Annotated in this window: 50 protein-coding genes; 20 read left to right on the top strand and 30 right to left on the bottom strand. The window is 59.2% G+C overall.

Translation table 11 applies throughout. The features are described 5' to 3' along the window. The first annotated feature begins 64 nt into the window (after positions 1-64). The 4 genes from KUA11_RS10505 (at position 65) to KUA11_RS10490 (ending at position 5,752) form a co-directional block, all read left to right on the top strand. Positions 65-1,285 (top strand): NADP-dependent isocitrate dehydrogenase, encoded by a 1,221-nt coding sequence (locus tag KUA11_RS10505; RefSeq protein WP_217410252.1) that lies wholly within the window; start codon positions 65-67, stop codon positions 1,283-1,285. Positions 1,286-1,383: 98 nt separating this feature from the next. Beyond that, the gene (locus tag KUA11_RS10500) at positions 1,384-2,373 is read left to right on the top strand and encodes a transglycosylase SLT domain-containing protein (protein ID WP_217410251.1); all 990 of its coding nucleotides are present in this window, start codon (positions 1,384-1,386) and stop codon (positions 2,371-2,373) included. 155 nt (positions 2,374-2,528) lie between these two features. Continuing rightward, the gene (locus tag KUA11_RS10495) at positions 2,529-4,745 is read left to right on the top strand and encodes an amylo-alpha-1,6-glucosidase (protein ID WP_217410250.1); all 2,217 of its coding nucleotides are present in this window, start codon (positions 2,529-2,531) and stop codon (positions 4,743-4,745) included. A 116-nt stretch (positions 4,746-4,861) separates the two neighbouring features. Continuing rightward, entirely contained in the window at positions 4,862-5,752 is an 891-nt protein-coding gene (locus KUA11_RS10490) for an EamA family transporter (RefSeq protein ID WP_217410249.1), read from the top strand. 11 nt (positions 5,753-5,763) lie between these two features. Here KUA11_RS10490 and KUA11_RS10485 read toward each other — a convergent pair whose 3' ends face one another. From KUA11_RS10485 to KUA11_RS10465, 5 genes are all read right to left on the bottom strand, one after another. Then, entirely contained in the window at positions 5,764-7,122 is a 1,359-nt protein-coding gene (locus KUA11_RS10485; RefSeq protein ID WP_217410248.1) for a pilus assembly protein TadG-related protein, read from the bottom strand. A gap of 337 nt (positions 7,123-7,459) precedes the next feature. Continuing rightward, entirely contained in the window at positions 7,460-9,544 is a 2,085-nt protein-coding gene (fusA, locus tag KUA11_RS10480; RefSeq protein WP_217410247.1) for an elongation factor G, read from the bottom strand. 196 nt (positions 9,545-9,740) lie between these two features. Further along, positions 9,741-10,043: a 50S ribosomal protein L28 gene (rpmB, locus tag KUA11_RS10475; protein ID WP_166317253.1), complete on the bottom strand. Its 303-nt coding sequence runs from the start codon at positions 10,041-10,043 to the stop codon at positions 9,741-9,743. A 185-nt stretch (positions 10,044-10,228) separates the two neighbouring features. Next, positions 10,229-10,513: a hypothetical protein gene (locus KUA11_RS10470; RefSeq protein WP_217410246.1), complete on the bottom strand. Its 285-nt coding sequence runs from the start codon at positions 10,511-10,513 to the stop codon at positions 10,229-10,231. Positions 10,514-10,573: 60 nt separating this feature from the next. Continuing rightward, positions 10,574-12,406, bottom strand: coding sequence for an ABCB family ABC transporter ATP-binding protein/permease (locus KUA11_RS10465; RefSeq protein ID WP_217410245.1), 1,833 nt, complete (start codon positions 12,404-12,406; stop codon positions 10,574-10,576). Positions 12,407-12,609: 203 nt separating this feature from the next. On the opposite strand from KUA11_RS10465, the gene KUA11_RS10460 reads away from it, so the two are divergent. The 5 genes from KUA11_RS10460 to KUA11_RS10440 all read left to right on the top strand — a co-directional run bounded on the left by KUA11_RS10460 (position 12,610) and on the right by KUA11_RS10440 (position 17,875). After that, positions 12,610-13,452 (top strand): NUDIX hydrolase, encoded by an 843-nt coding sequence (locus KUA11_RS10460; protein WP_217410244.1) that lies wholly within the window; start codon positions 12,610-12,612, stop codon positions 13,450-13,452. Positions 13,453-13,493: 41 nt separating this feature from the next. Next, positions 13,494-13,925, top strand: a complete 432-nt coding sequence (locus tag KUA11_RS10455; RefSeq protein WP_217410243.1) for a DUF3574 domain-containing protein — start codon at positions 13,494-13,496, stop codon at positions 13,923-13,925. A gap of 223 nt (positions 13,926-14,148) precedes the next feature. Beyond that, positions 14,149-15,531, top strand: coding sequence for an amidohydrolase family protein (locus KUA11_RS10450; RefSeq protein WP_217410242.1), 1,383 nt, complete (start codon positions 14,149-14,151; stop codon positions 15,529-15,531). A 7-nt stretch (positions 15,532-15,538) separates the two neighbouring features. Further along, positions 15,539-16,603, top strand: a complete 1,065-nt coding sequence (locus tag KUA11_RS10445; protein WP_217410241.1) for an aldo/keto reductase — start codon at positions 15,539-15,541, stop codon at positions 16,601-16,603. Between the two features lie 108 nt (positions 16,604-16,711). After that, positions 16,712-17,875 carry a glycosyltransferase family 2 protein gene (locus tag KUA11_RS10440; RefSeq protein WP_217410240.1) on the top strand — a complete coding sequence of 388 codons (1,164 nt, stop codon included), beginning with the start codon at positions 16,712-16,714 and terminating at the stop codon, positions 17,873-17,875. On the opposite strand, the gene KUA11_RS10435 is transcribed toward KUA11_RS10440, so the two are convergent. The 5 genes from KUA11_RS10435 to KUA11_RS10415 form a co-directional block, all read right to left on the bottom strand. Continuing rightward, on the bottom strand, positions 17,833-18,435 hold the full coding sequence (locus KUA11_RS10435; RefSeq protein ID WP_217410239.1) for an SAM-dependent methyltransferase: 603 nt from the start codon (positions 18,433-18,435) through the stop codon (positions 17,833-17,835). The genes KUA11_RS10440 and KUA11_RS10435 overlap by 43 nt on opposite strands. Further along, complete coding sequence (locus KUA11_RS10430) at positions 18,432-19,160, bottom strand: PIG-L deacetylase family protein (RefSeq protein ID WP_217410238.1); 729 nt, start codon at positions 19,158-19,160, stop codon at positions 18,432-18,434. The genes KUA11_RS10435 and KUA11_RS10430 overlap by 4 nt, the downstream gene beginning before the upstream one ends. After that, a complete protein-coding gene (locus KUA11_RS10425) occupies positions 19,157-20,251 on the bottom strand; it encodes an acyl-CoA dehydrogenase family protein (RefSeq protein ID WP_217410237.1) in 1,095 nt (364 codons plus the stop codon). The genes KUA11_RS10430 and KUA11_RS10425 overlap by 4 nt, the downstream gene beginning before the upstream one ends. A gap of 138 nt (positions 20,252-20,389) precedes the next feature. Then, on the bottom strand, positions 20,390-20,599 hold the full coding sequence (locus tag KUA11_RS10420; RefSeq protein WP_217410236.1) for a hypothetical protein: 210 nt from the start codon (positions 20,597-20,599) through the stop codon (positions 20,390-20,392). A gap of 376 nt (positions 20,600-20,975) precedes the next feature. Further along, positions 20,976-22,139: a bifunctional 2-C-methyl-D-erythritol 4-phosphate cytidylyltransferase/2-C-methyl-D-erythritol 2,4-cyclodiphosphate synthase gene (locus tag KUA11_RS10415; RefSeq protein ID WP_217410329.1), complete on the bottom strand. Its 1,164-nt coding sequence runs from the start codon at positions 22,137-22,139 to the stop codon at positions 20,976-20,978. Between the two features lie 260 nt (positions 22,140-22,399). Here KUA11_RS10415 and KUA11_RS10410 point away from each other — a divergent pair, with 260 nt between their 5' ends. Next, entirely contained in the window at positions 22,400-24,526 is a 2,127-nt protein-coding gene (locus KUA11_RS10410) for an AsmA family protein (RefSeq protein ID WP_217410328.1), read from the top strand. 196 nt (positions 24,527-24,722) lie between these two features. Then, positions 24,723-25,118 (top strand): outer membrane protein assembly factor BamE domain-containing protein, encoded by a 396-nt coding sequence (gene bamE, locus KUA11_RS10405; RefSeq protein ID WP_217410235.1) that lies wholly within the window; start codon positions 24,723-24,725, stop codon positions 25,116-25,118. A 20-nt stretch (positions 25,119-25,138) separates the two neighbouring features. Here the strand turns inward: bamE and KUA11_RS10400 are convergent, their stop codons facing one another. The 3 genes from KUA11_RS10400 to KUA11_RS10390 all read right to left on the bottom strand — a co-directional run bounded on the left by KUA11_RS10400 (position 25,139) and on the right by KUA11_RS10390 (position 29,323). After that, positions 25,139-27,058 carry a bifunctional 2',3'-cyclic-nucleotide 2'-phosphodiesterase/3'-nucleotidase gene (locus KUA11_RS10400; RefSeq protein ID WP_217410234.1) on the bottom strand — a complete coding sequence of 640 codons (1,920 nt, stop codon included), beginning with the start codon at positions 27,056-27,058 and terminating at the stop codon, positions 25,139-25,141. 45 nt (positions 27,059-27,103) lie between these two features. Beyond that, entirely contained in the window at positions 27,104-28,507 is a 1,404-nt protein-coding gene (locus KUA11_RS10395; protein WP_217410233.1) for a glutamate--cysteine ligase, read from the bottom strand. Positions 28,508-28,582: 75 nt separating this feature from the next. Then, positions 28,583-29,323: a 16S rRNA (uracil(1498)-N(3))-methyltransferase gene (locus tag KUA11_RS10390; RefSeq protein WP_217410232.1), complete on the bottom strand. Its 741-nt coding sequence runs from the start codon at positions 29,321-29,323 to the stop codon at positions 28,583-28,585. 128 nt (positions 29,324-29,451) lie between these two features. Here KUA11_RS10390 and ubiA point away from each other — a divergent pair, with 128 nt between their 5' ends. Together ubiA and KUA11_RS10375 are read left to right on the top strand one after the other, a co-directional pair. Continuing rightward, positions 29,452-30,378, top strand: a complete 927-nt coding sequence (ubiA, locus tag KUA11_RS10385; protein ID WP_217410231.1) for a 4-hydroxybenzoate octaprenyltransferase — start codon at positions 29,452-29,454, stop codon at positions 30,376-30,378. A 988-nt stretch (positions 30,379-31,366) separates the two neighbouring features. Next, positions 31,367-32,515, top strand: a complete 1,149-nt coding sequence (locus tag KUA11_RS10375) for a DEAD/DEAH box helicase (RefSeq protein WP_217410229.1) — start codon at positions 31,367-31,369, stop codon at positions 32,513-32,515. 9 nt (positions 32,516-32,524) lie between these two features. On the opposite strand, the gene KUA11_RS10370 is transcribed toward KUA11_RS10375, so the two are convergent. The 4 genes from KUA11_RS10370 to bioF all read right to left on the bottom strand — a co-directional run bounded on the left by KUA11_RS10370 (position 32,525) and on the right by bioF (position 36,930). Continuing rightward, positions 32,525-33,649, bottom strand: a complete 1,125-nt coding sequence (locus KUA11_RS10370; RefSeq protein WP_217410228.1) for a sulfotransferase family protein — start codon at positions 33,647-33,649, stop codon at positions 32,525-32,527. Beyond that, positions 33,646-35,094 (bottom strand): dethiobiotin synthase, encoded by a 1,449-nt coding sequence (gene bioD / locus KUA11_RS10365; protein ID WP_217410227.1) that lies wholly within the window; start codon positions 35,092-35,094, stop codon positions 33,646-33,648. The genes KUA11_RS10370 and bioD overlap by 4 nt, the downstream gene beginning before the upstream one ends. Continuing rightward, entirely contained in the window at positions 35,081-35,623 is a 543-nt protein-coding gene (locus tag KUA11_RS10360; protein ID WP_254454844.1) for an alpha/beta hydrolase, read from the bottom strand. The genes bioD and KUA11_RS10360 overlap by 14 nt, the downstream gene beginning before the upstream one ends. Positions 35,624-35,739: 116 nt before the next feature. Beyond that, positions 35,740-36,930, bottom strand: a complete 1,191-nt coding sequence (gene bioF / locus KUA11_RS10355; protein WP_217410327.1) for an 8-amino-7-oxononanoate synthase — start codon at positions 36,928-36,930, stop codon at positions 35,740-35,742. Between the two features lie 103 nt (positions 36,931-37,033). Between bioF and KUA11_RS10350 the strand changes: the two genes are divergently transcribed. Continuing rightward, entirely contained in the window at positions 37,034-38,317 is a 1,284-nt protein-coding gene (locus KUA11_RS10350) for an adenosylmethionine--8-amino-7-oxononanoate transaminase (RefSeq protein WP_217410225.1), read from the top strand. A 154-nt stretch (positions 38,318-38,471) separates the two neighbouring features. On the opposite strand, the gene KUA11_RS10345 is transcribed toward KUA11_RS10350, so the two are convergent. From KUA11_RS10345 to KUA11_RS10315, 7 genes are all read right to left on the bottom strand, one after another. After that, entirely contained in the window at positions 38,472-40,361 is a 1,890-nt protein-coding gene (locus KUA11_RS10345) for an N-acyl-D-amino-acid deacylase family protein (protein ID WP_217410224.1), read from the bottom strand. Positions 40,362-40,512: 151 nt separating this feature from the next. Further along, entirely contained in the window at positions 40,513-40,962 is a 450-nt protein-coding gene (locus KUA11_RS10340; protein WP_217410223.1) for a molybdenum cofactor biosynthesis protein MoaE, read from the bottom strand. A gap of 7 nt (positions 40,963-40,969) precedes the next feature. Continuing rightward, the gene (moaD, locus tag KUA11_RS10335) at positions 40,970-41,233 is read right to left on the bottom strand and encodes a molybdopterin converting factor subunit 1 (RefSeq protein WP_217410222.1); all 264 of its coding nucleotides are present in this window, start codon (positions 41,231-41,233) and stop codon (positions 40,970-40,972) included. Positions 41,234-41,259: 26 nt separating this feature from the next. Continuing rightward, positions 41,260-41,910 (bottom strand): hypothetical protein, encoded by a 651-nt coding sequence (locus KUA11_RS10330; protein ID WP_368040996.1) that lies wholly within the window; start codon positions 41,908-41,910, stop codon positions 41,260-41,262. A 171-nt stretch (positions 41,911-42,081) separates the two neighbouring features. Further along, entirely contained in the window at positions 42,082-42,687 is a 606-nt protein-coding gene (gene pgsA, locus KUA11_RS10325) for a CDP-diacylglycerol--glycerol-3-phosphate 3-phosphatidyltransferase (RefSeq protein ID WP_217410326.1), read from the bottom strand. 97 nt (positions 42,688-42,784) lie between these two features. Further along, positions 42,785-44,704, bottom strand: a complete 1,920-nt coding sequence (uvrC, locus tag KUA11_RS10320) for an excinuclease ABC subunit UvrC (protein ID WP_217410221.1) — start codon at positions 44,702-44,704, stop codon at positions 42,785-42,787. Between the two features lie 293 nt (positions 44,705-44,997). Then, on the bottom strand, positions 44,998-46,059 hold the full coding sequence (locus tag KUA11_RS10315) for a dipeptidase (RefSeq protein WP_217410220.1): 1,062 nt from the start codon (positions 46,057-46,059) through the stop codon (positions 44,998-45,000). Positions 46,060-46,211: 152 nt separating this feature from the next. Between KUA11_RS10315 and KUA11_RS10310 the strand changes: the two genes are divergently transcribed. Continuing rightward, positions 46,212-47,006, top strand: coding sequence for an exodeoxyribonuclease III (locus tag KUA11_RS10310; protein ID WP_217410219.1), 795 nt, complete (start codon positions 46,212-46,214; stop codon positions 47,004-47,006). A gap of 21 nt (positions 47,007-47,027) precedes the next feature. Beyond that, positions 47,028-47,492, top strand: coding sequence for a hypothetical protein (locus tag KUA11_RS10305; protein WP_217410218.1), 465 nt, complete (start codon positions 47,028-47,030; stop codon positions 47,490-47,492). 40 nt (positions 47,493-47,532) lie between these two features. Here KUA11_RS10305 and KUA11_RS10300 read toward each other — a convergent pair whose 3' ends face one another. Next, positions 47,533-48,696 carry an aminotransferase class I/II-fold pyridoxal phosphate-dependent enzyme gene (locus tag KUA11_RS10300; RefSeq protein ID WP_217410217.1) on the bottom strand — a complete coding sequence of 388 codons (1,164 nt, stop codon included), beginning with the start codon at positions 48,694-48,696 and terminating at the stop codon, positions 47,533-47,535. A gap of 432 nt (positions 48,697-49,128) precedes the next feature. On the opposite strand from KUA11_RS10300, the gene KUA11_RS10295 reads away from it, so the two are divergent. Next, on the top strand, positions 49,129-51,624 hold the full coding sequence (locus KUA11_RS10295; RefSeq protein WP_217410216.1) for a TonB-dependent receptor plug domain-containing protein: 2,496 nt from the start codon (positions 49,129-49,131) through the stop codon (positions 51,622-51,624). Between the two features lie 97 nt (positions 51,625-51,721). On the opposite strand, the gene KUA11_RS10290 is transcribed toward KUA11_RS10295, so the two are convergent. Further along, on the bottom strand, positions 51,722-52,441 hold the full coding sequence (locus tag KUA11_RS10290) for a response regulator transcription factor (protein ID WP_217410215.1): 720 nt from the start codon (positions 52,439-52,441) through the stop codon (positions 51,722-51,724). A 288-nt stretch (positions 52,442-52,729) separates the two neighbouring features. On the opposite strand from KUA11_RS10290, the gene KUA11_RS10285 reads away from it, so the two are divergent. Beyond that, positions 52,730-53,269 carry a L,D-transpeptidase family protein gene (locus tag KUA11_RS10285; RefSeq protein WP_217410214.1) on the top strand — a complete coding sequence of 180 codons (540 nt, stop codon included), beginning with the start codon at positions 52,730-52,732 and terminating at the stop codon, positions 53,267-53,269. Here KUA11_RS10285 and KUA11_RS10280 read toward each other — a convergent pair. Next, positions 53,244-55,052: a cation:proton antiporter gene (locus KUA11_RS10280; protein WP_217410213.1), complete on the bottom strand. Its 1,809-nt coding sequence runs from the start codon at positions 55,050-55,052 to the stop codon at positions 53,244-53,246. The two genes, KUA11_RS10285 and KUA11_RS10280, sit on opposite strands and share 26 nt — an antisense overlap. Positions 55,053-55,284: 232 nt before the next feature. On the opposite strand from KUA11_RS10280, the gene KUA11_RS10275 reads away from it, so the two are divergent. After that, positions 55,285-55,575, top strand: a complete 291-nt coding sequence (locus KUA11_RS10275; RefSeq protein ID WP_217410212.1) for a putative quinol monooxygenase — start codon at positions 55,285-55,287, stop codon at positions 55,573-55,575. Here the strand turns inward: KUA11_RS10275 and KUA11_RS10270 are convergent. The 3 genes from KUA11_RS10270 to KUA11_RS10260 all read right to left on the bottom strand — a co-directional run bounded on the left by KUA11_RS10270 (position 55,562) and on the right by KUA11_RS10260 (position 57,509). Then, positions 55,562-55,834, bottom strand: coding sequence for a hypothetical protein (locus KUA11_RS10270; RefSeq protein ID WP_217410211.1), 273 nt, complete (start codon positions 55,832-55,834; stop codon positions 55,562-55,564). The genes KUA11_RS10275 and KUA11_RS10270 overlap by 14 nt on opposite strands. 7 nt (positions 55,835-55,841) lie before the next feature. Then, positions 55,842-56,471, bottom strand: a complete 630-nt coding sequence (locus tag KUA11_RS10265; RefSeq protein ID WP_254454843.1) for a D-sedoheptulose 7-phosphate isomerase — start codon at positions 56,469-56,471, stop codon at positions 55,842-55,844. A gap of 99 nt (positions 56,472-56,570) precedes the next feature. After that, entirely contained in the window at positions 56,571-57,509 is a 939-nt protein-coding gene (locus KUA11_RS10260; RefSeq protein ID WP_217410210.1) for a glycosyltransferase family 2 protein, read from the bottom strand. On the opposite strand from KUA11_RS10260, the gene KUA11_RS17855 reads away from it, so the two are divergent. After that, on the top strand, positions 57,413-57,671 hold a 259-nt coding region (locus KUA11_RS17855), incomplete at its 3' end, for a glycosyltransferase family 2 protein (RefSeq protein ID WP_217410343.1). The genes KUA11_RS10260 and KUA11_RS17855 overlap by 97 nt on opposite strands.

Below are 57,671 nucleotides of genomic sequence, written 5' to 3'. Positions count from 1 at the left end.
CGCTGTTCCTCATGTCGCATCCGCTGCGACATGACCATTACACCTCATGGGGAGCAAGGGTCTCATGGCGAAAATCAAGGTCAAGAATCCCGTCGTCGAGCTTGATGGCGACGAGATGACACGGATCATCTGGCACTTCATCAAGGACCGCCTGATCCTCCCCTATCTCGATATCGATCTGAAATACTTCGATCTTGGCATCGAGAATCGCGATGCGACCGATGACAAAGTTACGGTCGAGGCAGCCGAGGCCATCCGGCAGTACCGTGTGGGCGTCAAATGCGCGACCATCACGCCGGACGAGGCGCGCGTGGAGGAGTTCGGCCTCAAGAAAATGTGGCGCTCTCCGAACGGAACGATCCGCAATATCCTCGATGGCACCATTTTCCGCGAACCGATCATCTGTTCCAATGTGCCGCGTCTCGTACCACACTGGAGCAAGCCGATTGTCATCGGCCGTCACGCTTATGGCGATATCTATCGTGCCGCGGAAACCAAAATCCCCGGCCCCGGCAAGGTCACGCTGAACTACGTGCCCGATGACGGCGGCGAGCCGCTGGTTCTGGATGTGCATGATTTCAAAGGACCGGGCGTCGCGCTCGGCATGCACAACACCCGCGCTTCGATCGAGGGTTTTGCCCGCGCTTCCCTCAGCTACGGTCGTGACCGTAAATTCCCTGTCTATCTCTCGACCAAGAACACGATCCTCAAAGCCTATGACGGCATGTTCAAGGATGTGTTCCAGGAAATCTATGACAGGGAATTCAAAGCCGACTTTGAAAAGCTCGGCATCACCTACGAGCATCGCCTGATCGACGACATGGTGGCCAGTGCCCTGAAATGGGAAGGCGGCTATGTGTGGGCGTGCAAGAACTACGATGGCGACGTGGAAAGCGACATCGTGGCACAGGGCTTTGGCAGTCTCGGCCTGATGACCTCCGTGTTGCTCGACCCGACCGGCACGATTGTGGAATCGGAAGCCGCGCACGGAACGGTCACGCGCCATTACCGGGAGCATCAGAAGGGCCGTCCGACCAGCACGAACCCCATAGCGTCGATCTACGCTTGGACACGCGGTTTGGCCTATCGTGGACGCTTCGATGATACACCCGATGTGGTCAATTTCGCGCATACGCTGGAGCGCGTGTGTGTGGAAGCCGTTGAAGCCGGACAGATGACCAAGGATCTTGCCCTTCTTGTCGGCAACGGCACGAAATGGCTCGACACTCAGCCGTTCCTCGATGTGCTGGATCAGCGGCTCCAGGCCGCCCTCAAGACAGCCTGATATGCACACACCCGGGAACGTGAAAGAAACCTCACGTTCCCGGTTCGATCCATTAGCTGTAACGCATAATTAAAAAAATCGGCGCATCCTCCGGGATAATGCGCCGCACCCTTTTCCTACTGGCCTTCTCCGCATACGGTATCCCAGCATGTGCGTGGGGGGCCGCGTTCCCGCTTCTGCCCCTCAAGGCGGCTTCTGCTCCGCAGAACCCTCAACCGTTGCCCTCTGGCACGCCTGATCCCGCGCAACAGCTTGCCGCATTCCTTCACGCCCCCGCCACACCGCAAAACGCCTTTCCTATCGATCCGGGCGCTGGGATGGCCTGCATTCGCGCAGCCCTGACGGCGGAACGTAGCTATCGCATCCCCGATCAGTTCCTTGTCGCCATGGCACGCGTGGAAAGCGGACGACGGGTGGGTGGGCAAATGGTGCCGTGGCCGTGGACCATCAACGCTGAGGGCAAAGGGTACACCTTCGAAACGCGCCAGCAGGCCATCGACGCTGTGCACGCTCTGCAAAGCCGGGGGGTAAAGTCCATCGACGTCGGCTGCATGCAGGTCAATTTGCTCCAGCATGCCGATGCTTTTCCCTCACTGGAAGCAGCTTTCGACCCCATGACGAATGCGACCTATGCCGCCCGCTTCCTGACCGATCTTTTCGCGCGCACCGGCAGTTGGCCGCGTGCAGCGGCGGCCTATCATTCCTTCACTCCCGATATCGGCACGGCCTATCAATGGAAAGTGCTGGAATCATGGGCCACTCCCAATACGCCTACGCAACCGGGAACTCATCCGGTCATGGGCCGAAGCTTCCATCCCATCGCCCCTACCGCCCCGACGAGCGCGCCTGTCACCGCCTATCAGACAGCTGCCGGATCAGCGGCTTCCCTTGCCGCACAAGGGGGCCAGTCACCACAAGGAGGTGGTGGTCCCAGCACTTCTTCGCTCCATCCCGGCATTCATGGCTACTCTCCGCCACCTTCCCGCCCATCGTTGCCGAGTGGAGGAAGTGGACGCTCGCTGGCTTTTTACCGAGCAAATCCCGTCCACATGATCCGTCAGACCATGATCAACCCCGCTCCTTACTGAAGATCTGCCTCCGTTCGCACGACAAGAAGTTTTCCAGATGCGCACGCCACGATTGTGCGCTTCGTGCGTTGGACTCCATGCCATCCTGCTGCCGGGACATCTTTCCCCCCTGATCGGGTGATGTTCCGCGCCGCCGTGTCAGCAAGGAGCGCCGTATGAACACCCCACTCGACACGGACCAGCCCAACCCCACGACCACGCCTGCCCCGGCCGTTCACGACGACATCTTCACACGCATCGGCTCCTCCGTACTGTCGAGCCGTCGTATCCACGCACTGAAATCAGGCGATCTGTTCGGAGTGTTCGATCAGACAGGAGATATCTTCTGGGGACAGGACATTGCCGATGGACTGTATTACCGCGACACTCGCTATCTCTCGGGCCTGATCTTCCGGCTCGGTGGCCAGAGACCGGTCCTGCTGTCTTCGGTCGTGCGTGAAAACAACATCATGCTGTCTGTGAACCTGACCAACGAGACGATTGTTCTCAATGACGGCACTTCGCTGGACCATGATCTGCTGCACGTCCTCCGCTCGCGTTTTCTGTGGAATGGCCGGTGCTTCGAACGCATTGAAATCCGTAATTTCGATGTAAAAAGACACGAAATCTCTTGCGACCTGCGCTTCTTTGCCGATTTTGCAGACTTGTTCGAAGCCCGCGGCATGAAACGAGCGCGTCACGGCGTATGCGCCGAACCCAAAGTGGAGGGCGACACCGTCACGCTCTCATGCCGTGGTCTCGATGATCGGGTCCGCACCACCCGCATCGTGTTCTGCCCACAGCCAACGACGTTACGCGGCGATCACGCAGCCTTCGAGTTTCCCATCGATCCCGGCCAGAAAGTGCTCCTTCATATCGAAGTCCAGTGCGACCCCGAACCACAAACGCAGAGCGAACCGCCCAACAGGGCCTTCCTCTCCAGCGCCGTAGCTGCCCGACGCTCCCTGCGCACGATGTCGGCGCGCGCAACGGCGATTGCCACCTCGAACGAAGTCTTCAACGAGGCCATCCGACGCTGCATCTGTGACATCTACATGCTGGTGACGCAGAAGAAGACGGGGCTTTATCCTTACGCCGGCATCCCTTGGTACAGCACGGTTTTTGGTCGTGACGGCCTGATCACCGCACTCCAGACCCTGTGGCTGGACCCGCTCATCGCACGCGGCGTTCTGCTTTATCTGGCCGCCAATCAGGCCGATCGAGAAGACCCGCAAGCAGATGCGGAACCGGGTAAGATTCTGCACGAAGTGCGGCTGGGCGAGATGGCGGAACTCGGTGAAGTGCCGTTTCGCCGTTACTACGGCTCCGTCGATTCCACGCCGCTCTTCGTCATGCTGGCTGGCGCGTATCTGGAGCGAACAGGAGATGTTGGCACACTCAGCCATCTCTGGCCCCATGTGGCGCGCGCCATCGACTGGATCGAGCGGTTTGGAGACCGCGATGGAGACGGTTTCGTGGAATATGGCCGTCGCAACAAAGACGGCCTGACCAACCAAGGCTGGAAAGACAGCCACGACAGCATTTTTCACGCCGATGGCACACTGGCGGAAGGCCCCATCGCCCTGTGTGAGGTGCAGGCCTATGTTTACGCCGCCCGCCGCGCTGCCGCTCAGATCGGCCGGCGCCTTGGTCAGACCGCTTACGCCGCGCATCAGGATGAACGCGCCGATGCCCTGAGAGTCTCGTTCAATCTGAAATTCTGGAACGATGACATCGATACCTATGTCATCGCTCTCGATGGCAGAAAACAGCAATGTGCCGTCCGCTCCTCCAACGCAGGACATGTCCTGCTGACCGACATGGTGCCAGCCGAGCGTGCGCGTCGCCTTGTACGCACCCTGATGAACAGGCGCTCCTTTTCCGGTTGGGGCATCCGCACCATTCCCGAGGGGGAAGCACGTTACAATCCGATGGCCTATCACAACGGCTCTGTATGGCCTCACGATAACGCCCTGATCGCCATGGGACTGGCACGCCATGGCTTCCGGGAAGAAGCCTCGCGGGTGTTCGAAGGTTTGATCGATGCAGCACTTTACAGCGATCTGCGCCGCCTTCCGGAGTTGTTCTGCGGCTTTACCCGCAGCCGCTCGGAAGGACCGGTGCGCTACCCTGTGGCCTGCTCACCCCAAGCATGGGCCGCCGCCGCTCTTCCCGCCGCTCTTCAGGCGGTGCTGGGACTTCGCTACGATCCCGGACAGGTCGCGGTGGAATTCACCCGCCCCACCCTGCCGGAAAGCCTGCGGGAACTGACTCTCTTCAACCTCGCTGTGGGGGGAGAAGCGCTAACAGCCCGCATCGTACGCGCTGGAGACGAAGTGGCGATCAATGTGGTCGAACGCTCCCGCTCCATTCTCCTGCGCATCACGAATTAGAGTGACATTCCTGACTCAAAGCCCAAGAAACATTCACAAAAGACAAGGAAAACAGTCCTCATCGTGGCTCTCCTCCCTTAGGGTGCGGTCCCTCATTGCCACACAGGCCACGAGTCATGGACCGCACCTCTTCCCACACTGCTCCTTCCGAAATCCTCCCCATGGGTGCTGTCCTGCTGTCGATGGTTTCCATCACGACCGGCGTTATTTTTGCCCGTTCTCTGTTCCCACTGATCGGCGCAACCAGCACGACCTCGCTTCGTCTGTCGTTCGCGGCCCTCATGCTGGCTGTCTCGATGCGTATCTGGCGCATCCGTCTGTCCATGCGGAAACTGGGCGCGGCGCTTCCCTATGGCCTGTCTTTGGGTTTCATGAATCTCTGCTTCTATCTTGCCATCGAACGCATCCCACTGGGTGTCGGTATTGCCTTGGAGTTCCTCGGACCGTTGACCCTCGCGCTGCTCAGTTCCCGACACTGGAACGATCTTTTGTGGGTGGCCTGTGCCGCTATGGGTCTTGGCCTTCTGGTCCCGCTGCATTCAGGCGATATCATCACGCAAACGCATATGGACCTGCGCGGCATCCTCTTTGCACTGAGCGCAGGCGTCTTTTGGGCCGCGTATATCGTCACAGGCCGAAAAGCCGGACATATCTGCGGATCGGAGGCTCCGGCGCTTGGCATGATTGTCGGCGCCGCTGCCGTTTTCCCCATGGCGGCGACGCGCACAGCAACAGCTCTCTTTACCCCCGCCCTTCTTCTTCCCGCGCTTATTCTCGCAGCCCTCTCAAGTGCCATTCCCTATTCTCTCGAAATGTGTGCACTCCGGCGTCTCTCCACCCGACAATTCAGCATCCTCACCAGTGCCGAACCCGCCATTGGCGCAATCATGGGCATGACGTTTCTCAACGAGCATCTGCCTCTGGCAAGTTGGCTGGGCATTGCGGCTATCGTGATCGCTTCACTGGGTTCTACACTTGGTGGTGGCCGAACACCTCCTCCGCCCTGACGATCCTGTCTCTATTGAGTCAGATGCAATGCGCTATCGCTGATGATCGAATCGAAAGTCGTGGAAAAAGCCTGCTGGATCGCAGGGCCGTCGTTCGCCTCGAAGTAATCCGCAGAACTCGTGGCGCAAGCCTCCATTGTTCCCTGCATGCTGCCACTTCCAGTTCCAGCAAAAGGCTCAACAAGAGCCTGGTATTGGCTGTCGCCCGGAATGGCGTAATACGGCGCCCATATGGAAAAAACTCTGACATTCCCGCTTTTTAACTGCGAACATAATGTGCTGTAATTCACATCCACGATGCGATGCCAGGCTGTAGATCCGAATATATCCTCCGCTCCATCGGAGAGGAAAATGATATAGGTCTTCATGCTGCTGGCCGATGAGCCGTCCCCGACGTTAGAAAGTCCCGAAAGAACCTGCTGAAGAGCCACACTGGTTTTGGTGTAACCATAATTGTAGACGCTATAATTCGTGCTTCCCTGGTTGGGATTGTCATTGGCGTTTGCCAATGGTGTTGCGTCCTCCAGATCGATGGCCGCCGCAACCGTTGCCGCATTATTTAGATCGGTGGACGGCGCCAATACCTGTGTGAAATTCGTTCCGAATGTGTCGATACCTACTGTGATATGGGTACGGTCATCCTGTGCATAAGATTGAAGCTCGGAAATAAAGGTCTGTACAGCCTGATTTACGTAATCGATTTTCAGATTTATGCCTTCTGCCTTCGCCGTCGTGCGGGTGTCGCAGGACGGTAAAGTGGAAGCATGAGAATGTCTTTGGGACGTCGATGACGCAGAACTCGGATTGCAGGAATTCGTCGCTGCGGAATAGCCGGAAGGATCATGACAGGCAAACGCACACTGACCGCTACCGTTTTCTAATGCCGTAATATCCGCTGTCGTTCCTCCCACGCCCATCGAATTGGAAATATCGACAACGAAAAGCACCTGAATATAGGAATTACCTTCCGCCATCGTTGCCGTGGATGTCACGGAAATAGTGGTATTTCCAGACGAAATGAGACCGCTGAAATATGAGGGAGATGTCTCCGAAAGTGAGACTGTGACACTACCCGAATAGGATGTCAGAGACTTGTACGTGACACTCGGAACGGGTGCTGGAGAAATACCGCTCTCAGCGGCGTTCGCTGTGACAGAAGCCTGAGCCGCAGTCTGCGCCGCCGCGAGTGCCCCTGTCACACTGGAAGTTCCGGGGTTGGAAACGAGATAATCGTTGGCCGCTTTCGTCGCCTGAAGAGACGCCGCATCAGCAAGGGACTGGAGGTGAGAGCGTGCCGTCACCAGAGAACCGAGATCCACTGCGACAGCTATACCGATCATGACAGGAACGATGGAAAGAGCTGCCATCACGACAATACTTCCATCGTTGTCTTTGCAGAAACGCCGAAAGATTTTCCTGACTTTACTCACTCGGCATTTGTCTCGGAAAAAGGGAACAAAACGTATTTCTTGAGCGAGTTCTACACATGAGAGGTGCCGTCCAATAAAGACCCTCGCCAATACGTATGTAATTCTACCTATACAATTATTAATTTTATATTTATTATTACAATTCGATACAACAACTCACATCGTAAAATATCTGCCTGCGACCTTCGCAATATGGAAATTCAATTCCTCTTCCACCACAAGAAAAGGCCGCCCCTTACAGGACGGCCTTTTCAAGAACTTCAGCAGGTAAAATAGATCAGGCAGACTTCGCCATGATCTCTTCCGCCACATTACGCGGAACCGGATCGTAATGATGGAACTGCATCGTGAACGATGCACGCCCCTTCGTCATCGAACGCAGATGCGAGATGTAGCCGAACATCTCCTTCAACGGTACCTGAGCACGCACCATGACCGTGGAGCCAGACGTCTCCTGGCTCTGGATCATGCCGCGACGACGGTTTAGATCGCCCACCACGTCACCAACGTGATCGTTCGGTGTGGTCACTTCAACATCCATGATCGGCTCAAGAATCACCGGACCGGCGTTCTTCATGCCTTCACGGAAGCAGGCCTTGGCCGCGATTTCGAACGCCAGGGCGGACGAGTCAACGTCATGGTACTTGCCGTCAAGCAGCGTGAACTTGAAGTCCACAGTCGGGAAGCCTGCCAGCACACCGCTGGAAGCCTGCACACGAATGCCCTTTTCCACCGCCGGAATGTATTCCTTCGGCACCGTTCCACCGACGACCTTGTTCGCGAACTCGATCTCACCATCATGCGGCGCGAATTCGATCTTCACCTCGGCGAATTGACCCGAACCACCCGACTGCTTCTTGTGGGTATAGGTCTCGACGTGCGTCTTGGTGATCGTCTCGCGATAAGCCACCTGCGGAGCACCGACATTGGCGTCCACACCATATTCGCGGCGCAGACGGTCAACGATGATGTCGAGATGCAGTTCGCCCATACCCGACAGAATGGTCTGGCCCGTTTCCTGATCGGTCTTCAGACGAAGCGAAGGATCTTCACCCGCCAGCTTCTGCAGAGCCAGCGTCATCTTCTCGACGGCGTCCTTGGTCTTCGGCTCGACCGACAGATCGATAACCGGAACCGGGAAGCTCATACGCTCCAGAACCACCGGATCAGCCGGATCAGCCAGCGTGTCACCCGTCTGCGTGTCCTTCAGACCCACGAACGCGGCAATATCACCAGCATGCACCTCGGTCAGTTCCTCACGCTTGTCGGCGTGCATCTGATAGATGCGGCCGATGCGCTCCTTGTGACCCTTGGTGGTGTTGAGGATGGTGTCACCGGTCTTCAGCACGCCACGATAAACGCGCACGAAGGTCAGTGTGCCATATTTGTCGTTGATGATCTTGAAGGCCAGACCAGCGAACTTGCCATTCGGGTCAACCGGGATGATCGGCAGATCCTTTGCATCGGATTCTTCCTCACCTTCCGGCGGAGCGCAACGAATGCCTTCGACATCGTTCGGAGCCGGCAGATAGTCGACAACGGCGTCGAGCAGCGGCTGCACGCCCTTGTTCTTGAACGCGGTGCCACACAGAACCGGACGGAACTCACCGGACAGCGTGCCCTTCTTGATGCACTTCTTCAGGGTTTCGACGGAAACATCACCCTTCTCGAAATACTCTTCCATGGCGGCATCATCGACGGCCAGAGCGGTATCGAGCAGGTTCTGACGGGCCTCGGCAGCCTTTTCCTTCAGATCAGCCGGAATTTCTTCATCGTGGAACTTGGCGCCCAGTTCACCGCCTTCCCAGACGATGGCCTTCATTTCGACCAGATCGACTACACCGACAAAGTTCTCTTCAGCACCGATCGGCAGCTGAAGCGGAATCGCCACGATGTCGAGCTTCTCCTTCAGCGTGCTGAAGGCATAGTAGAAATCAGCGCCCGTGCGATCGAGCTTGTTGATGAAGATGATGCGGGGAACATTGTAACGATCCGCCAGACGCCAGTTCGTCTCGGACTGCGGCTGCACACCAGCCACACCTTCGATGATGAAGATGGCGCCATCGAGCACGCGGAGCGAACGGTTTACTTCGATGTTGAAGTCGATGTGGCCCGGGGTGTCGATGATGTTGATGCGGTGATCGTCCCACACGCATGTCACGGCGGCGGAGGTGATGGTGATGCCGCGCTCACGCTCCTGGGCCATGTAATCGGTGGTGGTGTTGCCCTCGTGGACCTCGCCGATCTTATGGGACACGCCCGTGTAGTACAGAATGCGCTCGGTCGTCGTGGTCTTGCCCGCGTCGATATGCGCGGTAATCCCGATATTACGGATCTTTGAAAGGTCGGACTGGGCGGACACGGGGCTTCTCCGGAAAACGGCCAAGGCCAGGAAACGGTCTGAGGCGAAAGACACACGGGGCGCGACAGGAGAAACCTCTCCCCGCGCCCCTTTCCCGTTATCTCCGGCAGAGCGGAAAGCGGGATATTGTGCCGTCGTCTTTCCCTGCTTGCGCAGGAGCGATCAGGATGCCGGCGCTATTTGAGCCGGCGGAATATCAGGCAGTTGCGGCCTGCTTCTTGGCCTGAGCGCGCTGAATGCGACGCTTGAGGACCAGAGATTCAGTCGTAAGGCTGCGATTCGGCGTGCCGAGCAGATAGGCGTCGAGACCACCGTTGTGCTCGATCGTGCGCAGGCCACGCGTGCTGACACGCAGAGGCACGGACGTGCCCAGAATGTCAGAAAGTACTGAGGCTTCCTGCAGGTTCGGCAGGAAACGGCGGCGGGACTTGTTGTTGGCGTGGCTGACATTGTTGCCCGTCAGCACACCCTTGCCAGTGATCTCGCAACGGCGGGACATCGGTTTATCCTCGGTCAATAAATCAGGAAAGGGCCGAGGCACACCCCGGCGTTCATCCCATGCAATCAGGCGCGGCTTATGGCGGAGCCCCCCGCATCCGTCAAGCAAACAGTGGAAGGAAACACGCTCGGCATGGCTGACAAGCCGCCGTTTTCCACTATGCAAGGACTGCGATGAGGTGCTTTTCAGGCACTTCCGGCGCGACGGGCTTTCTCTGCGTCTTCCAGATCTCCCGAGCCGACACTCTGCACGGCACTGTCAAGAATCCGCAGGATTGTCTCACGATCCATCGTCCGTGACAGCAACCCCAACGAACCACCCAGCAGAGCCGACGCCACGGAGAGCGGCGGATGGTTCTCTTCCAGAAGATGATCGATCGCATGCTCAATCACCATCGCGCACTTGGTCAGATCTTCCGAAATCTGGTCCATTCCAGCATCCCCTGTCGGGGCTTGAGGCTTCTCAGTCATGTCCGTTCTCCCTGTTCATAAGCACGTGCGGACTCCACAAACGTGCTAGTTTCAATCACTTCAGACCGTGTGGACCACAGACTCCGCCGTAACATCCGGCATTTGCCCCGCGTCCTGCGCTGCCCACATCGCAGCGTAGAGACCGCCACGCGCCACCAGATCGGCATGTCGTCCGCGCTCGCGCACCAGACCACCCGCCAGCACCAGTATTTCGTCCGCATCGACCACCGTGGAAAGACGGTGCGCGATCACGACCGTGGTACGTTCGGCCGAAACTGCCCCCAAAGCCGCCTGAATCTCGCGTTCGGTGTGGGTGTCGAGCGCGCTGGTCGCTTCATCGAGAATCAGCAGACGCGGATCTTTCAGAATGGTCCGGGCAATCGCCACACGCTGCTTCTCTCCCCCAGAAAGCTTCAGACCACGCTCACCCACTCGCGTCGCATAGCCCTCGGGCAGCGACATGATGAAATCATGCACCTGCGCCAGCCGGGCCGCATGTTCGATTTCGGCCTCTGTCGCACCCAGACGACCATAGGCAATATTGTAGCCGATCGTGTCGTTGAACAGCACCGTATCCTGCGGCACTACACCAATGGCCGCACGCAGATCGGCTTGGCGATAATCACGCACATCGTGACCATCGATCAGAATCTGCCCTGACCATGTGTCATAGAAGCGAAACAGCAAACGACTGATCGTGGACTTACCCGCGCCCGTGGGGCCGACAATGGCCACCATCTTTCCCGGCGGCACTGTAAAGCTAACGCCGTGCAGGATCTCACGATCCCGGCGATAGCCGAAATGCACATCCCGAAACTCTACGCTGACCGGCGGCGCATCGTGCAGACGGGCCGCGATAGGCAACGGATGAGCAGGATCGGCCACTTCCACTGCCTCATCCAGCAACCCGAGCATATGCTCCAGATCGACCAGCGAATTGCGGATGGAGGAATAGATCGAACCCAAGAAGTTCAGCGGCGCATAAAGCTGAAGCAGATAAGTGTTGATGAGCACGAAACGCCCGACCGTCAGTCGTCCCGCCGCCACGTCGTGCCCGGCCAGCAACATGACCAGCGTAAGGGCGATACCGATGATGGCCGCCTGCCCGAAATTAAGCGCACTCAGAGAATACTGAGTATGGACCGCTGCCCGAGCGTAGCGGGTCTGGGCCTCACCATAGCGTTTGGCCTCATGCATCTCGTTGCTGAAATACTTCACCGTCTCGTAATTCAGCAGGCTGTCCAGCGCCTTGCCCGTCGCCTCGCTGTTGATGTCGTTCATCCGACGGCGGATGCCGATTCGCCATGACGTGAAGGCAAAAGTGAACCCCACATAGGCCGCCACCGCGCCAAAGATCAGCAGCGCATAGCGCCAGTCGAACATGCGCCAGATCAGGCCGATGACCAGCACCGCTTCCAGTATCGTCGGCAGGATGACCAGCGCCATACGCAGCAACGTCTCCACCGCCTCCGTCCCGCGCTCAATGGCGCGGGTGACACCACCCGTTCGACGGTCGAGATGGAACCGCAGCGAGAGATCGTGCATGTGCCGGAAACTGCGCATGGCCGCATCGCGCGCCACCCGGAACCGCACCGGCGCGAACACCGCATCCCGCAACTCGTTGAACGCCGCCGCCATCAGGCGCACGAGACCATAGCCCACGATCAGCAAAATGGGTGTCGCGGCCACGCCAGACGGTTGCGACAGTGCATCCACCACCCGGCTGTAAAGCCAGGGAATGGCCACCGTGGCGAGCTTGGCCGCCACCAACAGCATGGCAACGCCGACCACCCGCCACCGCAGCCGTGGATCGTCACGGGGCCAGAGATAGGGAAGAAGGCGGGAAAAAGTGACGCCAGCCGGAGGGGCTGCGGAAGCGGGAGGCGAGCTCATCGTGTCCGATGTGGCATCTTGCCCCCGATTTGCAACCCCGCCCCTCACACCATCGAGATGGCCGACAGACGTAATGGTGCGTCCTGTCCTTCGCCATTGCCAGCTTTTGCCGCGGCCCGTAGGAGTGAAACGCGCGCAGCCCGGACAAGCCTCCGGCAACTGACGACCACAGAGGCATATCTCCCGAATTTTGAGAGACGGTCATGACCGAAGCGGACAAGAACGGTTTCCTGCGCCATATCAAGGCCTGCAACAACGCGAGCCTTCCCGGCCGTCGCATCCCTTTCTATATCGCAGGTCAGCTTGCAGGCTTTGCGGACCCGAAAATCGTCCCGGCGCTGGATGCAATGGGACTGCGCAAGGGCGACGTCTTCGACCTGCCCAATCCCTCCGTCCTCGAATCCCTTGGCGAGATACTGGCTTCTCAGGGACTTTATCGCCCCCATGATGAACTGTTCGACGTCTGGGGGCCACAGGACGGGCAACCCCCGCTGGGCGTGATCGACCGTGGCGCTTTGCCGCTGCTGGGCTTCGTGGGTGTGGGGGTCCATCTCAACGGGCTCGTGCGCAAGGAAGACGGCCTCCATCTGTGGGTGGGGCGCCGCGCCCGCGACAAGCGGCTGGACCCCGGCAAGCTGGATCATCTGGTGGCCGGTGGCGTTCCCGCCGGTCTGACACCCGCTGTCGCCATCGAGAAGGAAGCAGCCGAGGAAGCCAGTCTTCCCGCTGACATGGTGCGCGAAAACGCCCGGGAAGTGGCGCTCATCCGCTACAGCATGGAACGCCCTGAAGGCCTCCGACGCGACAAACTCATCTGCTACGACCTTGTTCTTCCAGACAGCTTCCAGCCTGTTCCCGCCGATGGCGAGGTGGAGGAATTCCTGCTTCTCCCTATCCGGGAAGTGGTCCGGCTGGTGCGTGACACGGATGAGTTCAAGTTCAACGTCAATCTCGTGCTGATCGATCTGTTCCTACGCGAAGGCCTGATCGATGCCACCAGTCCCGAGGGACGCGCACTGCGCCGAGGTCTATCAGGAGACGCGTGATCTCTCTTTGCGCATGATCGCACGAGCCTCCTTCTTTGCGCATGATCGCACGAGCCTCCTTGTGTCGTGTAGCACTCTGTCTGGCTCTCATGCTCGTGACCGGCTGCGCTTCCCGTCCAACTCTCCGCACATGCTCCGTGCTCAATGCTGCACCGTCTCTACAGGTCACGCTCATGTTCGGCATGATGCGCTCCGATGGAAGCCCCGTGCCAGAATCTGCGTGGCAGGCATTTCTACGCACAGACATCACACCGCGTTTTCCGGACGGCCTGACTGTTCTCCCGGCACAGGGGCAATGGCGCGAGCGCACAACAGGCGCGATACAGTCCGAACCGTCGCGGCTGGTGTGGATTGTCACATCCGACACCACCAACCTCCCGCAACGTCTTGAAGCTATCCGGGCCGCATGGCGCAGTCGCTTCGACCAGCAATCGGTGGGCGTGAGTGTGGCTGCGGCCTGCTCAGCCTTCTGAACACGCGCAACAGGTCCGTCCGATCGCTCTACCCAGACCGGACACCATGCAACCTCAGCGATCATTGACCGCTTATACGAGAGCATAAATGGCCATCGCCTCCTCTCTGTCAGGTTGCAGAGCGCCGCAAGAAAGCAGCTACGCTGATTCATGGTCTCGACAATGCCGTCCGGCATGCCATCAATTCCCTTTCGCCTTCCGGCAGGTCCAAGCAGGAGCCCCCATGCGTCCCAACACCAAGACGGCCCTTCTCATCGGCGGCATCCTGACCGCGACAACGTCTCTGGCCACCTCGCACGCGAAAGCCGAACCCATTGCGCTCACACATATCCGCGTGATCGACGGGACTGGCGCGCCGCCTGTGGAAGATGCAACGCTGGTCATGGAAAAGGGCCGTATTCTGGCCATCGGTCCCAATGTGCAGCCTCCCGCCAACGCCAAGATTCTCGACCGTCACGGGGATACCGTGCTGCCCGGCCTGATTTCAGATCATAGCCATGTCGGTCAGGTCGATGGCGCGACCACTGGGCCGCAGAACTACAATGACGTCATCATCAAGGGTGAACTGGGGCAGTTCCGACGTTACGGCGTGCTGACCGTCACGGCGCTGGGCAACAATCGGCCTGAAATCTTTGATCCACTCCGCAGGCTCGCTCATGCAGGCCAGCTTCCCGCCGATCTGTTCGGTGTCGATCAGGGCATCGGCGTGCCCAAAGGCGCTCCGCCGGTAAATGTCGCCAAAGATCAGCTCTTCCGTCCCGCCTCCGTCGAGGAAGCCCGCAAGGATGTGGACAAGATGGCGCGGGAAGGCACCGATCTGGTCAAGATATGGGTGGATGATTTCGACGGCACCCTGCCAGTCAAGATGTCACCTGCCATCATCGCGACCGTGGTAGACCAGAGTCACAAGCACAATCTTCGCGTGGCGGCTCATATTCATGATTTGGCGGATGCCGAACTTGTGGTGGCGTCTGGCGCGGACATCCTTGCTCATGGCGTGCGCGATCAACCCGTGCCAGCCGATTTTGTACAGACGCTCAAAAACAAGGGCATCTGGTACATCGCCACGCTGCAACTCGATGAAGCGACGACGGCTTGGGCCAACCGCGCACCGTGGACGCTCACGCCATTTGCGCGTCTGGGCGTCTCGAAAGGACTGGCCGCCGAGATCGACAATCCCGCATGGCAGGCCGCCAATCGTGTGGGCCGCAAGGCCGATGAGGCCCGCGCCTCTCTGGCCATGAACCTTCGCAACCTGAAAACGCTCCATGATGCAGGTGTGAAGATCGGCTTCGGCACCGATAGCGGCGCCATGCCGCTCCGTGTGCCCGGTGTGGCCGAGCATCGCGAACTGGACCTGACGGTGCAGGCGGGCCTCACACCGCTGGAGGCCATTCACCTTGCCACAGGCAACGCGGCCGCCTTGCTAAACCGTTCCGATCGCGGCGTGCTTGCCCCCGGCAAACGTGCCGATCTGCTGGTGGTCGAAGGAAATCCTGCCGAGAACATCGCGGAAATCGACAACGTAGTGGAAACGTGGTCGCACGACATGGAAGCCGAAGGGCTGGCCGAGTTCCTCCACCCCAAGGAAGAAGAAAAGGAGTGATCCTCTGATGAAATACCATCTTGTTGGCCATTCGGGTCTGAAAGTCTCCACTCTTACGCTGGGCACCATGACATTCGGCGGCAAGGGTAATTTCGCCAAGACCGGCAATACGGACGTGGCCGGCGCACGTCGTCAGATCGACATGGCGATGGACGCGGGCGTGAACATGCTCGACACCGCCGACATCTATTCTTCCGGTGAGTCCGAAGAGATCATCGGTGAGGCGTTGGATGCCGCGCGTCGGAACAAGCTTCTGCTCGCCACCAAGGTCCGTTTCCCCACTGGCGACAAAAGCCCGAACGAACGTGGACTTTCACGCCACCATATCGTGAAAGCTTGTGAGGCCAGCCTCAAGCGCCTGAAAACCGATCACATCGATTTCTACTGGTGCCATGAGTGGGACGGGCAGACGCCTGTGGAAGAGACCCTTGCCGCCATGGACGATCTGCGTCGCGCGGGAAAGATCGGCTATCTCGGCGTGTCCAACTATTCCGGTTGGCACATCATGAAGATGCTCTCCGCCGCCGATGCTTCCGGCCTGATCCGCCCTATCGCCCAGCAGATTCATTACACGCTTCAGGCACGTGAAGCGGAATACGAACTGCTGCCGCTGGGCGTCGATCAGGGTGTGGACGCCTTCATCTGGTCCCCGCTCGCGGGCGGTCTGCTCTCAGGCAAATATCGTCGTGGCAAGCCGGAACCCGAAGGCACGCGCAAGGCCGCACATTGGGACGAGCCACCCGTGCGGGACGTGGAGGCGCTCTACGACATTATTGAAGTGCTGTTCAAAGTGGCCGAGCGACATGAAGGCGCGACACCCGCACAGGTCGCGCTGGCATGGCTGCTGACGCGCCCGGGCGTCACCAGCGTTGTGGTTGGCGCCCGCACGGACGCGCAACTTACGGACAATCTCAAGGCCGCAACACTCGTTTTGAGCGAAGACGATGTGGAGGAACTGGAAAAGGTCAGCCGTCCGCCTCTGCTCTATCCTTACTGGCATCAGGCCTCCACGGCGGCTGATCGTCTGTCAGACTCCGATCTGGTGTTGCTGGAGCCGTTCCTGAAAAAGTAAGACGATGCCAGAGTTCTTCCGGATGGATATACTCCAGTCCAATCTCTGACGAAACTTTCCGTTCTGTAAGGAGTTCAGATAGCATCTTGCAAAAGGTGCTATCCCCTTATGGCACGCCGCTCTCTCATTCCTCCCCTCGCCGTCGCTATTCCTGTCCGGAATGAAGAAGAACGCATCGGATCCTGTCTAGAAGCATTGGCGCAGCAGGAAGGCGCAGCTTTCGATCATGTTGTCCTGCTGCTGAACAACTGCTCCGACGCCACCCTCATTCACGCTCAGTCATTGGCTCCTGCGCTACCTTTCACACTCACCCTTGTGGAACGGCAATATGCGTTGGAACGGGCGCATGCCGGCACTGCCCGTCGGGAAGCCATGGAAGTGGCAGCGGATCTTGTGGGACCAGAAGGGCTTCTTTTTACCACTGATGCGGATGGCGCGGTAACTCCAGATTGGTTGATACGCACTCTCGCAGCATTCAAAGCGGGTGCGGCAGTCGTCTGTGGCCGCGCCCTTATCGACGCCGTGGACGCTCTAAAGATTCCTGCCAGCCTTCATGACGACGATGCCGCTGAAGTCGCCTATGGCACCCTGCTGGATCACATCCACCATCTGACCGATCCCGATCCGGCCGATCCATGGCCACGTCACACGGAACATTCAGGAGCCAGCATCGCAGTGAGAGTCTCCGCCTGGAAATGCGTGGGGGGAATTCCGGCCGTCCCTTCCAGTGAAGACCGCGCTTTCGTGGCTGCGCTACGTCGTATCGATATGCCCATCCGCCATGCACCGGATGTCTTGGTCACTGTCTCGGGTCGCACGACAGGACGTGCGCAAGGCGGCATGGCCGAGACGATCGCCCGCCGCATACATCAGCAGGACGAAATGCTTGACGATGCGCTGGAGCCTGCGGTTCTGTGTCTGAAACGTGCACAAGCACGCTCAGCGTTCAGAGTATTATGGAACGAATATTCCCCAAATCATGGCCTACAGATGCTACAATCTTTTGCTTCTCACCTAGAGCTGACAGCGACTGAAATCGCCGCATGGCTTGACGCACCCTATTTTGGGCAAGTTTGGGAGGCCATCGAAAGAGCCAGTCCCGCCTTACGCCGACAAAGAGTTAAAAGATCAGAACTGACGCAGCATCACGCTGCAGCCACAGCAATCCTCAAAAACCTTCTCGCGAAAAATACCCTATCTACCAGAAGCTTTCTCCAGCTTCCCCCTCCTCAATCGGTCACGCACTCTCGAGAGAGACAATCGATCCGGTAAGTCGGAAAACGCTGTGTGGAGCACAATACAAGACCATGATCCCGACATGTCGCCATAAAAAGTTCGGCAGCTTCGTCGCCGGTGCAAGGCGTATCGGTTTCACCTGTCCAGTTAACGAGCACGATCCGTCCCTTCGGTTGCAAAACAAACAGACATTCATGTGCAAGATGCACGATGTCCGGACGTGACAGAAAGTAAAGCATCTCGGAAATCAGAATCAGATTCTGACTTCCCTGTGGAAGCACGGGAAATTCCTGGGGAAGCTGAGCGTTCAGGAAAGAAACATTATTACAGCTACCACACCGTTTTTCGGCACGCTTGAGAGCCGTTTCCGCAATATCCACGGCAAGAAGCGTGTGGCAGCGCGAAGCAAGGCACTCTGTCAGGACTCCGATTGAACAGCCCAGTTCAAGTGCTGTCTGAAAAGGCCCCACACCAATGCATTCAAGCGTAAGCGCATATTTTTCACGTTCATACGGGCTCGTCTCGAACTTCCATGGGTCCGCATCCTCTCGATAGAGTTTCTCAAAGACATGGCGGTCCCAGCTCTGCTTGCTCATGAGCACAGAAAAACCTCATAAGGCGCATCAAAAATCTCCAGAAGTTGCTCTGGAAGACGAAAAGCCTCAGGATCGTCGTCGATCAGATCTCCATATTGACTTGCGTGCAACCGGATGGCCCGCTTCTTGTGCGCAGCAAACGCCGAAATATCCAGACGCACTCCTTGGATTTTCTCGTCCCCAAGTTCCAGATGCGGCGGAATCATCCACCCCCACACTGGATACGAGAATAGGGAAACGGTACTCTCTCGGCTGAGCGCCACACCCATTTTCCATACAGCCTCATGATCACAGTGAGGATCATGCCGCCAAGGTACGAAGACCGTACCGCATCGATAAATGTGAACGAGCTGCACCAACTGCCACACAACTCGGTTAAAGTCTTTACCCTCATGAGGCGCTGCCGTATCGGGAAGTCCCAGAAACACGAGACGATCGGGAGACAGCCCTAAAGCGGCCGTAGCCTCACGCGCTTCCCGCTCACGTTGCGCGCGCAGACGAGTCGGAGGCCATGCCTGCGAATTAGGATGCGAGCCTACGCCGTCAGTAGCGATCACAACCAGAGGCGGTCGCCCCGCAGCGCAGAGATGTGCGATCAACCCTCCACATCCAAGGCTTTCATCATCGGCATGAGGCGCGAGAATCAGAGCATTTCCGGGTGCGATTTCGTCAAGAGAACGAAATGGCAGGGAACGAAAAAGCGCCTGAGCCTCTCCTGCCTTCATGCTTGGGAAAACTCGTTATGTGTAAAATACGTAGCAGCTTCCGCCAGTGTCTCATCCGGCGCAGGTTGCCTGAGATAGGTAGCAAGATCACGCATGATGCGTTCCACAACATTGGTCTTTACAAAAGCCGAAAGTCCCAGCCCTCGCTGCACAAGTTCAATGACAGTCAACCCGGCCCGTTCAACGGCGATACGAGCAAGGTTGACGATGGCCACAGCCTCATCAGGATCAAGAACCGCATCCTCCGTCACATACGCAGCCCTTCTGGTCCACAATGCCGCCGTCTCCTTGGCGATCAGAGCCAGACCGATCCGATCCTTCTGCGCGGCACTGGTTTCACGCCTGCGCGCTACCAGTTGTTTACGAAACAATGTGACCAGCCGGTCGATACCACCAAGGGCAACCGCCATGCCGCGCCACGCCCCCACCGAGAACTCGGGTTGCCGCAGGTAATCGCCTGCCTGCCCAACAAGCGCGTCCGGCGTTACATGCATGCCACTGAAATTGCATGTGCCAGTTCCCGCGCCATGCATGCCACACAGACTACCGATGGACTCCGTGGCCTTTCGCGCGGCGTCCAGCGGGACAACGAGCATCCGCGTCTCACCCGTCGTGGTTTCGGCTGTTATGAGAGGGCGGGTGACATGCAACGCGCCTGAAGCAAACATCTTCTCGCCGTGAAGGGCATATGTTGAACCGACCCGCGTCATGCGCACACCGTTCGTCGTTTCTGTCACCCATATGCCCGCGAGTGCACCATCGTGGATGGCAGCCGCAAGCCGGTGCAGTTGCTCCGCATCCCCATACCGAAAGACCAGCCGAATGGCGTTGACATGCCCTTCGAGCAACCGCCCCAACGAAAGATTACCCTCCCCCGTAAGACGCAACAGTCGCATCAAATCTGTCGAACTGTTGGGTTCCGTCCCCAAGCCGAAACCGCCAAGCGCTTGCGGTAAGGCCGCCGACATCCCGCCCAGCGAACGCAGTCGCGCCAGTCCAGCAACCGGGAAGCCGCCGTCGCGATCATTCGCAGAGGCTTCCTCTTCCAGTTCGGGCTGACTGGCTCTGAGGCTTTCGAAGGGAAATGTCATCGTCCTGCGACGCCTTTCGGAAGGGGAGGAAGATGGAAAAAACTTCCTTCCCATGAAAAGCGTTAAAACGGACATGGGTTGCACAAGAACAGAAAAACGGACCGATCCGTGATCGTCGCGGGTGTTTTTTCTTCCTCTCTATTCAGGGGTCACGCGCGCTGAGAGCACAGGATCACGAACCGTCCTATCTGTCGTCGAGCAGTGGGCGTACCGCCGATATCCTGCCACGCCCACCACGAATTGCGGATTGAGTGCCTCGACGGCGAATCCACCAATGGACTGATTGAGGGCAATCGCCATGGGAGCGAGGACCGCCATCGCGAGCAGAACGCTTCCCAGACGAGCCAATAGTCCTCTGTTTTCAGATTTTTCGCCAAACCGACTGAGACAGAACAATAGAACTGGCTGGCTGAAAGGCCAGCCAGAGGAGAGGACTAATAGGTGAATGGCCCAGCCCTACCCGTGCCACAGACAAAAGCCCCGACAGGGGGATATCCGATGTCCAGAAATTCTGGAGGCATCAGCATCCAGCCATGCAGACGCCAGTTCCCGTGGATAAAGGCCTTACCTGCCAGAAAATAACCGACCTGATCGGATGTTCGCGCCCAATAGCGCGCGACATGGACGCTCACGGCGCAGAAAATACACGCAAGCCCAGACCACAAAACAGCGGGACCGAAGCAGCGAAAATTTATTTTATGCGCCACTTCAATCTGCCCACGCTTCAGGGCACCAGAACAGTCGCGGTCGCCGTACAGGCAATCCCTTCTTCACGTCCTGTAAAACCCAACCGCTCAGAGGTTGTGGCCTTCACTGAAATCCGGTCCACATCCACTTCCAGCAGGGAAGCCAGACGCTCCCGCATCGCCTGCGCATGCGGGCCGATCTTGGGACGCTCACAGATCAGGGTGACGTCAGCGTTCACCAGCATCCCGCCCTTCTTGCGGATCAGTTCCCCCGCATGGACAAGGAAGCGGGCGCTGTCAGCGTCTTTCCACTCGTTCTTGCTGGGCGGGAAGTGACGGCCGATATCGCCCTCGGCCAAGGCGCCATAGATGGCGTCGCACAGAGCGTGGATGCCGACATCCGCATCCGAATGACCCGCAAGACCACGATCATGCGGAATGGTGATGCCGCACATGATGAGCGGACGGCCCTCGGCAAAGGCGTGGACGTCGTAGCCGAAGCCGGTGCGCGGAAGCAGGGTTGGGCCGATCAGGCGTTCGAGGCGCACCAGATCCTCCTCGTAAGTCAGCTTGATGTTGTCTTCGGAACCGGGCGTGAGCGCCACGCTGAAGCCAGCCGATTCGAGCAAAAGCGCGTCATCGGTGGCCATGTTGTCGCCCTTTGCCTCCGCCGCACGATGCAGGTCGCGCAAAATCGGGAAGCGGAAGCCCTGCGGCGTCTGAGCGCGAAACAGGTTGGCGCGCGAAACCGTGTCCGCAATCACGCCGTTCTCGCCCTTCTTGAGTGTGTCGGCGACGGGCACCGCCGGGATCGCTCCCGGATGTTCGGCCAGAGCCGCGATCACCTCCGCGATCAGACGCGCCGGGACATAGGGCCGCGCTCCGTCATGCACCAGCACGAGATCGGGCTGCTGATCGTCCGGCAAAGCATCCAGCGCTTCCAGACCAGCGCGCACACTGTCCTGACGTTCCTTGCCGCCGGGGATAGGAGGCAGAGTGGTCATGCCCTCTAGAGCTTTTTCCAGCATCGCGGGATCGCCCACGGGCTGGATCAGTGCCACATGAGGGGCCAGCGCCTCTGCGGCGTGACGAATGACAGGACGACCGCCAAGCGTGATGAACTGCTTGGCGGTGGTGGAGCCGGTGGCGGCGGCGTAACGGCTGCCGAGCCCGGCCGCGAGGAGAATGGCGGCGACACGCATGATGGCGCAGGAATGGGCGGTAGGGCGGCTCCCGTCAAGACAGCGCGACGTATCCATAGCCTTTCCCGGCTGACCCAAAGCTGTTTCGTTTTCCGGAACTTCGGCCCGCCATGCCGCGTTGCGCCCTGAGATGTTCTTGCTTCTCAAGGGATTGGGACGCATGAAAACGGGACTTGCCCTAACCGGCGCGGCCGTATGGGGCGAAAAGAAACATGACAGCAATGGTCGCGGGACTGCCTTCGGCCAGCGGACGAGGACAGATGAGCGACACATCGTTTTACCAGCGCCATAGATATTCGCTCTCGGGTTTTGGCCTGTTCGTTCTTCTTCTCGTGCTGCTGATCATCTTCTGGTCATGGGACTGGTTCGTGCCACTGGTGAACCGTCAGGCGACAGCCGCGCTGGGCCGTCCCACCACCATCGAGCACCTGCATGTCCGTCTGGGCCGCGTTACGCGTGTGACTGTGGACAAGCTACGGAGTGAGCAGCCCACAACCTTTGCGAACGTCAAAGCGCCTTTCTTTGCCGCCGAGCATGCCACAGCCGAAATCGACATGTGGAAATTGCTCTGGCATAGCAATCTTTTTCTCCCTCTCATCCGGTTGGATACTCCCCAGGCTGACGTGGAGCGCCGCAAGGACGGCACCAACAACTATACGCTCGGATCAACGAAGAAAGAGGAGAGTAAGGGGGCATCAAGTTTCTCTCCCTCATCCATCGGCGGTCTGGAAATCAATGACGGCCATGTGCACCTGCATGACGACATCCTGCGCGCCGACATGGACACCGCCCTGCACACCACGCCGCCCAAAAGCGACACCGATCGCGGGACCATCGTGGCCGACACCACCGGTCGCTATGCCGCGCAGGCCATCAAGGGACATTTCATAGGCGGCGCCCTGCTGTCCCTGACGGACGCTAAAACCCCTTATCCGGTCGATCTGGATGTCCGCAACGGTGCAACTCGCGTCACGCTCAAGGGAACGGTGGACGACCCGCTGGCCTTCAAGGGAAGCAAGCTCAAGCTGCACCTTCTCGGTCCCGATATGTCGCTGCTCTACCCGCTGACCGGTGTCCCCATTCCGCAAACGCCGCCTTATGACATCACCGGCAATCTCGATTACACGGCCAACCTGATCCGCTTCTCCGACTTCCGCGGCCGGATGGGGTCCAGCGATCTCGATGGCACGCTGAGCGTCAATCCGCATGACAAGCCGCCCACGCTGGAGGCCGCACTTCATTCGCACCGCGTGGACATCGCCGATCTCGGTGGCTTCATCGGGAGCAAGCCCGGTCCTCAGTCGCAAAGCGAAAAGAAGGCCGAGGCAAAAGATCCGAACATTCTGCCCGACACACCGATCAACGTGCCAAAGCTCAACGCCATCAATGCGCATGTCACCTACAAAGGCGATCACATCGAGAACAAGCGTCTGCCGCTCGATAACATCGACACCGAGTTTGCGGTGCAGGACGGCGCCATCGACCTCAAGCACCTGACTTTCGCCGTCGGCAAAGGCAGCATCAGTGCCGCCGCTACGCTCACACCCGCCCAAAAAGGCTTTGCCACCAAGGCGAAGTTCGATTTCTCGCGTCTCGACCTCGCTCACATCATGCGCACCACCACCCAGACGCAGGCGCAGGGCGGTATCATCGGCGGCAACTTCACGCTGACCTCTACGGGCAACTCCATTGCCTCACTGGTGGCCAACGGCAATGGCGGCCTGACGCTGGTGCTCAGCGAAGGAGGCGATATCTCCGCCCTTCTGCCTGAAGCGCTTGGACTGCAACTCGGAAATGCCATTCTCTCCGCGCTTGGACTACCCAGTCATACGGCGGTGGACTGTTTTCTGGCCGATATGCCGCTGCGCAACGGGGTGATGAACACGAAAACCCTGCTTCTGGAAACGAGGGAAACCCGCACACTGGGAAGTGGCAGCGTGGATTTCCGCAAGAACACAATCGATTACTCGCTGACGACACGCTCGATCGGCCCGACGATCCTGTCCTTTCCGGGCGCCTTCAACATCACCGGCGCCCTCAAGAGTCCCAGCGTGATGCCGGGAGCCGAAATCATCGGTCGTGCGGCAGCCGCGGCCGGGCTGGGCTTTGTCTTTCCGCCCCTCGCCCTTCTCCCGACCATTCAGCTTGGCGTAGGCAAAGGGTCACGCTGTGAAGCTGCCGTGCAGGCCATCAACGCGCATCCAGCCTCCGGCATCGTGCCCCCGGGCGCCAGGAAGGGACAACCCGCTTCACAAGGGAAGAAAGCGCAGCATTCGGTGCAGCATGGCCATGTCAAAGCCACGCAGACGAAAGCTTCCAGTAAGGAACGCACGATGACGCCCGCAGAAATCCGGGCGGCATGGGAGAAGAAACTCCACAAAAACTGAGGCCGCATGGAAACGGCTCTTCCGTCTGTTCTTCTCGCGAAGCCGCCGTTTCCCTTCCTCGCGCCATACCGTCAGCCCACCGCTACGAACATTTCTTTTTACGTTTCTGTTGGATAAGACATCCTGACCATTCCTCGCCTGCGCCAGTCATGGGCTGCGTTCTTCGGCAAGGAAGCGAGAAGGACGATCCTATCCGATGATTTCACGTTTCCGCCCGGTCGCTGGCGTTGTGACTCTTTCCTGCGCGCTGGCGCTGGCAGCCTGCGCCACAAGTGGCAACACCACACTGAAGAACGAAACCGACGCCACGATCGATCAGAAAATTCATGACGGCGTCACCACTCGCGATCAGGTCCGCACCCTGTTCGGACCTCCGCTGCGAACCACCTTCACCGATAGCGGACATGAGGAATGGGAATATTCCTTCACCAAGCAGGTGACGGACGGCGAGAATTTCATTCCTATTTATGGCGATCTTCACCAGAGCTGGCACGGTCACCAGAAGAACCTGACCGTCATCTTCGACGGCAATGTCGTCTGGCATCACGCCATGAACACATCGCCCATAAAAACCAGTTCCGGTCTGTTCTGATACTCCCGGTGCGATGCGGCCTATCTCGCTCCGCCCGACACATCGCGCCCCGTGAGAACTGCATACCGGTCACAGCCGACAGCACCTTTCCCCAATCGCACAAGATTGCCGCATTGCTTCGCCAGCGATGCGGCGGCGAAAGGCAGATCCACCCACACCGTGACCTTCGCTCCAAGCGGATGAAAATGCCATGGCTGGATCTCTGACGGCACGATGGTCTGTCGCGTTTCCACATATTTCGCCAAAGCATCGCGGCTGCGCTCCGTGGAAACCTCCACGATGTGCTCACGACCCGTACCGGGAAAATGGCCGCCGCCTGACGCGCGGTAGCTGTTGGTCACGACAAAGACTGACTGCTCGCGCCCGATAGGCAGCGGTCCCAGCTTCAAACTATGGATGCGTCGTGCAGAAGGATCGACCAACCGCCCTTCTGCGTCATAACGAGCCGGGGCCGTCAGATCGATCTCCCATGTCAGCCCACCATTCGATGCCTCCGTGGCCAGCACGTCGAACGTATAGGATGGGACAGAGGCATTGAGCAGCGGTTGAGGATGCGCCACAGTCGGATCGATCCGGTTAAATACCGCTGCAGCACGCTCCAGCCACTCCTGTATCTCCGAACCCGTGCAACGCACGAGCGCCAGTGTGTTGGGATAGGGATAAATGCTCGCCAGATCGCGCAGGACCAGCGGGCCTGCGGGAATATCCACAAAGGACGCGGCGCCCGCTCCCCCCGCGTGGAAAGGAGATGCCGCCGAGAGAAGCGGCAGGGTTTTCGCTTCTGCCTTCGCCAAAAAAGACCGCGCCCATGCCAGTTGCGCGTCATTGATAAGGGAAAGCGTCGGATCGGAGCCGGTAAAGGTAAAAAATGTCGTCAGCGCGCCGGTCGTGTGGGCCACAGGCTGCGCCATCCACACCTTCGTCGCCTCATGCTCATCCTGCACCAGCTTCGTCAGGACAGGATCCTGCGTCACGACAGGCGCCACGATGGCGTTCGCTGACTGCGTGCAGATGGGACGTGTCTCCACACGAAACGATTGGCATCTCCATTCCCCACCAACACCACGGGTCAGCGTCAGATCGATCAGACCGAGGTGACTGCCCCAGAAGCCCGGCATCACGGCGGGCTTGCCGTGCAGCGTGCCTGTTTCGTTGTCCACATCGGCCAACCCCTCATGCGCGGGACCGGGAAAGACGTGATGGGTATGCCCGAGCAGGAGAGCGTCGATGCCGGGAAGAGCTGCCAGCGACAGCGCCATGTTTTCCGCCCCGCTCTCCTGTGGTCCGTCGGCGATGCCACAGTGACACAGCGCCACGATCACATCGCTCTGCGCCCTCAGAACCGGAAGCACTCTCCGGGCCGCCTCCACCATGTCACAGGCCCACACCCGGTCCTGCAGATGCGTGGCGTCCCATGTCATGATCTGGGGTGGCACAAACCCCACCACACCGATTTTCAGACGATGACACGTACCCTCATCGTCCATCATGTCGCGCTCCAGCACGACAAAGGGTGGCACAAACGCTCCTCCGTCCACGCGAGCCACATTGGCGCAGACGACCGGAAACGCGGTCTGGGCAAGAACCTGCTGTAAAAAGGAAAGGCCGAAATTGAATTCGTGATTCCCCAACGTCGCCGCGTCATAACCCAACCGATTCATCAACCGGATCATGGGATGGACACCCACTGCGACCAGATGCCCATCCTGCGCCATGTAATCGCCCAGAGGCGTGCCCTGAAGCGTATCTCCATTGTCGAACAGGAGCGTATTGGGCACCTCATCGCGGGCAGTCCGGATCAGTTCGGCAACCCGCAACAGCCCGACGCCATGATTTTCATGGGCCCGGTAATAATCGTAGGGATGCAGACAGGCGTGAAGATCGGAGGTTTCAAGAAGACGCACCCGGAGCACGCTTACCTCACCGCCAGCCTCACCCATGTCGGCACGCCTGTGCCGCCCGCACAAAAAACCGGTAGTTATCCCTCATATTTCCGCTTCGGACAGGATACGGCGCACATCACCGCCCCAAGGTCCGTCATACCGTTCCAGCCAACGCTCTGCCTGCGTCGGCGCACCCGCCACGAGCGCCTGCAGGGGCGCGAGCAACACGGTTTCATCCTGTCCTGCCGTATTACGCAGCCCGCGCGCCCGAAGACCGTCTGTGGCGATTGCCACCATCCGGGCCGCCAGATCGCGCACAGTGCCTGTGCCCAGCGGGGTGTTCAGCGCGCGTGCCGGCACATCGGCCCGCAGCGTACGATACGTCGCTTCGTCGTACTCGCGCACAAGACTTTCCGCGGCACTCAGGGCAGCATCGTCGTACAGCAGCCCAACCCACAGGGCGGACTGAGCGATCATCATCTCCGGTGATCCGGCATCCGCGCCCCGCATTTCCAGAAAACGCTTGAGCCGCACATCCGGAAAAACTGTCGTCAGATGGTCTTCGAAATCGCCGATAGTGGGAGTAAGCCCATCGAGGCCGTCCTGCCGGTCTCCGGCAAGCCATGCGCGGAATGATCGCCCCGCCACATCGATCAGCTTGCCATCGCGCACGATGAAATACATCGGCACATCCAGCGCCCACTCGACATACTTCGCGAAACCGAAATCTTTCGCAAAGCAGGCGTGAGGCATTCCTGAGCGGCTGTTGTCCGTATCGGTCCACACATTCGCCCGATTGGATAGCCAGCCATTGGCCTTGCCTTCATAAAACGGCGAATTGGCGAACAGGGCGGTGGCCACCGGTTGAAGCGCCAGTGAGACGCACATTTTGCGCCGCATGTCCTCTTCCGAGGCAAAATCTAGATTGACCTGCACGGTGCAGGTCCGCTGCATCATGTCCAGTCCCATAGAGCCGACCTTGGGCATATAGGCCCGCATGATCGCGTAGCGGCTCTTGGGCATCCATGGCTGGGACGCCCGTGTGGCGAAGGGATGAAAGCCCAGCGGTGCGAATCCCAAGCCTAGCCTACGGGCCGGACCACGGATATTGGCGAAGTGACGCTCCAGTTCCACGCGCGTGTCATGGAGACTCGCCAGCGGTGCGCCGGAGAGTTCGAACTGCCCAGCCGGTTCCAGCGAGATCGCCCCGCCCGCGTTCTCTCCCTGCCCCTTCAGTCCAATGAGTGCCGGGCCATCCATAATCGGCAGCCAGCCGCCCTCAGCCCGCACGCCCTCAAGCAACGCACCAATGCCTTCGGGAGCGTAGGCCGGTGAGGAAAAAGCCGGACGCTCCGCCGTCGCCGCTTCGGGGCGTACGAAGCCGAATTTTTCGTGCTCCGTGCCGATCCGCCAGTCGTCGCGCGGTTTGCAGCCCGAGGCCAGCACGTCCACGAGGTCCTGTAGGGAAGTAATGGGACGTGCGTCCTGCTCGGCGGGATTGGACATCGGCTGCGGGTTCCAGTCGGGACAGCGAAACCGCGAACGGCGCGGGACAGCCCCGAACCGAACGCTCCCGCCGCCTCAAGCGTTTCGGAGCTGGGAATCGAACAGGGCAAGCGCTGCCGTGACGGCTGTCTCTGCCCGCAGCACCCTGTTCCCCAGTGTGACAGGTGTAACAAAGGGGCGGGCACGCAGAACGTCAAGTTCCCCGGTGCTGAATCCCCCCTCCGGACCGATGAGAACGCCATCGCCCGCTCGCGCTCCGACAAAGGCGACAGGACTATCCTCTTGGGCAATCAGTCGTTCCACCGCAACAAAAAGACGGAAATCAGCAAGCCACGCTCCAAGAAAATCGGTTAGGCGGACCGGGGTCTCCACCACAGGCACACTCAACCGCTCAGACTGCTCCGCCGCTTCGGTGGCAATCGATTCGAGCCGCTCACTCTTCACGCGGCCACTCACCGTGCGCTCGGTTATGACCGGAACGAAACGTGACACGCCCAGTTCCGTGCCCATGCGGATCACGAGATCTGTGGCGTCACGCTTGAGCAGCGCGAAGGCCAGCACACACCCCTGCTCGGACGCAGGTTCGCGAAGCCGCTCCACAACCGTGAAACGGCCCTTGTCCTTGCGCACGCCCGCGATCCGCGCCAGCCACTCCCCATCGCGTTCATTGAACAGACGCACCTCGTCTCCCTCGGCACGACGCAGAACCGTGCCGAGATAACGCGCCTGTTCGGGCGTCATCGGCAATTCCGCATGTGCCACAAGCGCCTCCCCGACAGACACATGCAACCGAGGCAGGGTGTAAAGCGCCGACATGCCAGAAACTCCGCAAGGATCGGTTGACCGAACGTGGGGACCATTGACCCGGAAGAGCCATCCCCGCATCAATCGGCGCGGTTTCGGCGGGATCGGCCTGCCGGTCAAGTCTGTCAGGGAAGAGCCCGGTGCCGAACACGACCACTCCGCACACCGACATCCGCACCTCCGGCTGGATCGCGCATCTTCCCGCGAAGCTGCGCCCGTATGCCCTGCTAGCCCGACTGGACCGTCCCATCGGGGCATGGCTGCTCTTTCTGCCCGGCGCATGGGGCATCCTTCTTCCCGGCGCTCACACGGTCATCGCACCCATGGAGCGGCTGCGACTTCTTGTGCTGTTTGGCATTGGCAGCGTGGTGATGCGGTCAGCTGGCTGCGTCGTGAACGACATGTGGGATCGCGACATCGACCGTCAGGTGGCGCGCACGGCCGGACGACCGCTGGCCTCCGGCGCATTGCGGATGCGGCACGCGGCTCTTTTCCTGCTGCTGCTGCTGCTTATCGGGTTCACCATTCTGCTCCAGCTCAACGGTCTGACGCAGATCCTCGGTGCCTCCTCGCTTCTGCTTGTGGCGCTCTATCCCCTCGCCAAGCGTTTCACATGGTGGCCGCAACTCGTCATGGGGTTCACGTTCGGCTTCGGTGCGCCCATGGGCTACGCGGCGATAACGGACCGCTGCGATGCGACGCAGATGCTGCTCTATGCCGCCACGATCTTCTGGCAACTCGGTTTCGACACGATCTACGGCTTTCAGGACATGGAGGATGACGCTCGTATCGGCGTGAAATCCACCTCCCGTCTATGGGTCCACCGGCCACGCGGCTTTGTGGGTGCCTGCTACTCCCTCGCAGCCATTGCCTTTATTGCGGCAGGCGTGCTGGCCCATACGGGCTTCGGCTTCTTCCTTGGCGCGCTGATCTGCGTGGGACTGCTGTTGCATCAAGCCTCCCGAATCAATCCCGCCGATCCGCGCCTTTGTCTTGCCCAATTTCGCGCGAACCGGGACATCGGCATCGGATTCGCACTGGCCTGTCTGGCCGGTCTCCTCACATGAGACAAAAAAAGCCGTGAAGGAGCGGGGTTCATTCCCTCCATGTCGAAGCTTCATACGTCGATCAAATGAAACGAACGAAACCGTTCTTTTTCATCATTTTTCAATGAAACTTTTTCGACCTTACGCTCCACCAACACGACCAAAACCGACGACTCAAAATTAACCCAAACAATTCAATGGAATACAGCCATGCTCTGCTTTTCAGAAGTGAGAAATGTGGCTGTACATTGCATGTTTTTATGGATTTCGTACTTTTTTATGTATGTTATGTATAAAACAAAAACTTATTATTCGATACAGTTTTCTTCTCAAAATACTAATCAAAACTCCTGAACATCAGGTTGAAACACGATCCATAAAATCTATTTCTACAACTAATTACGGTAACACTCAGCTTAACATGCCAAGCGATCTGATTATCGCCTTCGTTTTTCAATAGGCACCGCAATAATGGAGATGTTCACCACGATCACACAAGAAAGAGAGTATTTTATACCTCGTGCACTGAAATGGTCTTCGGAACAGGACGAAAAACTTTCCTTTCTTCTTGAAAAAAAAGAAGATGACACTCCGTAATGCTGCCAAGGAATTGGGAGTAAGCCGGAGTTTCATCCATCGCCGTTCCCAGAAAATGCAACGAGAAACCCATTTTCGTGCTTGCAGTAGTGTACGGGAACAGGCCGGGCTGGAACCATTGGCCGTTGGACACCCTATAAGCTGGCGCGCCATCCAGACGCGGCGCCAAGCCCGGACAGAACTTCCTCTGGCCGCCTGAAGACCGCCGTTACACGGGCACACACTTCGCACCCCGGGAACCCGACCTGTCGCGTGGGAGAACAATGGGGTCTCGGGGCGCCTGTCCTCCACCATGGAGGGAAAGCCGCATGGCATCCCTCCCGCCCTTCTGGCATATGCAGGGACTTCTTCATGATCCGATCGCGTCCGCCTCTGCTTCGGACCCGTGTTTCGACCTCGTCAGGAAGCCCTCATGGCCGCCTCTTCTTCTGCTCCCGCTCCTTCGTCCGTCGAAAACTTCGATGGGTTCCGCCTGTCCTCCAAGCTTATTGCGCAAACACGCAGGGCCGGACTGAAAGAGCCCACGCCCATACAGAAGGTGGCCATTCCTCTTCTTCTGGAAGGCAAAGACGCCGAAATCCTCGCACCCACCGGCACAGGCAAAACGGCAAGCTACCTTCTTCCCGTCCTCGATTTTCTCGAACGTCGGAAAAACGCAGGTGCTCTTGTCATCGTGCCCACGCGCGAACTGGCCCGGCAGGTTTCCGAAATGGGGAAAACCCTTGCTCCCTCGCACGAGTTTCTGCCTTGGGCCGTCTATGGCGGCGAACAGGAGGGCGCCCCCCCGACCGAAGACCCACGGTTGATCGTGGCCACCCCCGGGCGCCTGCTCGATCTGCTGCGCAGCGAGCGTCTGGACGCCACGTCCTGCCGTTTTATCGTTCTGGACGAAGGGGACCGTCTGATGTCCGGCGAGTTCCGCGAGGAAATGCTTGCCATCGAAGCTCTGCTTCCACGCGAACGGCAAACAGTCCTCGTGTCCGCAACAGGCTCCCCCCAGACCCGTGAAGCCGCCCGCTCGTTTCTGCATAAACCCGTACAGATCGAGCCCGTGGAGGAAGAACGACCGCAGGTGCGCCAAGCCATGATCTTCGTCGATCAGGCGCGCAAACCCCTCGTTCTGGAAGCGCTGCTTCGTAAACACCCAGACCGCAGCGCCATTGTATTCGTGGCCACCCGCGACGACGTCCACACCCTGACCCGCCATCTTCGCAAGCAGAAACTCAAAGTCGCGGAACTGCACGGTAAATTGGGACAACCAGCTCGTAATGCCGCCATCTCGGCCTTTTCAAGCAGCAAGGTGTCCATTCTTGTCGCCACCGACATTGCGGCCCGTGGGCTGGACATCGGACAGGTGGAGCAGGTCATCAACGCAGCCCCTCCCGAACAGGCCGATACTTACCTCCACCGCATCGGTCGAACAGGACGCGCGGGCCGCAAAGGCTGGGCGGTAACGCTCTGCGCCCCGGAGGAACGCCGCGCCCTGCGCAATATCGAAGCGTCTCTTGGCGTGAAGCTGAAAGTGCTTCCCATCCCGGAACCTCTCTCCCGCAGTCGTTAAAAAACGCGCTCAGGCGCTCTTGGGCCCATCGAAACGCTGACGCGCATGTTCGCAAACACGCCGGTCATAACAGGTAAGATCGTCCAGAAGGCCAAGAATATCGGCACTCAGGGCCTCATATTTCACCGCACGGAACGGTGTGACCGGGTTGCGAATGGAGTGTTCCAGCACGTTCACACGCGGCGCACGCTCAGGCGCGTCCGTACCCAGCCTATGCGCCAGACTTTGCAATGACGCATCGAGAGCATCCGCAAAACCCACGAAATCCAGACTGTCCAGAGCAGCACACGCCAAGGCAACCGCCCGCTCCGGATCGTCGCGAAGCGGATCCGATTCCTCCGTTGCGTACAGACCGGTCAGGCGTCGGACATAGAGATTATCAATAAAGTTTCGTACGCGGACCGTGGGATGCGCCAGAAAACCAGCCAACCCATGCTCGTGCGCAAACTGCACTTCCGGCGCCCTATCCACGGTGTTGGCCCGCCAATAGTAATAAAGCGAAAGTATCCGCTCATTGGGATCACGCAGGATGGTGAATGTGAACGGATGCGCTCCCGTTCCCTCGTCAATCTGCCGCAAGGCGGGCAGATCGTAGTGCCCCCACACCAACGCGGCCTCATGAGCCGCCTGCCGGGCACCCTCTCCGTCATGCGCGGGGTGAATGTGCGGCGGGATATTCCGATGGGGGTCCGGATCGATCTGACGCGGATGAAACTTCGCGGCAAGCCATGTGGTCAGCGAGGAACCGGCTGTCTTTTCCAGATGCAGAAAACGCACCTTCCGGCCCGTCCAGTGCTGCTGAGGATCGCCCAGCATCTGCCCATGCGTCAGGCGTCCGCGCTCCAGCGCCTGTGGATCGGCCGCCAACATCGCCGCCCGCCCCAGATAGGGCCGCGCTGCCTCCACCATCGCCACACCACGCAGTAAAGGCGGCAGCCCATAGGCACCGGAGTTGAACCCTTTGGCAAAGGCCTCCTGTTCCACAGCCGTCGGCCAGCGCCCAATGCTCAGACGCAAAAGCGTAGGCGTAGCGGTCTTGAGAAAAGCCGCCTGCCCGAGAGAGCGGACACGTCCTGCCGCCTCGCTCCGCAGCCATGCCGCACGACGAAGGAGCGTCCCCGATCGCTTTGTCATTGCGTTTGCCCCGCAATGGCCGACCATGCTGGAAAACTGCGCGCTACATCAGCCACAATTTCCGGCGTTGCTTCACAAAATACCGGGATCTCCGCCAGCACACGCACCTTTCCATGCCGCTCGATCGCGTCCCGATTTCCTGCGTTGGGAGAACCGTTGAGCACCACACCCGCCACGACCATTCCCCGCCGCCGCAATGCCTCCAGACTGAGTAATGTATGATTGAGCGTGCCCAGTCCGCTGCGCGCGACGAGCACCACAGGCAGACCGAAACGCTCCGCCAGATCGATCATCATCGTGTCCTCTGTCACCGGCACATCCAGTCCACCCGCACCTTCCACAACCAGAGGCCGCTCGGGCTGCTCCATCGGCAGACGCAAAGCCGACATATCGACGCTGCACCCTTCTTTTTCAGCCGCGGCTTCCGGGGAAAGCGGGGCGAGAAACGTCGCAGCGGGTGGAACGATCCGGTCCGCACTCACCTTTGCCAAGCGGATCACTTCGGGCGTATCGCCCGCTTCGTCAGACAGCCCTGTCTGGAGCGTTTTCCAATAAAGAGCATCCCATGCCTGCGTCAGACAGGCGGAGACAAAAGTTTTCCCCACACCAGTGTCCGTGCCCGTGACAAACACGCCCGCACGTGGGGGGACACGAAACAGGCCAAACGCCAGATCCCATGTCAGCACAGCTCCCGCGCGATCGAACGCCCTCACCACGCTTCGCAAATGCCCCGGAGAAAGATGTCCGGAGGTGTTGCGCGCATCCTGCTCGGTCGCACCAATCTGCTTCAGCCCCCGCAGAAAGGCCATGCCACCATTTGTGCGCTCGACAAGCGTTTCGAACGACCACTGCGTCGCCAGCCGACCACAGGGCCAACCGTTCCGCAACTGATCACGCGATGGATAGCGCCGAATGGCGGGCACGCAATCCGACATGTCATGTGCCGCGCGCCACTCATGGAAACTGTCCCCCGCCAGCGTGCTGACCGCCAGCAGTCCACCGGGGGCCAACCGCTTCGCCAATGCTGCCAAAGCCTGTTCCGGAGGCTCCACCCACTGCACGGCCAGATTGCCACAGATCAGGTCGAACGCTCCTGTCACTTCGGCATTTCCATCTGGGTCAGCCGCGTCCATGCGGATGAATGTCACATTGTGCAGACCACGCTCCGCCGCACGCCGAAGCATCGCGACCGAGAGGTCTGTCGCCACAATTTCTGCCTCCGGCCACATGGCACGGAGCAGAGATGTGAAAAATCCCGTACCGCAGCCGAACTCCAGAATACGCCGAACCTCACGGCCATCCTGCGCCACACGGATACGCTCCATAAGAGCGCGTCCGGTCACACGCTGCACCGCTGCCGCCCCGTCATAATCCTGCGCCCGATCGAATCGTTGCGCGATGAGAGCACGGTCCTGCGCGGTCTGGTGGTGGTTAGGAATGACCATCGGAACGCGCCTCGTTCAGGATATCGGAAATGAATGTCGCACACAGGGTCGGCGCCGTGAGAGGTAGGAGATGTCCACCGGTCTCTTCCCATTGAATGCACGAAGGCGTCACGCCTGCTTCTGTCATGGCCGGTGCGACAATCGTATCATCACGACTGGCCAGGAGCGCATGCACACTTCCCATCCGCGCGCGTGCGTCACCCTCACGCAGCAGACGCAATCCTTCGGAAAGCCTCTCAATATCTGGAGAATGTTCTGGAAGAACATCTTCTGTCTGGGCCGTTTCATTCCCACAGTTTTTCCGAAACTGAGTCAGAACGGCACTGGCGTCCCGCGTCAGTCCCCGCTGCATACGCTCCAGCACCCGTGGCGCAACGCCCTGGGGAAAATCCGGTGCCTGCGAAAAACGGGCAAAGCCGTTGATCCCAATCACCCGACTGCCAGCCGGCAATTCGGCGTGCGTGAGCAACCACAACAGCCCCAGAGAATGTCCCACCGCCAGAACAGGCTCATCCGTGGGCATATGCATATTGAGAGATCCAAAAAAACCAAGGTCAATAGTCTTATTTTCACAAGAGAGAACCTGACGCACCCTGCCCCACATAATGGCATCAAACCCCCATCCATGCACCAGAACCACCTGCATCACGCTCTCCCGCACAAGCGGATGATCGCCTTCGCCAGACGCACGACGGCCTCCTCATCGTGTGCGCTGGACAGGCTGATCCGCAGACGACTTTCACCCTGCGGAACAGTGGGGGGTCGAATGGCAATGGCCAGCATACCTTCCGCCTCCAATCCTGCTGCGATCCGCAGGGCATCGGATGCCTCTCCGATCATGACCGGCACGATCTGTGTGCTGGACGCGCCCGTATCAAATCCCGCACTCTGCAGATGGGAGCGCAGTATTTCTCCATAGAGGGCGACACGCTGACGATCCTCTTCCAGAGACGGCAACAGATCGAGCACCGCATCCGCAGCCCCCAGAATGGCCGGCGGTAGCGCCGTGGAATAGATGAAGCCGGAAGCCGTGTTGAGCAACCAGTCACACAGAGGAGCGGACCCGGCGACATACGCCCCCATGCCACCCAGCGCCTTGCTGAATGTTCCCATGACCAGATGCACTCCGCCCGGTGCCTCACACGCCAATCCGGCGCCGTTCTCTCCCAGAACACCCGTCGCATGGGCCTCGTCCAGACACAGGAACGCGTCGTATCGTTCCGCCAGCGCCGCCAGTCCCGGCACATCGGCGCGATCTCCATCCATGCTGAACACGCTTTCCGTCAGAATCAGCCGCAACCCCGGCTGGCCTTGACGTATGCGCAGAAGCGTTTCCAGATGCTCCAGATCGTTGTGCCGGAAGCGGATCTGCCGCACACCCGCTGCCGCACATCCCTGATGCAGACTGGCGTGATTCAACCGGTCCATGAACACCAGAGGCGACGCACCCATCTGTTCCACAGACAATCGCGCCAAGGCCGGTACAAGCGAGGCATTCGCCTGCCACCCGGAAGCGAACAGCAGAGCTGCCTCCGTCCCTTTGAGCCGTGCAACCTTTTGTTCCACCTGCTCATGCAGCGGGCGCGTACCAGTCACAAGCCGGGAGGCTCCGGCACCGGTGCCATACTGCTCCGTCCACTCGATGGCACGGGTGCACAGGACAGGATGCCGGGAAAGACCGAGATAATCGTTGGACGAGAAATCGATCAGTCGCGCTCCATCCGCGCGCACGAGCACGTCCGTACCCGAAGGCGTGAATGGCCGCACCGCGCGTCGGCGATGAGTGGCGGCCAGCCCATCGAGGGCCTGCCGGAAAAGGAGGTCGAACTGTTGCATGACACGAAAGTGGTGCCGGAGGGCGCGCATCGGGTCAATCGTGACTGTCCACCATCCATGCTAGAAAGGCGTCCCACACTGCGTTCCCCGATGGAGATGCTCGTTGTCCGCGCCCGATTGGTATGAAGCCGGCTTGCCCCACATCTGGCTGCCCTACTCCCAGATGAAAACCGCCCCCGCACCGCTGGCGGCCAGCGCCACGCACGGAAGCCGCATCACCCTCACCGATGGCCGTGAACTGATCGATGGCGTCGCCGCGTGGTGGACGGCCTGCCATGGCTACAACCATCCCCATATTCGCGCCCATGCCGAAGCGCAGCTTGCCACCATGCCGCATGTCATGTTCGGCGGCATGGTGCACGAACCCGCGCTGCGTCTGGCCAGCCGTCTGTCCGCCATGCTGCCGGGCGATCTGGAGCGCGTGTTCTATACGGATTCCGGCTCCGTGGCCGTGGAGGTCGCCATGAAAATGGCGATCCAGTACCGCATCAACCGAGGCGAGTCCGGGCGTGTGAAAATGCTGGCCTTCCGCGGCGGCTATCATGGCGACACGCTGGCCACCATGGCCATCTGCGATCCCGAAGAAGGCATGCATCATCTTTTCGCGGGCGTGATGCCCGCACAGCATGTGGTGGATCTGCCCCGCGATGAGGCCAGTACAGCAGCGTTCGAAGCCTTCCTTACAACACACGCGCACGAAATCACCGCCATCATCGTGGAACCGCTCGTACAGGGCGCGGGCGGAATGCTCTTCCACTCGCCCGCCGTGCTGCGCAAATTGCGCGAAAGCGCGGACCGGCATGGTCTTCTTCTGATTCTCGACGAGATTTTCACAGGATTTGGCCGCACAGGTAGTATGTTCGCCTGTCAGCAGGCCGGCATCGTGCCGGACATCATCACGCTCTCAAAAGCTCTGACCGGCGGCACCATGGCGCTGGCGGCCACCGTTGCACGCCGTCATGTATATGAGGCGTTTCTTTCGGATAATCCGGAACATGCCTTAATGCATGGACCGACTTTCATGGCCAATCCACTCGCCTGTGCTTGCGCCAACGCATCGCTTGATCTGTTTGAAAGCACGCCACGTCTGGAACAGGTGGCCGCCATCGAAAACGCCTTGCGTGAACAACTCGAACCTTGTCGCGCATTGCCCGGCGTGAAAGATGTGCGCGTGATGGGTGCGATCGGCGTGGTAGAAATGGACAAAATCAACGACCCGGCCGCCCTGCGCACGCGCTTCATCTCGGAAGGTGTATGGATCCGACCTTTCCGTAATATCGTTTATCTGACACCGGCCTTTACCATTCAACCCGATGAGCTGCGCTCACTGACACGCGCCATCGAACATGTCCTCGCGACTGATAATGCCAACGGAAATGAGAGGTGAATTGTCGGGCGTAGCTTCTTTCCTTACTTAGAAAAAGATCAGCTTTTTTTATCTAAGTCTTCTACAACACTCTGAACCGACAAACATAGTTCACTCCAGAGAGATCCATTCTACCCTGATACGATAGATCTCTCTGAACGAAACGATTTTCGCTTCAGGCGAATGTTTGTTCGGACGGATGATTATGACCCTTCATCACACGTCCATAAGCCGTGCGACCAAACTCATCCGCATACTCTGCGCCATCCCATGCCACGCGGCCACCGATCATGACATTGCGCACCACATTGTCTGGCCGATTAATCACCTGTTTGCACCCGAACTGCTCACGCTCGACAAAACGATAGGTCGCCTCAGGATCCCATTTCTCCAGTGCCACCGGATCGACCACGCAGATATCGGCCTGCACCCCAACCTTCAGTCGTCCTGTATTCAGGCCCAGAAACTCCGCCGGCAACGCCGTCAGACGATGAATGGCCTGCGCCACCCGCTCCAGTCCCTCTGACTGCGCGATCTTCAAAACACGCAGATTTCCATCATAAAAACCGATATTGGCCAGATGCGCTCCACTGTCATTGAAACCGGGCAATGTCTGTTCATGGAACAACAGATCCCGCAGAACTTTTTTATCCCGGTTGGCAATGGTCGTTTCCCAGCGCAAATCCGTGTCCCATTGCCGGAATAGATGAATCAAAAAAGCGGCATCATCGCCTATGGGATCGGGGAAAGTCGCGAAAAAATCTTTCTCTGCCGGACTGATAGCACCTTCCCGCCCGCTGGACGCCTGAAACATCACCAATCGCCGATAAGGCTGTTGCAGCGTTTCTCCAACCCATTCAGGAAGTGGACAACCGGCCACACGCATATCGGCAAGATCACGTGTCAGCACAACATCTTCCAGACGCAACGCCCGCAACAGACGCGCGATGGAAAAACCCACCTTTCCTTTCAACCACATCTGCCGAAAAGACTTCACCCAAGCAGGATCGTTCAGAATACGCCCCCGCCCTTCCCGGTCCTCGAATTCCATTTCATTGAGTTCCCTGAACTCCGGAATCTCATCGGCCAAAGGATTGATGGCGCCGTCGCTCCAGATACGGAATACGCCCGTCAACGCCTGAAACCGAAACTTCCCCTTCAACGCACGTGAATTGAGGATACGTGAGAGCAACATGCACAGATGACGGGCCGTTCGGTTGGTCTGAATATCCAATGCCGCCAGCACCGTCGTCCGCAGCGGTCGGCCGTATAACCGTCCGCTGGTCAGCAGAAAACTGCGAATGGCGGCAACAAAGTCATCCTTGGGCGGCGTAGCCTGCCATAGCCGGTCATAACGCCGCACGATGTCCGTCAGACGTTTTAGTTCACGGAAACCCGCATACTGTGTCGGGATTCTTTTGCGTTTGTTCGGTGCATTCGCAAGAAAATGAAACGGCAGGGCGTCAGTCGAAAATCCGGCATACCCCTCCTCCATCCCCATCTTCAGCAGGGATTCCATCCGCGCGAGTTCTTTACGGGTTGGAGATCGGCTGACGGATCCGTACAGCCCCATCACTTCGATCCGCAGCATCGAATGGGGAATCATCGGAACGACATTGGGGCCGAGCGGCAGGCTCTCTAAATGTTGCAGATAATCCCGCGAATTCGACCAAGTACAGGTGTCGGCCACACGTTTCAGCACAGTTTTAGGCATGTTCTCGACACGGGCAAAACAATCCACGATGGGATCTTCCCCGTCACGGCGCTGATGCCCATAGGTCACGCCGATGGAACAGTTGCTCATGATGACCGTCGTGGTGCCGTGACGCACCACTTCAGGCAATTCCGGCGCAAGTTCCACTTCCAGATCGAGATGAGTGTGAATGTCGAGCATCCCCGGCATGACCCACTGACCCTGACATTCTATTTCCTGTGTGTCGGCATCAACGTCCAGACGCTGGCCGATGGCGGAAATCCGACCATTCTTCACAGCCACATCGGCAACGACTGGTGAACGCCCCGTACCATCGAAAAACATGCCGTTGCGATAGACGATTCCCGTCATCTTTGCCTCCGGGCGGCAAGAACGGACATGAGCAGGATCGCGCGACCGTTATTCCGCTTTTCCAAACATAACAATTCATGAACAGTCGGGTTCCGGCAACGTCCGCAGAGAACCAGCAGCCAACACGGATCAGCGTATCGGAACGATCGGCTTACCAGCCGGCGGCGGCGGCCTCATCTTCGGCGCGGCTTTCCACCCAAACGCGCCGTCCATCCGCAAACTCTTCCATCTTCCAGAAAGGCGCGCCCGTCTTGAGACGATCGATTAGGAAACGGGTGCCATCCAGCGCTGCCGCCCGATGTGCTGCTGCCGTCAACACCAGCACAATCGGCTCACCCACCATCAGACGCCCAACCCGGTGAATGACGGTGCACCCGGCAAGTGAGAAACGGGCCACGGCCTCTTGGGCGAGTGCCGTCAGCACGCCTTCGCACATGCCCGGATAGTGTTCCAGTGTGAGCGCCACGAGACCATTGCCGCCACGAACCACTCCCAGAAATGAGCCGACACCACCCACACCGTCACTTTCCGTCAGCAGGCGCGCGGTCTCTTTTACCATGTCAAAGGCAGACTCACTCACCACAATTCTGATCAGGGGCATGGTGCCTTCACCCACCGGTCATGGGAGGGAAAAGCGCCACCTCATCTCCGGCCTTCACCGGAGCATTCAGATCGGACAGTTGATGATTGACCGCCACACGCAGGGTTCCGGGGCCAGCGAGTGCTGCATCCAGTGTCGCGTCCACTTTACGGCGCTCCATAAGAAGAGCACCCACTGTCCGCGCATTTTCCGACAGAGTCAGAGTATCCCGTGAACGCCCCATACGTTCACGCAGGGCTGCGAAATAAAGAACGGTAACATCTGCGCTCATGTCGTTCCCTTCCGCATACGTCCCTCTTATTGAGGCGGCGTCACCGTTGTCTCGCCCGGCACGAGCGGCGTGACAGGCACCACCATTTCGGTCTGTCCCGAACCGGACGTCGTCTCCGAATGTTTGACGGCCTTGTCAACAGACCCGTTACCCACGGCCCCTCTGTCATGATGCAGCGTTGAACTCTTTACAGTGCTGATCGAACCATCGGGATGAATGACCGTTGTGGTGCCATCGCCGTTCGGAATCTCGATGGTGGAATTGGGTGATTTCGCACCTGCCCCATATTTTCCGGCCACATCGGGTTCCACACTTGGCAGAGAAGCCGTAGCTCCTTTCCCAGAGAAGGAATCGTCCACATCCTCACCCAGAGAGAGATGACCGCCATCGGGCAGTTCGCCCTTCTGCCCATCCATCCCCGCCATTGTGTCATGATCGGACGCGACATCGGAAAGAGACGGCAGCGGCTTGGGCGCACCCGGCCAGATGTTGCCGCTATCCGGCAGGATGGGTGTCTCCGCGAAGGACTGGCCGCGAACACGACGGATCGTCTCCGAGGTGCCCGCTGGCGTGTTGGGGTTCTCTCCCGGCAGGGTCGCCGTGTCGGTCAGCCATTTATCAAAGCCGGAGCAGCCGCTCAGAACCAGTAATGTCGCTACGAGAGCGGCTCTCCGCATAAGGTCGTACCTCGTCCAGATGACTGACGCGCGGCACCACCGCCGCCCTGTTTGCTCACACCTGATACAAGGATGACCGTCTCAGGTAAATTACCACTTACCCACCATGCGGTTATGAGGCGCCTTTTCGTAACAGTGTCGCATATCCGGCACGCCTGTTCACAACGGCATTCAGCCCACGGACCGACCGTTGGAAGCTCCCGCTGGTCGCTCCACATGCCGCAGCCCGGCCATGAGATAATCCCACCCCGTGATCAATGTCAGCACGGCGGCAATCCACAGCATCAGCGATCCCATGAGGGTGACCGGCAGCCACGGCATATGGAGCAGCACGCCCGTGCTGTCCCCCGCCAGCAGAAAACCGATGGCTGTCATCTGGAAACCGGTTTTCCACTTGGCCAACCGTGTGACCGGCAGACTGGCCCGCGTGCCCGCCAGATACTCCCGCAAACCACTGACAAGTATTTCGCGACAAAGAATGACAATGGCCGGCCACAATGCCCCAAACTGGGAAAGTCCACCCAGACCCGCCAGCGTCATGAGCGATGCGCCCACCAGCAGCTTGTCGGCAATGGGGTCCAACATACGCCCAAGGTCAGACTGAAGCTTGCGCGAACGGGCCAGATGCCCATCGAACCAGTCTGTCACCGCCGCAGCGATGAACAGCAGACACGCCGCAGCCGACGCTTCCGGCCGATTCATGGCCACAAGAGCCACCAGCACCGGGATCGCGACGATCCGCGACAGAGTCAGGAGGTTCGGCAGATCGGTTATCATTCTCCGCACGTTACTCCACTTGCAGACGAACCGAAACGGCTCTGTCCCGAGAAATGCGTCCTGTGCAATGGCAATCGCGTGACGCAATACGCGCGCCTCACGATGGCGCCCAGTCCGGATGGAAGTGTCCATAGATCGTGCGCGCCGTCTCACGGTTAATGCCCGGCGCCGCCTCCAGTTCCGCAAGCCCTGCCTGACTTACCCCACGTGCTGAACCGAAGTGGTTCAACAGCGCCCGTTTACGGGCCGGTCCCACACCGGAAATCTCATCGAGCTCTGACTTCACCAGTTTTTTCGAGCGCCCGGCCCGGTGGGTGGTGATGGCGAAGCGGTGCGCCTCATCGCGCAGACGCTGGAGGTAATAGAGCACCGGATCGCGCGGCTCCAACTGGAATGGCGGTGCATCACCTGTATGAAACCACTCCCGCCCAGCGTCGCGATCCGGTCCCTTGGCAATGGCCACCAGCTTCACATCCTGCACGCCCAGCGAATCGAGCACCTCACGCACGGCGGAGAACTGCCCCGCCCCTCCGTCGATCAGCAGCACATCGGGCCAGTCCGCCGAACGCGCTACGCCTTCCTCCGCCGCCTCTTTCAACGCCCGCCCGAAGCGCCGCTCAAGCACCTCGCGCATCATGGCAAAGTCATCGCCCGGCGTGATCGGTCCCTTGATGGCGTATTTCCGGTACGAGCGACGATCGAAGCCTTCCGGCCCTCCCACAATCATCACACCGTACGGACTGGTGCCCATGATGTGGCTGTTATCGTAGGTCTCGATCCGCTGAGGCGGTGCGTCCAGCCCGAAGACCCGCGCGACACCTTCCAGAAGCTTTGCCTGCCCAGCACTCTCGGCCAGCTTGCGTTCCAGCGCATCGCGGGCATTCGTTTCGGCATGCTCGACCACGTCGCGCCGCTCGCCACGCTGGGGACGCAGAATCTCCACCTTGTGTCCACGTCGGATGGAGAGAGCCTCGGCCAGCAGGGCTGCCTCGGGCACGTCCCGATTGACCAGCAGCAGCGCTGGCGGCGGCTTATCGTCATAGAACTGCCCGAGAAACGCCGCGAGAATATCGCCTTCGGTCTCATCCTTGGTGTGGACCGGGAAGAACGAACGGTTGCCGTTGTTTCGCCCGCCCCGGATGAAAAACACCTGAATGCAGGCCTGTCCCGCTTGCTGCCAGACAGCGATGACATCGCCATCGCGGATGGAGGATGGATTGATGACGCTCGAATCCTGCATCGATGCCAGCGCGCGGATCCGGTCACGCAGAACCGCTGCCTTCTCATAGTCCAGCGTGGCAGCCGCCTCTTCCATCTCCTGAGCAAACCGCGCCTTCAGGGCATTGTCTTCGCCTGAGAGAAACTCCTTCGCCTCCTTCACAAGCCGCGCGTAGTCCTCCTCGCTGATCCGATCCACGCATGGCGCGCAGCACCGCTTGATCTGGAACAGCAGACAGGGGCGCGTGCGGGAGGAGAAGACCGAGTCCGCGCAGGTCCGCAGCCGAAAGACCCGTTGAAGAATGGTGATGGTCTGGTTCACCGCCCACGCTGAGGCAAACGGCCCCCAATAGCTCGCGCCCTTCTCCATCTTGCCGCGATGCTTGGCGAGTTGTGGAAACGGGTGCTGCTCGCTCAGCATCAGCCACGGGTAGCTCTTGTCGTCGCGCAGCAGAATGTTGAAGCGCGGCTTCATGCGCTTGATGTAGTTGGCCTCAAGCAGCAGAGCCTCGGCCTCGGTGTGCGTGGTGACGATCTCCATCGACGCCGTCTCGGACACCATCCGCCGCAGCCGCTCTGGCAGGCGCGAGACGTGCGTGTAGGAGGTTACGCGTTTCTTGAGCGCGCGTGCCTTGCCGACATAAAGCACCTCTCCCTTCGCACCGAGCATCCGATAGACACCCGGCGAAAGCGGCATGGTCCTGAGAGCGGCGTGGATGACTTCCACCCCCGTTACAGGAGTCGCGGAATCAGGCTGCGCGGACTTTTCGCCCGTTCCACCAAGGGTTTCCTCAGTCATGGCCATTCATCCACCGAAGCTGTGGATAAGTCTGTGGGAGATAAGATGACAGATTGATGGACCCCTTGGTTTTCTGCCTCGAACACTGGATTGCATAAAATTTAATCAGACCAATCAACCCATTGATTTTGTTTTGTTTTGAAGGCTGACATCCAAAAGACACCCCTCGAATCGCTGGAAACGCATTGAAACAACCCGAGTCAATCCCGGACGTGGACAAAATTCACCGAATACTGACGAACGCCTCAGACCGGGCACGGTCCCGCTTTGTTCCATGCCGCGAATCCACCCTTTCAAAGGCCTTTCTTCGTAGCCTCTTCGCCCTTGCGCAAAAGACGTCGGAAGTTGCCGCCCCAGAAGGCCGCGATCTCGCTCCGGTCATACCCACGACGCATCAATTCAGCCGTGAGAGCAGGCGACTCCGCCGCATTCGCCCAACCATCGAGCTGACCGCCACCATCGAAATCCGATGAGATCCCCACATATTCCGGCCCAAGCCGCTTCACCACATAGTCGAGATGATCCATGTAATCCGCCACCGTCGCCCTGCGTCCCTGAAGCTCGGACCGTGGACGCAGGAAGCCGCCGATCGCCGTAATCTGGATCAGGCCACCACTGGCCTTGAGCGCATCGAGTTGCACATCGTCCAGATTGCGGGGGTGATCGCACAAGGCCCGCACGCAGGCATGTGTCGCCACCACCGGCACGGATGACACTTCAACCGCCTGCAACATGGTCGCGCGGGCCGTGTGCGACACGTCCACCAGCAGCCCCAACCGGTTCATCTCGGCAATCGCCTCGCGCCCCAGTGCCGACAGACCGCCGTGCCTCGCCTCCGGGTCGCCCAGAACACGGCTCGGTTGCCCGGAATCGGCCAGCGCGTTGTGACCATTATGGGTGAGCGTCACATAACGTGCGCCGAGGGCACGGAAGCGCGCCAGCATCCCGATATCATCGCCCATGCCGTAGCCGTTCTCCACACCCGGCACGACCGCCAGCGCTCCATCCCGGCAGGCCGCCTCAATCTCATCCACCGTCGGACAGACGCGGGCCGTGATGCCATTGCGCGTGCCCTGCATGCGGTTGATGGCCTCCAGCATGGCCAACGTCTGCTCCTGCGCCGCCGCATGCCCCTGCGCATCGACCTTCCCTTGCGGGATGTACGCCACGAAGCAGCCCGCCGAGAGATGACCCCGCTTCATCTTGGGAAAATCGACAAAGCGATCCGACGTATCGAGAAACGCATCGTCACGATCCGGCCACGGAATATCGATGTGACTGTCCAGCGTGAGCAGCGAACGATGCAGGGCGAGCACGTCCTCGGTGACGGGCGCGGGAGAGGAAAAAGAGGTCATAGCTGGGAAATCGTGTCCGGCGAGAAGGTTTGCAAGGGCGCGCCCGCAACATGGGCGGAGGTCCGCACCTTGCCCCGACGCATGTGACGCTGACCAGAGGTGACAGAATCACCCTTGTCCCCCGACCCCGTTTGAGCGATCAACGCCGCCCCATGCGCATCGTGACCTGGAACATCAACTCCCTCCGCCTTCGTCTGCCGCTGCTGGCCGAACTCGACCGGCAATTGCGGCCGGACGTGATCTGCCTTCAGGAAACGAAGGTGCCCGACCCTCTGTTCCCACACGAAGCTCTGAAGGAACTGGGCTATCCGCATCAGGTCCGACGCGGCATGAAGGGCTATAACGGCGTGGCCATCCTCGCCCGACAGGCGCTGGAACCGGTTCTGGACACGCCGGACTGGTGCGAGAAAGGTGACTGCCGTCACGCTGCCGCCCGCATCGAGGGTGAAAACGGCCCTGTCGAGATTCATAATTTTTATGTTCCGGCGGGTGGCGACATCCCCGACGAGGACGAAAACCCCAAATACGCGCACAAGCTGGCCTTTGTGGATCAGGTGACGGCGTGGTTCGAAACACACCATCGCGCCCGAACGGTCATCGTGGGCGACCTCAATATTGCCCCGCTGGAAAACGACGTGTGGAGCCACAAACAACTCCTAAAGGTCGTCAGTCACACACCACCCGAGACGACACGTCTGAACGCATGGCTGAACACCGGCTTTGTGGACACCATGCGCCACTTCATCCCGTCGGATGAGAAACTCTATACGTGGTGGTCCTATCGCAACCGCGACTGGAGCGCGTCCAACCGCGGGCGGCGGCTGGACCATGTGTGGATCACGCCCGATCTCGTCGCGTCACTGCACGGCATGCAGGTGATCCGTGAGACACGGGACTGGGCCTCTCCATCAGACCACGTGCCGGTAATGATCGATCTGGGTGCGTAAATTCAACAGAAGTTTCTGATTATGTGCGATTGGGAAAGTAACGTCGCCACCTACCTTACGCTGGGTGGAAAGGTCTTTATTGCACCGCAATGTACCATTAAATACGACAAGGAGCGTCAAGAGGGCGGTTCTTGTCCGGATTTCGTGGCTCTCGACCTCGAAAATAAAGAAATCATTGTTATAGAAGTAACAGCAAACGCGAACATTGACACACTTCTAGAAAAAATCAGAGAACGTGAAACGCGCTGGTATCAGCCTATCTTTCGCAAGCTGGAACAAACAGCCATCACTGCGTCCTTCGACAAGCCACCTCGTTTTCTCGGCTTTGTACGAAAAGATGTTCTCAAGAAAGCGGAAAAGGCTTTCTTAGATGCTCACGACATCACGTTCGTTCCATTGGAAGATGTAGCTTTTCCCTGGTCTTACTGGAACAAGCGTATTGAAGGTGGACTGCCACGCGGCATCTACAGTCAGAATCACGCCTGATCCAACCTTGGAGGGAGCCGTAATGCTCTCTCTTTTGACTTCACGCAGGAAACAACCGGTCCACCTGCCGCAAGAACACCTGCATCTCCTCACGTGACCCGAGAGTGATGCGCGACACATTCGGCCAGATTGGCCAGTTGCGACCGATGATGACGCCCTCCTTCGCAAAAGCTGCCGCGACATCCTTTGCTGGATGGCTCCAGTCCACCATGATCATGTTGGCCACACTGCCGGGGACAAATGCGATGTGCCGGTGCGTCAGATGCGCTTCCACCTCCCGGCGCACCGACGTCATATCCTCGCGCCGCCGTCGCACCTCTTCTGGCAACAGAAGACTTTCCCGCGCACCCGCCAGCGCAGCGACATTGATCAGTTTGGTGGCGGTTTCCCCATCGTAGCGCATCATGCGGTGGTGCAACTCCGGATGCGCGAAACTCAGCCCCACCCGCAATCCGGCCATGCCGAACAATTTGGAAAACGTCCTGAGAATCAGGAGATCCTTACGATCCTTGAGCAATGACAAGGCGCTCGGGTTGTCGGAAAAATGGATATAGGCCTCATCCACCAGAACGATCGCATCGGCAGGTTTATGCTCCAGAAGCCACCTGATCTCATCGAGAGATGTCGGCGTTCCGGTCGGGTTGTTGGGCGAACATATGTAATAGAGACCAGCCTGCGGATTGGCCGTCAGCAAACTCCTCGCACTCGTCACATACCGTCCTTCTGCCGTCAGCGGCACCCGCTGCACCGGTATGTTGAGATATTTCGCCACCGCCCACGGCACCTCAAATGTGGGATCGACCGTCACCAATCCGCGCTGTGGTGAGGCGAACGACGCCACACTGCGGATGAGCGGGTCCATCGAGCCTTGCCAGACAAGAACATGATCCAGCGGCACCCGTTCGGTCACGGCTACGGTTTTCAGAAACGCCTCATGCACATGGCCCGGATCGTAACGGTTGCCCTGAAGGATTTCCTGCTGCGCCACCTGAACTGCCTGCGGAAATGGCCCAGTCCAGTATTCATTCTTGTCCAGAAGAACCGTGCCGGTCGGCGAAGAAGATGTCTGTGCGCGGGCTGATGGCACGAGATTGGAAAAGGATGCGCCCACACTGAACAGACCAGCAAGCTGGCCGAATGTTCGGCGCGAATATTCAGACGTAACGGGATTTTCTGAATACAATCGACTGATGATATGCGGCATGTTTCTATATCTCTGACGTCGTTCCAGTCACAAGAAAACATCAAAGCAGCTTTTCAGATAATGAGAAAATAAAAACTCTTGGTTTGGAGAAAGCTTCCCACAGCCCCTGCCCGCGTCACATGGTTTCATGATGAGGTCGTAAAACCAGAGACAGTCACCCTGATTGCTTGTGAAAAATCAAACCCCACACCCATTTTCATTCTTGCGCTTTCCCTTTGTCCGCTTCCAGAAAGTGGCGACATAAGCATGGCAAAACTCTGCATAAAGAAAATATCGTTTAATATAGGAAATATATTATCTTTAATATGAGAATATATGTTGCGAATTTGATACAAACAGAAAGAACAAATTAACCACACGCGACAAATAACTATTAAAATTACGACATATGATCTTGTCTTGTCGGGAGTTCACACGCTGGATCCCGTCCAAATGAAACACACTGTTCTTGCGCTCGGCGCAGTCTCACTGGCCAGTCTGGCGTCCTCGGCCCAGGCCGCCACGACATCCTCATCGACCGACACCATTACACGGGAGCGGAGCGCGCACATCCACCCCCTCCCAGCCAAACCCAACGCACATCCATCTCACCCTTCTCCTGCAAAAAGCCGCAATGCGGGCACAGATGCTGCGGAAGAAATCCATGTGAGCACCGGCCACTCCTACAAACGTACCGCGCGTGACAGCCCTACTCCTGTCACGGTCATTTCCTCAGCGGAATTACGCCGTTCAGGACAACTCAATCTTGCGGACGCCATTGCCCGTCTCGATCCCTCCATCACGACACAGGCTCAGGGATGGGATGCGGGTGCTCTCACCTCCTCCATTCGCATGCGCGGTCTCAATCCCAATGAAGTACTCGTGCTGATGGATGGAAAACGTCGGCACACCACGGGGAACATCGTGGCCGACCGCGGCCCGCAACAGGGGTCCACATCCGTCGATCTCAACATGATCCCTGCCAGCGCCATCGACCACATCAAAGTGCTGCGCGACGGGGCCGGTGCACGCTATGGAGCGGATGCGGTCGCTGGCGTCATCAACATCGTTACCAAAAAAGCGGCGCAGGGTCTCAATGTCGTGACGGACACGGGAGCCGACGCCTACAACGGCGACGGCTGGCGCTACCGGGTCGGGGCCGATGGCGGCCTCAAATGGGGGAATAACGGCTTCGTTCACCTGAGCGGCGAAGTCTATCACAAGGATTTCTTCATCTCGAAGTCCCGCGCCACGCGCGATCACCGATGGGCGCCCGGTGACGCCTGGTCCCCCTATGCCGATCACAGCACGAGCACACCCGAAGAAACCCGAGAGAATCTCTCGATCGAATGGGGGAAGGGAATCACGCAACAGATCGAGACCTACGGCCTCATCACATACACCCACCGTCACGCGGAGACGGAACAGCATTACCGCCTGCCCAGCATCGCCCCTTCCGTCTATCCAGCCGGATTCGCGCCTATAGAAACGATGGAGGAAAACGATTTTCAGGCCAATCTGGGCGTGAGAGGACACAATTTGTTTGGTTTCGACTGGGATCTGAGCACGCTGTATGGCGAAGACGACAACGACCTCGGCGTCAACAACACGATCAACACAAACATGCTGGCCAGCACAGGGTGGAGCCCCACCCACGTGCGCGCGGCAACTTATCGCACCTCGCAATGGACCAGCAATTTCGACGCGCATCGCGACTTCAACATCGCCCATGTCCTGCCCGTCACATTCTCCTTCGGGGCCGAACACAGGCTGGAGATGTATTCCATTAAAGCGGGCGAACCAGCTTCCTATATTGATGGCGGTACTGCTGCCATGGCGGGCCTGACCTCACAAAGTGCCGGAAGCTGGGATCGCAACGTCTGGTCGGGCTATCTGGACGGGAACTTCCACCCGTTGAAAAACTGGCAGGTCGATTTGGGCGGACGCTTTGAGCACTACACAGATTCGGGCAGTGCTGAAACCGGGAAGGTCTCGACCCGCTATGACGTTACGAAACGGATTGCGGTCCGCGTCACCATAAGCAATGGCTTCCGCGCCCCCACTTTGGCTGAATCTCACTACAGTTCGCTCAATGTCAGCCCGACAGGTGCCGCAGCCCTGCTCAGCGCCACCGATCCGGCAGCCCAGAAGATTGGCGCCTCACGTCTGAAAGCCGAACGCTCCACAAATGTGGAGGGTGGATTCATTCTCGAACCCGTCGACAATTTTCACGTTTCGGTCGATGTCTATCAGATCAATATCCGCAACCGTATCATCGGCGCCAATTACACTGGCGGACAGGCCGCCTATGACGCCATTGCCCAGACCGGCATCACACTTCCCTCAGGCCTGAATCTCAGCGATGTGCAGGCCAATTATCTGGCCAATGTGGGCAGCACCCGCACACAGGGACTGGACATACAGGCTGATTACAGGCTGCGCCTGCATCGGTACGGCACACTCGATCTCTCGCTGATGCTCAATCTCAACCGCACCCGTATGCATCACACCAACACCAATGCCTTCGGGCAGTCCCTCTCCAGCGCACAGACCGCCTCTTATCTGACAAACGCCTCACCACGCAGCAAGATCATCCTCAACGCCTACTGGACCAATGGAGAATGGGACGTAAACATTCGTGAAACCCGTTACGGTCAGACCTCTTCCATGTTGACATATTACGATCTTGCTCCCGCCAATCTGCAATATTCCACCACCCACTTCGCGGCCTTCGTCAACACACCCATCTGGCTGACGGATCTGGAGGTCGGCTACAGGGTGAATCCGCACTGGCATATCGCTGTCGGGGCCAACAACATTTTCAACATGCGTCCTCGCAAGGTGAAGCCCGCCAACAACTATCTCGGCTCATCCATCTACGACAGTCAGGCCGCCAATATCGGGTACGAAGGCGCCTATTATTATGGCCGCGTCAACGCCACCTTCTGAAAGACACCGGATATTTCCTCATCGCTCTGATGATGAACGCACAAAAAAGCCGCCCTTCCTTTCGGAAGGACGGCTGAAGTGTAAAAAACTTTCGTCCTCACACAACCGGCGGCACGCCACCTTCAGGGTCGAGGCGGTAACCACCACCTTCCGTAATCAGCAACGTGGCATTGGACGGATCAGGCTCGATCTTCTGACGCAGGCGATAAATGTGCGTCTCCAGCGTGTGTGTGGTGACGGCAGCGTTGTAGCCCCACACCTCGTTAAGCAGCACCTGACGCGGCACCGGCCGGGTGCCCGCGCGATAGAGGAACTTAAGAATCGCTGCTTCTTTTTCTGTCAGGCGGATACGGCGGTTACGGGCCGTCTCGACCAGCAGCTTGGCGGAGGGGCGGAACGTGTATGGCCCCACCGTGAAGACCGCGTCCTCGCTGTTCTCGAAAATACGAAGCTGCGCGCGCAGGCGGGCCAGCAACTCGGCAATGCGGAACGGCTTGGCGACGTAATCGTTTGCGCCGGCATCGAGCCCACGCACCACGTCCGCCTCATCGTCCGATCCGGTCAGCATGATAATGGGCATGCGGATGCCCTCGCGCCGCAACTCCATGCAGAAGTCACGACCGTCACCATCTGGCAGGGTAACGTCCAGAATGATCGCATCGAATCGGGAGTCGGGGGCTCTGATCGCCTCCCACGCCTCCGCTACGGACGCGGCCTCCACAGCCTGAAATTCACCATCGACCTGGAGCTGCTCGACAAGCATCTGCCGTAGCGTCTGGTCATCATCGACGATCAGAATTGGACGTGCGCCCGACATTCGGTACCTCTTTCTTCTTGGGACCCACCTAAGCGCCCTGCTTTCCCGCGACAAGAGCGTCTGGCTGCCCTGCCGCACCAAACAGCAGACAACCGCCCTTCAACACCCTATCACGGTGTCGTGACAGACTGGCACGAAACGGATGACAACGCCATTTCCGTCCCTCACCATTCCACCAGCAAAGCGATCGGCCTCTTTCCCGGCAAATCGTCTTCCTCCGCCTCTGCGCGCCGGAGGCCGGACATTTCCAGGGACAACGCCGCCCAGAAAAGCCCGGATCATTCCCTTATGATACATGCGACTCTCATCCCCGAAAGCGGCAGCACTGCACAACTGCATTGCGCGGATCGGATTCTCCCCGCCGTGATCGGGGCCGCAGGCGTCACTCTGCACAAGCAGGAAGGCGATCATGCAACCCCCGTGGGCCTGCTTGCCCTGCGCAAGGTGCTCTATCGCGCGGACCGCATCAGTCGCCCGGATATGGGCGCTGCCACACCGGACGGACGCCCCCTTCTGCTTGAACCCATCGGCCGTCACGATGGCTGGTGCGACGATCCGACCTCTCCCGATTACAACCGGCAGATTGCGCTTCCCCACCCAGCCCGTCATGAAGATTTATGGCGCGAGGACCACCTCTACGACCTCGTGGGCGTGTTGGGATACAACGATGCCCCGCCCGTGCCCGGACGCGGTTCGGCAATCTTCCTTCACCTCCAGTCACCCGACCGTAAACCAACGGAGGGCTGTATCGCCCTGACGGAACCGGATCTGCGGCTGGTGCTCGCCATGGGACTTGCCTCCATCACGGTGCAACCGCCGGGGGCATGAAGGACACCAGCACATCTCCCTCCGTCAGAGACGCAGAAGGACCGTCTTCCACTGAGCGGATGCTGAACCCCGAACCGGGTTTGAGAACGAGAAAGTCCAGACGTTCATCGGAAGCCTGAGCCAGCACCGCCATGTTGGCCTCCGTCACAGGCTCGGCGCGAAAGCGCCAGCCGTCCTGCCAGAGAGTGTCCAACAACGTGAAGTTCCACGCCGGTTCACCCAGCACCTTGCCGCGCGCGTCCCGGCTGAGTCCCCGATATTCATCCAGACGTTTGATGCCGGGGCTGACCTGATACACCCGCGCTCGCCCGAAATGCGGCATGAGATGCGCGCAGACCATACCGTTGTAGATGGCGTCGGGAGTCGCGGTAATCAGATAATCCGCAGGAAGTTCTTCCAGACTTTCCGCACCTGCTTCCGACAGCATCTCAGCGTGCAGCACGGCCACACCCGCCCGTTTGGCCGGAACCAGCGCCCGGGCCGACGTGTCCACCACCGTCACAGGCGTCCCGGCTTTCTGCGTGACCACCGCCAGATCGCGTGACCACGGGCTGGCACCCACGATGGCTAGAGCTGGCACATTGGAAAGCGTCAGATGCAGTTTCCGTGCGAGCGGCCGCAACGAGAATCCATGCAAAAGCATGGTCGCCGCAATAACCGCGAACACGGCCGGCATGACGAATTCCGCGTCGGCAAAGCCTCCTTCCGTCAGGCGGATGCCCGATACACCGGCCACGGCCGCCGCCACGATTCCACGTGGTGCGATCCAGCCCACGAAGATGCGCTCGCCCGTGCTCAGACCGCTGCGGAGCGTGGCAAGGTAGATGCCAAGAGGGCGCACAAGGAAGATCACCGCACAGGTCAACGCGAAGATCGACCATGACAGTCGCTCCAGAACAACCCGATGCAGATCCGCCGTCAGCAGGATGAATAGGAGCGAGACGATGAGCACCACAAGGCTCTCTTTCATCCGCTGCAATTCATTCAGCCCCGGCACCTTCATGTTCGCCAGCGCCATGCCGAACACCGTCGCTGCCGCCAACCCCGCGCCGTCCATGAACAGGGAACCGAGGCCGTACATCGCCAGCGCCATCGTGAGAAGGAGCGGCATCTTGAGCGTCTCGGGCATGAGATCGCGCACGAACAATTCGCGCACGCTCCAGCCGCCGCCCACCCCAAGACCGATGGCCACGACCAGACTGATGACTACATGCAGAAAAATGCTGACGAAATGGACAGACGTGTCCTCACTCGGCCGCATCAACAGAACTTCGAGCACCAGCGTAGCCAGAATTGCGCCGATCGGGTCGTTCACGATGGCTTCCCATCGCAGGAAGGCCGCAATCCGAGGCCGCAACTTGGCCTGTCGTAGCAGCGGCAGCACCACCGTCGGTCCCGTCACCACGACGATGGAGCCGAACAGGAATGACGGTCCCCATGTCAGCCCGCCCACGTAATGTGCCGCTGCCGAACCCAACACCCAATTGATGGGCAGCGCCACCAGCGTGAGTCGCAGAACCCCCTCGCCCGCTTCTCCAAGCTGGCGAAAATCGAGCGCCAGTCCGCCCTCGAACACAATCAGCGCCACCGCAAGCGAGACAACCGGATGAAACAGCGGACCGATCAACTCATCGGGATGAAGAATGTCCAAGCCCGGTCCGAGCAGGAGCCCCAGGCCGAACAACAGCACGATGGCGGGGAGATGAAACTTCCACGCCACCCATTGTGCCGTCATGCCACCGCAGAACACGAGAAAGACCAGACAGGCCGCGTCCTGACTCATGAAGCTGTTCCGTTACGTGATGTGGCCATGGGCCCTCCCTTGCATCTGCTCACCGCCAGAATCCCGTATTGTCCCCAGCGATGACTTCAGATCATACGTGCCCCACGACCCAACGCCTATAAGGCGCGGCTTCTTGGCAGACCGTTTCGTCAGGTACACAGTGGACCGCCGTTACGCCGTCATTTTCGGGCGCAAACGACGCCAAAAACACGCGCCAGAGGGAGAACAGCCCATGTCACAGATCGAAGTTGTTGCAATTGTGAAGGCAAAACCCGGTCAGGCCGAAGCCGTGGCCGCAGCCATGAAGGCCTGCGAAGCGCCTTCACGTGCAGAAGCAACGAACCTATTCTATACGCCGCACCGCGATCTCGATGATCCCAACACATTCATCTTCATTGAGCGCTGGGCCAGCCGTGAGGCACTCGCCGCCCACATGGAGACACCGCATTTCAAGAAGATGGCCGCCATCATCGAGCCGCTTCTGGGCGCGCCGCTGGAAGTCCACATTCTCAACCCGCTCTGAGACGTCCCACCACGCGCCCTGCTCGCCTCCGCATGCGGCGCAGCAATGTAATGACGAGCGGTCGTGCGCGCTCTTCCTCAAGAGCCGCACGTGCCGCCCTCAATTCGCGTTCCAGCCGTGCCATCTGCTCCTCAAGCCCGCGCGCATGACCATTCAGCCCTTCGACCTCACGCAACAGGCCCAGCAGACGCCGCTCCAGAAACGCCTTTTCCACCTCCGGATCAATCGGAGGCAGGGCAAAGCCACTCTCGCCCGTCATGTTCAAGTTAGCTGGAACGCGGGCACAACGCGCGCTCCACCAAGCCGCACACGATATGCGCCGCCGTGATGTGAAGTTGCTGAATGACCGGCGTCCACACGGAAGGAACGGCCAGCGTTACATCGCATGGGGCGCCACGCACGCCTGCATGTCCGGTGAAGGCCACCGTCACCAGCCCTGCCTCCCGCGCCACCTCGAAAGCGCGCAGGATGTTGGGGGATGTTCCGGAAGTGGTGATACCAAGAAACACGTCGCCGGGACGTCCAAGCGCCAGCACCTGCCGCGAGAAAATATCGACAAAGCCGTAATCGTTGCCAATGGCTGTCAGGCTGGAAGTGTCGGTCGTCAGCGCCACAGCGCTCAACGGACGCCGGTCATACATCAGCCGCGCCGTAAACTCGCCCGCGATGTGCTGCGCGTCCGCCGCACTTCCCCCGTTCCCGGCAATCAGCAGACGCCCTCCAGCCTCCAGCGCGGCCACGATCCGCGCGGCCATGTCCAGCATGACCTCCTGTGCGGCCGCATCCTGCGCAAACACCGCCATGGCCTCGGCAGACTGCCGGAGATAATCCGTCATGAAGCCGCGATCATCGCGCACGGCAGCGGTTGCATCTGCGTTCAGGTTCGGAGCAGTCATCTCGGGCATCATTCTCGTTCCATAGTCGGTGCGGTGCATCCTAGAGCAAAACCATCACCAGATGGTTCTCGCACGCCGCACCAGCGGCAACCATCTGCCTCATTCGTTCTCACGCAAAAGCAGAGAGTGTTCCGTCACGCGCAGGAAGGGCGACACCACCGCATCACGCCGCATCCATGCGCCCCACCGCCCGACAAGCCGCGCCGTCTCGCGCCAGTGCCGCACAATTTTCTCCGGTGTCTGCATGGTGCCCCGTGTGCCGCCATCGACATGCGTGAGTGTGGCAAAAGGCGTCCACACCACGCGCCGGCCTACCGCGATAACACGCAGACAAAGGTCAATGTCGTTGCACGCCACCTCCAACTCCTCATCCAGTCCACCGACCAGCTCGAACACATCCCGATGCACCATCAGGCACGCCCCCGTCACCGCCACGAGATCGCGTTGTCGTACAAGTTGTCCCAGATAACCCGCATCATCCGCCGCAGCTCCCCTCAGAAGATGCGCAGCACCGTCTTCTGACAGCGCAACGCCCGCGTGCTGGATCGTGTCGTCAGGATAGAGCAGTCGCGCACCCACGATTCCCACACCGGGACGCAGCGCCTGACGCACCATCTCCTCCAGCCAGTCCGGGTGACGGATGGCCACATCGTCGTTAAGCAGCAGGACCAGTTCCCCCCGTGTCGCTGCCACGCCTGCGTTGTTCAGGCGCGACCAGTTGAACGGTTCATCACATGTCAGCACCTGCACGCGTGGATCACGTGTCACATCGTCCAGAAGGCGGAGCATCTCCCCTTCCCTGCTGCCGTTGTCGAGCACCAGTACATCCAGTTCTTCCCAAGCCGTCTCATGCAGCACGCCCTGCAGACACGTGCGCAGATACTCGGGACGATCGCGCGTCGGATAGGAGAGGGTTGGGCACGGAGCAGGAAAGGAATCTGGTGCGGCGGTATCTGGCGTCTCACCGGCCCGAACTGCGGCTGGAACAGGCGCGGCTTGTGGGGGGGCAGGTGGAGCATCCGCGTGTGATCTATCCATTGCCGACACGCAGACCGCATGTGTCCATAATTGTCCCGACGCGCGATCGTCCCGAGTATCTGCGCACGTGTCTGCAGGGCGTGCTGCATGAGACGGCTTGGGAAGAACTGGATGTACTGGTGCTCGACAACGGCAGCAGGGAAGGGGAGATGCTCCGCCTTC

This window comes from Acetobacter estunensis (assembly GCF_019083805.1).
GTDB lineage: Bacteria > Pseudomonadota > Alphaproteobacteria > Acetobacterales > Acetobacteraceae > Acetobacter > Acetobacter estunensis_A.
The sequence above is the reverse complement of the archived record's forward strand: the minus strand, read 5'-3'. Positions and strand labels throughout refer to the sequence as shown.

What these genes read in the sequence shown, in the direction of transcription:
- KUA11_RS10505 (WP_217410252.1), top strand. Translation starts at nt 65, where the DNA reads ATGGCGAAAATCAAGGTCAAGAATCCCGTCGTCGAGCTTGATGGCGAC.
- KUA11_RS10500 (WP_217410251.1), top strand. Translation starts at nt 1,384, where the DNA reads ATGCGCCGCACCCTTTTCCTACTGGCCTTCTCCGCATACGGTATCCCA.
- KUA11_RS10495 (WP_217410250.1), top strand. Translation starts at nt 2,529, where the DNA reads ATGAACACCCCACTCGACACGGACCAGCCCAACCCCACGACCACGCCT.
- KUA11_RS10490 (WP_217410249.1), top strand. Translation starts at nt 4,862, where the DNA reads ATGGACCGCACCTCTTCCCACACTGCTCCTTCCGAAATCCTCCCCATG.
- rpmB (WP_166317253.1), bottom strand. Translation starts at nt 10,043, where the DNA reads ATGTCCCGCCGTTGCGAGATCACTGGCAAGGGTGTGCTGACGGGCAAC.
- KUA11_RS10470 (WP_217410246.1), bottom strand. Translation starts at nt 10,513, where the DNA reads ATGACTGAGAAGCCTCAAGCCCCGACAGGGGATGCTGGAATGGACCAG.
- KUA11_RS10465 (WP_217410245.1), bottom strand. Translation starts at nt 12,406, where the DNA reads ATGAGCTCGCCTCCCGCTTCCGCAGCCCCTCCGGCTGGCGTCACTTTT.
- KUA11_RS10460 (WP_217410244.1), top strand. Translation starts at nt 12,610, where the DNA reads ATGACCGAAGCGGACAAGAACGGTTTCCTGCGCCATATCAAGGCCTGC.
- KUA11_RS10455 (WP_217410243.1), top strand. Translation starts at nt 13,494, where the DNA reads ATGATCGCACGAGCCTCCTTGTGTCGTGTAGCACTCTGTCTGGCTCTC.
- KUA11_RS10450 (WP_217410242.1), top strand. Translation starts at nt 14,149, where the DNA reads ATGCGTCCCAACACCAAGACGGCCCTTCTCATCGGCGGCATCCTGACC.
- KUA11_RS10445 (WP_217410241.1), top strand. Translation starts at nt 15,539, where the DNA reads ATGAAATACCATCTTGTTGGCCATTCGGGTCTGAAAGTCTCCACTCTT.
- KUA11_RS10440 (WP_217410240.1), top strand. Translation starts at nt 16,712, where the DNA reads ATGGCACGCCGCTCTCTCATTCCTCCCCTCGCCGTCGCTATTCCTGTC.
- KUA11_RS10435 (WP_217410239.1), bottom strand. Translation starts at nt 18,435, where the DNA reads ATGAGCAAGCAGAGCTGGGACCGCCATGTCTTTGAGAAACTCTATCGA.
- KUA11_RS10430 (WP_217410238.1), bottom strand. Translation starts at nt 19,160, where the DNA reads ATGAAGGCAGGAGAGGCTCAGGCGCTTTTTCGTTCCCTGCCATTTCGT.
- KUA11_RS10425 (WP_217410237.1), bottom strand. Translation starts at nt 20,251, where the DNA reads ATGACATTTCCCTTCGAAAGCCTCAGAGCCAGTCAGCCCGAACTGGAA.
- KUA11_RS10415 (WP_217410329.1), bottom strand. Translation starts at nt 22,139, where the DNA reads ATGCGTGTCGCCGCCATTCTCCTCGCGGCCGGGCTCGGCAGCCGTTAC.
- KUA11_RS10410 (WP_217410328.1), top strand. Translation starts at nt 22,400, where the DNA reads ATGAGCGACACATCGTTTTACCAGCGCCATAGATATTCGCTCTCGGGT.
- bamE (WP_217410235.1), top strand. Translation starts at nt 24,723, where the DNA reads ATGATTTCACGTTTCCGCCCGGTCGCTGGCGTTGTGACTCTTTCCTGC.
- KUA11_RS10400 (WP_217410234.1), bottom strand. Translation starts at nt 27,058, where the DNA reads ATGGGTGAGGCTGGCGGTGAGGTAAGCGTGCTCCGGGTGCGTCTTCTT.
- KUA11_RS10395 (WP_217410233.1), bottom strand. Translation starts at nt 28,507, where the DNA reads ATGTCCAATCCCGCCGAGCAGGACGCACGTCCCATTACTTCCCTACAG.
- KUA11_RS10390 (WP_217410232.1), bottom strand. Translation starts at nt 29,323, where the DNA reads ATGTCGGCGCTTTACACCCTGCCTCGGTTGCATGTGTCTGTCGGGGAG.
- KUA11_RS10375 (WP_217410229.1), top strand. Translation starts at nt 31,367, where the DNA reads ATGGCCGCCTCTTCTTCTGCTCCCGCTCCTTCGTCCGTCGAAAACTTC.
- KUA11_RS10370 (WP_217410228.1), bottom strand. Translation starts at nt 33,649, where the DNA reads ATGACAAAGCGATCGGGGACGCTCCTTCGTCGTGCGGCATGGCTGCGG.
- bioD (WP_217410227.1), bottom strand. Translation starts at nt 35,094, where the DNA reads ATGGTCATTCCTAACCACCACCAGACCGCGCAGGACCGTGCTCTCATC.
- KUA11_RS10360 (WP_254454844.1), bottom strand. Translation starts at nt 35,623, where the DNA reads ATGCATATGCCCACGGATGAGCCTGTTCTGGCGGTGGGACATTCTCTG.
- bioF (WP_217410327.1), bottom strand. Translation starts at nt 36,930, where the DNA reads ATGCAACAGTTCGACCTCCTTTTCCGGCAGGCCCTCGATGGGCTGGCC.
- KUA11_RS10345 (WP_217410224.1), bottom strand. Translation starts at nt 40,361, where the DNA reads ATGACGGGAATCGTCTATCGCAACGGCATGTTTTTCGATGGTACGGGG.
- KUA11_RS10340 (WP_217410223.1), bottom strand. Translation starts at nt 40,962, where the DNA reads ATGCCCCTGATCAGAATTGTGGTGAGTGAGTCTGCCTTTGACATGGTA.
- moaD (WP_217410222.1), bottom strand. Translation starts at nt 41,233, where the DNA reads ATGAGCGCAGATGTTACCGTTCTTTATTTCGCAGCCCTGCGTGAACGT.
- KUA11_RS10330 (WP_368040996.1), bottom strand. Translation starts at nt 41,910, where the DNA reads ATGCGGAGAGCCGCTCTCGTAGCGACATTACTGGTTCTGAGCGGCTGC.
- pgsA (WP_217410326.1), bottom strand. Translation starts at nt 42,687, where the DNA reads ATGATAACCGATCTGCCGAACCTCCTGACTCTGTCGCGGATCGTCGCG.
- uvrC (WP_217410221.1), bottom strand. Translation starts at nt 44,704, where the DNA reads ATGACTGAGGAAACCCTTGGTGGAACGGGCGAAAAGTCCGCGCAGCCT.
- KUA11_RS10315 (WP_217410220.1), bottom strand. Translation starts at nt 46,059, where the DNA reads ATGACCTCTTTTTCCTCTCCCGCGCCCGTCACCGAGGACGTGCTCGCC.
- KUA11_RS10310 (WP_217410219.1), top strand. Translation starts at nt 46,212, where the DNA reads ATGCGCATCGTGACCTGGAACATCAACTCCCTCCGCCTTCGTCTGCCG.
- KUA11_RS10305 (WP_217410218.1), top strand. Translation starts at nt 47,028, where the DNA reads ATGTGCGATTGGGAAAGTAACGTCGCCACCTACCTTACGCTGGGTGGA.
- KUA11_RS10300 (WP_217410217.1), bottom strand. Translation starts at nt 48,696, where the DNA reads ATGCCGCATATCATCAGTCGATTGTATTCAGAAAATCCCGTTACGTCT.
- KUA11_RS10295 (WP_217410216.1), top strand. Translation starts at nt 49,129, where the DNA reads ATGAAACACACTGTTCTTGCGCTCGGCGCAGTCTCACTGGCCAGTCTG.
- KUA11_RS10290 (WP_217410215.1), bottom strand. Translation starts at nt 52,441, where the DNA reads ATGTCGGGCGCACGTCCAATTCTGATCGTCGATGATGACCAGACGCTA.
- KUA11_RS10285 (WP_217410214.1), top strand. Translation starts at nt 52,730, where the DNA reads ATGATACATGCGACTCTCATCCCCGAAAGCGGCAGCACTGCACAACTG.
- KUA11_RS10280 (WP_217410213.1), bottom strand. Translation starts at nt 55,052, where the DNA reads ATGAGTCAGGACGCGGCCTGTCTGGTCTTTCTCGTGTTCTGCGGTGGC.
- KUA11_RS10275 (WP_217410212.1), top strand. Translation starts at nt 55,285, where the DNA reads ATGTCACAGATCGAAGTTGTTGCAATTGTGAAGGCAAAACCCGGTCAG.
- KUA11_RS10270 (WP_217410211.1), bottom strand. Translation starts at nt 55,834, where the DNA reads ATGACGGGCGAGAGTGGCTTTGCCCTGCCTCCGATTGATCCGGAGGTG.
- KUA11_RS10265 (WP_254454843.1), bottom strand. Translation starts at nt 56,471, where the DNA reads ATGACTGCTCCGAACCTGAACGCAGATGCAACCGCTGCCGTGCGCGAT.
- KUA11_RS10260 (WP_217410210.1), bottom strand. Translation starts at nt 57,509, where the DNA reads ATGGATAGATCACACGCGGATGCTCCACCTGCCCCCCCACAAGCCGCG.